Origin of the sequence: Modestobacter sp. I12A-02662 (genome assembly GCF_041028325.1) — a bacterium.
Taxonomy (GTDB): Bacteria; Actinomycetota; Actinomycetes; order Mycobacteriales; family Geodermatophilaceae; genus Modestobacter.
In genome coordinates, this window is sequence record NZ_JABGDE010000008.1 from 1 (window position 1) to 56,855 (window position 56,855).

Below are 56,855 nucleotides of genomic sequence, written 5' to 3' on the forward strand. Positions count from 1 at the left end.
GAAGCTAAGCCTTTCAGCGCCGATGGTACTGCCCCGGGGACGGGGTGGGAGAGTAGGACACCGCCGGACAACCATTCCCGGAACGGGGGTCAGAGCATCACTGCTCTGGCCCCCGTTTCGGCATGCCTGAAACCCGGTACACCCCCACCACCGGGCGCCAGCCCGGAAAGCCGCCGTACTTCAGCTCGATGAAGCCCGCTCGGGTGGTGGACCGGGGCCGCGGTGGCTCAGGTGCGGGTGTCCCGGTCCCGCCGGACCGTGGGCCGCCGGCCGCGGATCGTCGCCTCACGCAGCGCCGCGATCACCTCGCGGGCGGCCGCCTCCGGCACCTCGACCACCGAGAACCGGTCGGCGATCTCGATGGCGCCGATGTCGCGTCCCCGGAGCCCGGCCTCACCGGTGATCGCACCGACCAGGTCACCGGGTCGGACGCCGGCGCTGCGCCCCAGGCCCAGGAAGATCCGGGCGGTGTTCGCCGAGGGCCCGCGCCGGTCGTCCCGCCGTCCCCGGCCGTCGGGCCGCCGGGCGTCACCGCGGTCGGGGCGCAGCGGGACGTCCGGGATGTCCTCCTCGTCGTCGTCCGTGCCGCCGCCGGCCTCGTGCGCCAGCTTCACGGCGGCCAGCGCGACGTCCATGACGTCGAACTCGTCGGTGAGCGACTCGACCACGGCGCGGAACCGGTCCAGGTCGTCCTCGAGCAGGCTCTCGCGCAGCGCCGCCTGGGTGAGCTCGAGCCGCCGGGCCCGCAGGTCGGCGACCGTGGGCAGCTTCCCGACGGCGATCGGGGAGCCGGTGACCTGCTCGATCGTCTTCAGCATCCGGTGGCCGCGGGGCTCGACGAGGGTGATCGCCACGCCCTCACGCCCGGCGCGACCGACCCGGCCGATCCGGTGGACGTAGGTCTCGGCCGCGGAGGGGACGTCGTAGTTGACAACGTGGGTGAGCTGGTCGATGTCCAGACCGCGGGCGGCGACGTCGGTGGCGATCAGCAGCTCCGTCGTCCCCGCGCGCAGCCTGCCCATCACCCGGTCGCGCTGCTCCTGGCCCATGCCCCCGTGCAGGGCCTCGGCCCGGTAGCCGCGGCCGTTGAGCGTCTCGGTGAGGTGGTCGACCTCGTCGCGGGTGCGGCAGAACACGATCGCCGCGGTGGGTGACTCGATGTCCAGCACCCGGCCGAGCGCGGTCGGCTTGCTGGCGCGCGGCACCACGTACGCCGTCTGCCGGACCCGCGGCGCCTCCCCGGTCGCCGGGCGCTCCCGGGCCACCTGGATGCGGACGGGGTCCCGCAGGTACCGCCGCGCGAGCGAGTCGAGACGGCGCGGCATGGTCGCGGAGAAGAGGACGGTCTGCCGGTCCGGCGGGGTCTCGTCCAGGATCGCCTCGAGGTCCTCGGCGAACCCCATGTCCAGCATCTCGTCGGCCTCGTCCAGGACGACGGTCGAGACCGCGCCCAGCCGCAGCGTCGAGCGGCGCACGTGGTCCAGCGCCCGCCCCGGCGTGGCGACGACGACGTCCACCCCGCCGTCCAGGGCCCGCAGCTGCCGGCCGATCGGCTGGCCCCCGTAGACGGGCACCACCCGCGCACCGAGCTCCCGGCCGTACTTGTAGAGCGCCTCGGACACCTGGATGGCCAGCTCACGGGTGGGCACCAGGACCAGCGCCGCCGGTTCCGGTGCGCGGCGCCCGGCCTCGAGCCGCTGCAGCAGGGGGAGCGCGTACGCCGCGGTCTTCCCGGTGCCCGTGGCTGCCTGGCCCTGCAGGTCCCGCCCCTGGACGAGCGGCGGGACCGCCTCCCGCTGGATGGGCGTGGGCTCCTCGTACCCCAGCGTGGTCAGCGCCGCGAGCAGCTCGGGCCGGAGCCCCAGCTCGTCGAACGTCGTCCCCGGGTCGGTCGGTTCCTCCGGTGCGGCTGCGCCGGCGTCCACCGTTCCGTTGGTCATGCCGTCCGCTCCCGTCGACGGGCCGGCGGACGGCGGTCCGCGACGGGACGGACCGGGCAGGCGCGCGGCGGTCGCAGGATCACGACGACGGGCTACCCACCGCGCCGGTGTCGATGCACCCGGCCGACGGACGGGCTGGTCAGCCCCTTTCGTGCGATGTGCAGGGGGAGGTGCGCGACGCGGGCAGCCGGGTCGGGGACGATCGGTGGCGATGCCCTCCACCCCTGACGACGCGCAGCTGACCCTGCCCTTCCCCAGCACCCGCGGTGACCGCGCCCGGCAGCTCGCCGGCCGGGCCCGTGCGGTGCTCGGCCGGGTGGGAGCCGTCATGCTGCGCTGGGTCCTCCGCCTCACGCTGCCGCTGGCCAGCGCGGCGGCGGTGCTGCAGGCGTTCCCGTACCACGCCACCGTGCGGGGGGTCCCGTTCGAGGTGCAGGGGTCGCTGTTCAGCCGGCCCGGCCTCAGCGCCGACACCACGCTGGGCAGCTGGGAGTTCCCGACGGTCAGCGGGGTGCCGTTCGGGGTGCACCTGCGGCCCGAGGACGTCGACGTCCTGCACCTCACCCGGCTGGCCGGCGGCAACGTGCCCGGCTTCGTGGATCGGCTGCAGGCCGACGTCGCCGCCCAGGTCCCGCGGATCGCCGCCTGGCTGGTGGGGGAGTTCCTGCTCGGGGTGCTGCTCGGGCTCGGCATCGCCGCAGCGATCAACATGTCCGTGCGCTACCTCCGCGGGCAGGGACGGCGGGAGCACGAGCTGCGGCACCGGGCCCGTCAGCTCGCCGGCGCGGTCGCCGTCCTCGGGCTGGTGACCGGCTACGGGGTGCTCACCTACAACCCCGACTGGGTGCGCGAGTCGCGGCTGACCGGCAGCCTCGCCGCCGCCCAGCTCTTCCCCGACCAGCTGAGCCAGTACTACAGCCAGCAGAACAAGGCCTTCGACGTCCTCGGGTCGGTGATCGGCATCCAGGCCGCGCTGCAGGAGCAGATCGAGGACGCCGCCTCTCCGGAGACCGCGCTGCAGGTCATGGTGATCTCCGACATGCACCTGGCCGCCAACTACCCGCTGGTCGCGCAGTACGCCGACAACTACGACGTCGACCTGATCATCAACGCCGGGGACGAGAGCGCGTTCGGCACCCGGTTCGAGCTGACCCCGCCCTACCTGGAGGCCATCCGGGCGGTCACCGCGACCACCCCGATGATCTGGCTGGCCGGCAACCACGACTCGCCGGCGACGGTGCAGACGATGCGCACCGTCCCGGGGGTCATCGTGCTGGGCAGCAAGACGGCCACCGCCGACGGGTACCGGGTCACCGCCGACCTCGTGCAGGCCTTCGGGCTCACCATCGCCGGGCTGCCGGACCCCCGCGTCTACGGCGGACCGGGCGTGTACGGGGCCGACGACTCGTCGCTGACCGACCCGCTGCAGCGGGCGGCGGTCGCCGAGGCCCTCGGCACCGGCCTCGCCGGGGAGCCGGCGAACACCGACCGGGCCGGCGCGACGCCGTCCCCGCTGCTGCCGGACGCCGTTCCCGCCGCGCCGGACGGCGTCCCCGCCGACGGGACTGCCGCCGACGACGAGCCGGCCGTCGACCTCGTCGACATCTTCGCCACGCACGAGCCGGTCGCGGCCGAGGCGCTGCGGGACGCGCTGCCGGGCATGATCCGGCAGACGGTCTCCGGGCACGTGCACGGGCAGAACGCGCCCGACGAGCTCCAGGGCGACGACGGGGTCATCGACCTGGTGGAGGGCTCGACCGGCGCGGGCGGACTGGACAACATCTGGCGCGGCGTGGACCGGCCGCCGATCGAGTTCAGCATCGAGTCGGTGGGCGCCAACTGCGAGTTCACCCGGGTGGTGCGCTTCCAGATCCAGGCGTCGACCCCGCCGCTGGCGACCACTGTGGAGACCACGGTGGCCGAGGCCTACGGCGACGACGTGACCGCGTCGACGGTGTACTTCCGCCCGCAGGAACTCGAGCCCGGCCGCACCTGCGGCCCGGAGCTCGGCATCGGCCCGGTGCAGCCCTGGCCCCGCGACTGAAGGGGGCCGAAGTCGCGCCTTCGGCCGCCTTCAGTCGCCCTTGACGTTGACGATCTGCCGCAGCGTGTGGCGGATCTCGACCAGGTCCGCGGCGTCCCGCATGACGACGTCCACCGGCTTGTACGCGTCGGGGTGCTCGTCGAGGAACGCGTTGGAGCGACCCCAGGCGATCCCGGCCATCCGCTCGTCCAGGTCCGCGCGGGTGAACAGCCGGCGGGCGGCGTTGCGCGAGTGGTTCCGGCCGGCGCCGTGCGGCGAGGACATCAGCGATTCGACGTTCCCCCGGCCGGTCACCACGTAGGACGCCGTCCCCATCGACCCCGGGATCAGCCCCGGCTGCTCCTTCCGCGCCGAGATCGCCCCCTTGCGGGACACCCACAGCGAGCGGCCGTAGTGCTCCTCCCGCTCGGTGTAGTTGTGGTGGCAGTTCACCGTCTCCAGCCGGTCGACGTCGGTGCGGAGGAACCGGCCGAGCTGGGCGACGACGCGGTCCATCATCTCCTCGCGGTTCAGGTAGGCGAACCGCTGCGCCCAGTGCAGCGCCTCGATGTAGGCGTCGAACTCGGGCGTGCCCTCCTCGAGGTGGGCCAGGTCCCGGTCGGCGAGCTCGATGTCGCGGGCGCGGCACCACTCCTGGGCGCGGCGGATGTGCACCGAGGCGAGCTTGTTGCCGACCCCGCGGGACCCGGAGTGGAGGAACAGCCAGACCCGGTCCCGCTCGTCCAGCGACACCTCGATGAAGTGGTTCCCCGAGCCGAGCGACCCGAGCTGCAGCGGCCAATTCGCGGCCGCCCCGTCGGCCTGGGCGGCGCCGGGCATGCCGCGCAGCTCCGCCACCCGCGGCTCGGCGGTGGGCTGGACCTTCTTGTTGTACCGACCGGCCGACAGCGGGACCGCGCGGGAGATCTGCGCGTGGAGGGTGTCCAGGTCGCGGCCGGTGAGGTCGGCGGCGTCGAACTGCGTGCGCACCGCCATCATCCCGCAGCCGATGTCGACCCCCACCGCGGCCGGGATGATCGCGCCCACCGTCGGGATCACCGAGCCGACGGTCGCCCCCTTGCCCAGGTGCGCGTCGGGCATCAGCGCCAGGTGCGGGTGGATGAACGGCAGCGCGGCGGTGCGCTCGGCCTGCTCGCGGGTGGCCGGTTCCAGGATGGACGCCCAGCTCAGCAGGCGGTCGCTGATCCTCTCCATGGTCGGGCCCTTACCCGCCCGACCCCGGTGGACGCGTGCGGACCGGACGGCGAGGCTGGACGGCGTGCCCCCGAGGACCAGCGCCGGCGTCCTGCTCCACCGCGCGACCGCGGACGGCGTCCGCGAGGTCCTCCTCGGCCACATGGGCGGCCCGTTCTGGGCGCGCAAGGACCACGGCGCGTGGTCGATCCCCAAGGGCGAGCACGGGCCCGACGAGGACCCGCTGGCCGTCGCGCGCCGCGAGTTCGAGGAGGAGCTCGGCTCCCCGGTCCCGGCCGCGGAGCTGCTGCCGCTGGGGGAGCTGCGGGCCGGCGCCAAGCTGCTGCGCATCTGGGCCGCGGAGGGCGACCTCGACGCGTCCGCGGCGTGCAGCAACACCTTCACGGTCGAGTGGCCGCCGCGCTCGGGCCGCCTGCAGGAGTTCCCCGAGATCGACCGCGCCGCCTGGTTCCCGCTCGAGCAGGCCCGGGTCAAGCTGGTGAAGGGCCAGGTGCCCTTCCTCGACCGGCTCGCCGGGCTGCTGGCCGGGGTCGGGTCCTGATCGAGGTCGCGTCCCGTTTCCGGGCCGGACGGCCCGGGCACGGGCTCCGGGACGGCGCGGACGACGAGGGGACCCTCCATGCAGGTCGGCTACAAGATCGCCACCGAGGCGTTCGGTCCGGAGCAGGTCGTGGAGCAGGCGGTGGCGGCCGAGGAGGCCGGCTTCGACTTCGTCGAGCTCAGCGACCACTACCACCCCTGGCTGGAGAGCCAGGGGCACAGCGCCTTCACCTGGTCGATGCTGGGCGCGATGGCCGCCCGCACCGAGCGGATCGGGCTGGCCACCGGCGTCACCTGCCCGATGTTCCGGTACCACCCGGCGGTGATCGCCCAGGCCGCGGCGACCGTGCAGATCCTCTCCCGCAACCGGTTCACCCTCGGCATCGGCTCCGGCGAGCGGCTCAACGAGCACGTCGTGGGCGGCGGCTGGCCGGCGGTGCGGATCCGGCACCACATGCTGCGCGAGGCCCTGGAGATCATCAACCTGCTGTGGCAGGGCGGGTACCAGTCCTACGAGGGGGAGTACCTCACCCTCGAGGACGCCCGCGTCTTCGACCTGCCCGACCAGCTGCCGGTGATCGCCGTCGCCAGCGGCGGACCCGGGGCCTCCAAGCTCGCCGCCGAGCACGCGACCGGGCTGTTCGCCACCGAGCCCAAGGCCGAGCTGGTCGAGGCGTACGCCGAGCACGGCGGGTCCGGCCCCAAGTACGCCGAGGTCCCGATGGCGTGGGCGGAGACCGAGGACGCCGCCGTCGCCGAGGCGCTGGAGAAGAGCCGCTGGGCGCTCACCGGCTGGCCGGTGATGAGCGAGCTGCCCAACCCGGTGAACTTCGACGCGGCCAGCGCCACGGTGAGGCCGGACGACATCCGGGGCCAGTTCTCGGTGGGGCCGGACCTGGACGCGCACGTGCAGCGGGCGCAGCCCTACGTCGACGCCGGCTTCGACCACCTGGTGCTGCAGAACGCCGGCCCCGACCCCGACGGGTTCCTCGCCGTCTGCACGAGCGAGCTCATCGAGCGGGTGCGCGCGTTGACCCCGTCGTCCTGAGGTCGTTCGATGCCGGGGACAGGACTCGCATGCGCGGCACGGCCGGCCGGTCGTCGCGGTTGGCCGCGGGTGGAGCGGGCATCAAGAACAGGACGTAGGTACACACCACGAGCCCGGGGAGACGACCATGGGACTGTTCAGTGGGCTGGCCAAGGCCGGCATCGCCAAGAAGGTCATCGACGAGGGGCGGAAGCCGGAGAACCAGCGCCGGATCAAGAGCGCGATCTCCTCGATGCGGAGCAAGAAGAGCGGCGGGACCCAGCCCCCGCGGCGTGGCCGCGGGCACGTCTGACCGTCCTGCCGCCGACCCCGGCGGTCAGATGAGGATCAGGTGGGGACGACCCGGTCCGGCTCTCCGGTCAACCGGCCGGTGGCCCGGGCGTGCGCCAACGCGGCCTCGAGCAGCGGCTGCTGCGCCGGAGTGCGGCGGCGGTGGCCGAAGACGCCCACCGTGGCGGTGAACAGCGCGTCCTCCGTGAGCCCGTCGGCGGCCCGGGTCAGCGCGACCATCGCGTTGGCGAGCTCCTCGGGGGCCACGTGCTCCAGCGGCCGCACGGTGCTGCTCGCCTGGCGCCGGAACCCGCTCCAGCTCCCCTTGTCCACACCCTTCGGCCACAGGTAGTCGCCGTCGACGGCGGACGTCGGCAGCAGCCCCAGCAGCGCGTCGCGGCGGGCCTCGGTCACCCGGGTCAGCCCGAACGACCCGGCGGCGAGCCGGGTCAACCGGTCACGGTGCACCGGTCCCTCGGCCCGGATGCCGGCGTTGAGGACCCGCCGCACGGCCTTGCCGACCGCCGGGTCCTTGAGCTGGTCCAGCTGCTGCTTCTCCCCGGCGGGCTTCGGCTTCCAGGCGACGAACGGCTGCTCGTCGTCCAGCAGGGCCGGCTCGGCCTTAGCGGCCGTCCTGCGGGCGGCACGCCGGGACGCCGGAGCCGGCTCCTCGTCGGACGATCCCGCGGGAACGCCCTCCGACACGGGTGCCGCAGCGGGTTCGGTGGTGGCCGGGGCGGTCGACCGCCGGAAGGGGATCACCTCGGCGAGGGGACCGTCGTACGACTCGGCCTGGTCCTCGACGACCACCTCGGCCGAGGCGACCGCCGGCTCCGCGCCGGGCAGCTCGGGAACGGGGAGCGCGGGGGCCGGCTGCTCGGGGAGCGGCACGGACCACACCGCGGCGGCCAGCCGGTCGACCACGCCCGCGCGGTCGGCGATCCAGGTCGGCAGCCAGACCCGCTCCACGGCCGGCCAGCCCTGCCGGCCGCGCAGCACCTCGACCGGTACGACGTCCCGGTCGCCGACGGTCTCCCGACCGGCCCAGTCCGGCCCGTCCAGCAGCACGGCCAGCACCGGGGTGCCCGGTGCGCCGGGGGAGGCGACGGCCAGGTCGATCCGCAGGCCGGAGAGACCGACGTCGGTGCGCACCACGAGCCCGCGCTCCCGCAGCGCGGCGGCGACGTCCTCCCGGTGCAGGTCCGGCTCCCCGGCGGGCCGGGCACCCCGCGGCAGCGCCTCGACGCCCCGCGCCGCGAGCTCCAGGTACGCCCGCAGGTGCCGCACCCCGGCGGCCGCGGTCTCCTCGGCGGGCAGCTGGTCCGGGGCGAACGACGTCACCACGACGACCTGCCGCCGGGCCCGGGATACCGCCACGTTCAGCCAGCGCTCGCCGCCGGCCCGGCTCAGCGGGCCGAGGTGCAGCGGCACCCTGCCGTCCCCGTCCGGGCCGAAACCGATCGACAGCAGGACGACGTCGCGCTCCTCGCCCTGCACCTCCGCCACGTGGCGCACGAGCAGCCGCTCGTCCCCGCCCGCGTCCAGCGCCGCGAGCACCCGCTGGTCGCCGCTGGTCCGCAGCAGGTGCTCGACCAGCGTCCGCTGCGCGCCGGTGAGGGTGACGACGGCCAGCGAGGTGGCCGGGTCGGCGGCCAGCCGTCGCCGCACCTCGGCGACGACGGCCGCGGCCTCACCGGGGTTGGTGTCGACGTCCCGCCCGGACCGTGAGAAGCGGCCCGGCACCTGCAGGAGGGTGATCGCGTCCCGTCCGGCGGACGGCGCGGGGAACGAGCGCAACCGGTCGCCGTAGTGCAGGGCGTTGCTGAAGGCGATGAGCAGCTCGTCCCGGCTGCGGTAGTGCCAGGACAGCTCCAGCCGCGGCACGCCGGCCCGCAGGCAGGCGGCCAGCAGGCCGTCGTCCTCGGGGGAGGACAGCGGGGGGAGCTGCCGGCCGTCCCCGACGACGACCGCGGACCGGGCCCGGCCCAGCGCGCCGAGCGCCTCCTCGACCGGCAGCTGCGAGGCCTCGTCCACCACGACCAGGTCGAACAGGTCCGCGGTGGGCGGCAGGAAGCGGGCCACCGAGTCCGGGGTGGCCAGCACGACGGGCATCGCCGCGGTGACCAGCTCGCCGTAGGTGGACAGCAGCCCGCGCAGGCCCAGGCCGCGGCCGCGCCCGGCCAGCTCCTGCCGCAGCGCGCCCAGCCGGCCGCCGTCCCCGGCGGTGCCGCCGTCCAGACGGCGGGCGGCGAGCGCCGCGGCGGGCAGCGCGGCGGTCAGCCGGGAGCGCACCGCCCCGGCGGCCGCGGGCAGCCGGATGGCGGTGGCCTCGTGGCGGCCCGGGTGGAAGGCGGCCAGCCCGGTGGCGGCGGTCCGCTCGGCGAGCGCGGCCTCGGCCAGGCCGCGCTCGAAGGCGGGCACCGCGTCCTCGGCGGGCACCCGGCCGTGCAGCAGCAGCCGGCGGGCCTCGGTGAGCCCGGCCAGCCGCAGCGGCTCGAGGGTGTCCAGCAGGCTCACCCACCGGCGCAGGGACATGGGGTGCACGTACTCGACGCCGCGCTCGGGCCGGGTCATCGTCCAGTGCAGGACCAGGCCGGAGTCCCCGGACCACTCGTCCAGCAGGGCGGAGTTGCTGGAGCAGACGGTCAGCAGGGAGCGGAGCGCGTTCCGCAGCCGGACGACGGTGCGCGCCGCGGCCGGGTCGGCGACCGGGCCGGTGGCGAGGAAGCGTCGGAGCGCGCGGGGGAAGCCGCCGTCCCCGGCGATCGACGCCGCCGCCCGCCGCAGCCACCGCACCTCGGCGTCCAGCAGCAGGTGCCCGTCGTCGAGGAAGGGGTTCCAGCGGGCCGGCACCTGCAGGCCCGGGACGGCGGACGCGCGTTGCGCGATCGACTGGACCGTCGCCTGGACCCGGCGCAGCGCGGCGGTCAGCTCCGGGACGTCCCGGGTGCGCACCCCGGCGCCGGGCCGCAGCGCGGGGGCGAGCTGGTCGCGAACGGCGGCGAGCCGGGACCGGCGGCCGATCAGGCTGCTCGCGGCGGCGGTCTGCGCCTGGACGAACAGGTCGCCCAGCGGGAGGTCGAGCGCGGCCGGGGTGGCCACGTCCAGCCCCGGGTGCTCGGCGGCCACCAGGGCAGCCACCTCGGCGAGCAGGTCGTCGGTCGCCGCCGTCCAGCGGTCCGTGCGCACCTCGTCGAGCACCTCGAGCGGCAGCCGCGGGCCGGCCAGCACGTGGGTGATCGCGGCGAGGTCCTCGGGGGTGGAGGCCGCCCGCAGCACCGCGGCGAGCGCGCCGTCGCCGGGCAGCTCCCGGACGGCGGTGTCCACCGCCAGCGCTGCCTGCTGGACGGCGTCGATGTCGACCTCGACGGTGTCGATGAAGCCCCAGCCGTGCCCGACGGCCGGATGGGCCCGGGCGGCGATGTCCGGCAGCAGGGCGAGCGCCCTGCGCACGCCGGTCACGGTGTCGGCGTCGGCGTCCGCGGCGAAGGCCAGGGGGACCGGCAGCGCGTCCACCCCCGTGCCGGCGGCGAGGACGGCCCGCTGTGCCGACGCGTAGCTGGTCCCGGCGGGGCTCGTCGCCCACAGCTGCTCGGCGTAGCGGGCCAGCGCCTGCCGCGACTGGTGCAGGACCTCGGTGTCGGCGGCCAGCCCGGCGACGTCCAGCTCGACCGTGGCATCCAGCGCCGCGCGCAGCTGGGCGCGGACCACGGCCGGCCGGCTGCCGTTCCCGTACAGGTCCAGCGTGAGCGGCCGCAGCCCCACCGACTCCAGCCGGCGGGCGACGACGTCCAGCGCCGTGCGGTTGGCCGACACGAACAGCGCCGGGGTGCCCCGGGCCGCCGCGCGGCTGAGCAGGTTGGTGACGGTCTGGGACTTCCCGGTGCCCGGCGGGCCCTCGAGGACGAAGGTGTCCCCGGCCAGGGCCGCGGCCACGGCGCGCAGCTGCGCGCCGTCGGCGGGCAGCGGGCAGGCGGCGGCCAGCTCGTCCAGCGCCACCGGCCCGGGGGCCGCGGAGAGCGCGGGCAGCGGCTCGTCGGTGGCGCCGATCAGGCGGGCGGCCAGCGGGGCCGCGGCCAGCCGGTCGCGGTGGACGGCGGCGTCCCGGGCCACCCGCTGGGCGGCCAGCGGCAGCACGGCCAGGTCGGCGGTGGGCTCGATCAACCACGGCAGGTCGTGCTCGGCCAGTGCCCGGCCGACCGCGGCGAGGGTGGCGGCGACATCCGGGCCGACGTCGTCGTCGGGGTCGCCGAGCCCGGGCACGGAGAGCCCGTGGGCCTGCGCGAGGTGCGCCAGCAGCGCCTGGTTCGGCGAGCCGGTGCCGGCCTCGTCGAGGCAGAGCCGGGTGCCGCGGCCGTCGGGCGCGGGGGAGAGCAGCACCGGGAGCAGGTAGAGGGGCGAGCGCATCGGCCGGCCCTCCTCCGCCCAGACGAGCGTGCCGAGCGCGAGGTGCAGCTCGTTGACGCCGGTGCGCTCCAGCACGTCCCGGGTCCGGCGCACCAGCCGCTCCCGCCGGGGCGCGGCCTCGGCGGCGGGGACGGCGAGGTGCGCGGTGCGCTGCTCGGTGAGCAGCCCGCTCAGCGTCTCCGGAGGCAGCTCGGCGGCGGCCCGGACCCAGTGCTCGCGCAGTTCCGCGGTCGGCTCGTCGCCGTCCAGCAGGGTGAGGGTGGCCCCGCCGCGCAGCAGCTCGGTGAGCAGGGGGAGGGCCGCGCCGGGCAGGGCGAGCGGCAGGACGTCGCGCCCGGCCAGGTCCAGCAGGTCGTCCTCCGGCGCGGCCGGAGGCGTGCGCCCGGCCGGCGGCTCGGCGGAGGCGCCGGCGGGTCCTCCGGTGGGCAGCGGGAGCACGCCGTCCTCGCGGGCCCGGTGCACGTCGGTGACGCCGAGGACACGGGAGAGGTCGCCGGCCAGCCAGGCGGCGTAGGCGGGGTGCTGCAGGTCGGCGGCGTCCTCGGCGCCCTCGGTGAGGATCGTGGTCTCGATCAGCCGCAGCACCCCCTGGTCGACGGCGTCGCGCAGCGCGGCGACGTCGGTGGTCGCCGTCGTGGGGGCGCTGCGCTCCTCCCGCCAGTGGCCGAGGAAGGCGTGGCCCTCGACGATCCACAGCAGCGGCCGGATGCCGGCCCGCTCGCAGGCGGCGGCCAGGGTGAGGACGACGTCGAGCGCGGTCCCGGACCGCTCCCCGAGGACCTCGCCCGGGGTGCGCGCGACCTGCCCCTCCCCGGTCCAGCTGACCGGTGACGGGGTGCGCCGGACCGAACAGCGGCGCAGCGCCCAGGCCAGCGCGTCGACGACCTCGTCGACCCGCTCCGGGCCCTCGCCGTAGCCGGGCATGCTGGCGCTGCCGGTGCCCTCCTCGAGCAGCGCCGCGGCGTCCTGCTCGAGCGCGGCCAGCGCCGGGTCCTGCGGCCGGACGTGGGATGCGAGCAGCTCCAGGGCGAGGGGGAGCGGGGTCGCCAGCCACTGGCCCGCGGCCAGCACCCGCACCGGCACGCGGCGCTGGGCGAGCACCTGCCCGTCGGCCTCCACCTCGACGGAGACCCAGCCGGGTCGCGGCTCGGCGACCCGCGCCAGTGCGTCCGGGTCGAGGGCCGGCCCGGCGTCGCTGAGCACGGTCAGGTGGTCCGGGGCCAGGTCGGCCCGGCGCTCGACGGCGGTGCCCAGCGGCCCCTCGGCGTCCTGCACGGTCAGCCGGACGACGGCGCCGCGGACCGCGCAGCCCGTGCTGCGCAGCGACAGCCGGGGGACGACCGGGACGCCGGCGTGCGCGAGGGCCGAGCTGAGGACCGGGGTGACGCTCAGCTCGATCGCCACGGAGGGCGTCAGCGGTGCGACGGGCGCGGCGGCGGCCGGCTGCGGATCGGCGGCGTTCCCCATGGGCCTTGTGTACCTGGTCGGACGGACCGGTCCGGTCCGGCGCACCGAGGCTGGGACGGCTGTGACGTCAGGTGCCTGCTGGTGCCGCGTCCCGGCCGGGAGGCGGGGTCAGAGGAGGGCGAGCTCGCTGCAGGCGGGGCAGAGGCTGTCGCACACCTCGGCCTGCGGTGGCCAGGGGACCTCCTCGTCGCGGGCGACGTAGACCCCGCAGAGCGCGGTGCGGCCGCGGGCGCCGCTCAGGCCGAGGGTCGCGTGCGCGGGGCCGATCAGCCGCGCCTGCCGGCCGGCCGGGTCGCTCAGCGACCCGACCATCAGCACGGCGCGGGCCGTGCGGTAGGTGAAGCCCATGGACCCAAGATGTGAGACGGCGGCGTCCCGGTGGGGAGACACGCCCACCGGGACGAACCGCCGGCCCCACGGGACTCCTGGGCCCCAGCGGACGGTGCTCCGGCGGGACGACGTCCCGCCGGAGCACCGTCGCCGTCGGCCTCCCCCTCACCGACGGCGCCGTCCTGCGGCGTCAGCGGCGGTCGGTGCCCCGGGTGATGCCGTCGGTGTCCGTGTCGATCTGCTCCTTGCGCACCGTGTCGGTCACCTGCTGCTGCTCGGTGACCGTCTCGGTGTCCAGGCGGACGCGCTCGACCGGCACGGCCTCCTTGTCGACCACCGGGCGCTCGGCGTGCAGGACGACCTCGTGCTCCTCCTCGGAGATCGCCGGGCCGTCCAGCGCCGCGCCGACGTTGCCGTCGGTGATCGGCTCGCGCTCGATCCGCACCTCCTCGCGGGAGACCGGGACCGTCGTCGTCACGTCCTCGGTGACGACGTACTTGCGCAGCCGGGCGCGGCCCGCCTCGACCCGCTCGGTGCCGACGTTCAGCCGCTCCTCGGAGCGGGTCATGGCGTCGTCGGTGGTCGGGCCGGAGGTGTCGTGGCCGACGGTGCGACCCTGCAGGTCGTCCCGCACGCCGTCGCCGTCCCGGTCGCGACCCAGGCCGGTGCCGGCGGTGATGCCCTGACCGGCGGTGCCGGTGGTGGTGTCGTAGCCCGCGTTCGTGTCGTGGCCCGCGTTCGTGTCGTGGCCCGCGTTCGTGTCGTGGCCGGCGGTGCCGGTGCCCACGCCGTAGTAGCGGTAGAGCTGCTCCTCCTGCTCGGGGGAGAGGTGGCCGTCGGCGTCGACGCGCGGGGCGTCCTTGACCTTGGCCTTCTGGTACGGCACGCGCAGGGTGCCGTCGGCGATCTGCGCCTCGGCCAGCGGCACGAAGGTCTCCGAGGTGCCGAACAGGCCGGTGGAGACCGTGGCCCACTCCGGGCGGCCGGTCTGGTCGTCGAGGTAGACCTGGCCCACCTTGCCGAGCTTGTCGCCGTCGGTGTCGATGGCGTTGCTGCCGATGATGGTGCCGATGTCCTGCTGCGAGATCACGGGCGTCCTCCCAGTTCGTGGTTCTGGTTGTCTCGGACGGCTGGGCCGAGCCCGTCGTCCGTTTGCTGAATGGTTGTGTAGCCGCGTTGTTTACGTCGTAAACGCGGGGCCGGGTCATTTTGGACGTCGTGTGCGTCCGGGACGACCGACGGCGCCGCTCCGGACCTCCGGAGCGGCGCCGCCTTCCTTCGTCACCTGCCCACGCGGGGCCGTGATCACTCACGGCCCCGCGTGTTGCTCAGTGCGAGAGCGCGGCCGCGCGCTGCGCGCTGCCGGCGTCCTGCTGGCCCGGGCCGGCGTTCGACCCCGACGCCGGCTCCTCGAGGTCGTGCGGGTCGAGCATCGTGGACTCGTCGAACGGCGCCCGGCCCGACAGCGCGGCGTCCAGCTGCGGACGGTCGAGCTCCTTGGTCCAGGTGGCGACCAGCACGGTGGCGACCGCGTTGCCGGCGAAGTTGGTCAGCGCCCGGGCCTCGGACATGAACCGGTCGATGCCCACGATGAACCCGACGCCGTCCAGGAGCTCCGGCTTGTGGGCGGCGAGCCCGCCGGCCAGGGTGGCCAACCCGGCGCCGGTGACCCCGGCGGCGCCCTTCGAGGCGATGATCATGAAGGCCAGCAGCCCGATCTGCTCCCCGAGGGACAGCGGGTCGCCGAGCGCCTCGGCGATGAACAGCGAGGCCATGGTCAGGTAGATCGCCGTCCCGTCCAGGTTGAACGAGTAGCCGGTCGGCACCACGATGCCGGCCACCGGCTTGCTCACCCCGGCGTGCTCCATCTTCGCGATCAGCCGCGGCAGCGCCGTCTCCGAGGACGACGTGGAGACGATGAGCAGGAACTCCCGGCCCAGGTAGCGCAGCAGGCTCCAGATGTTGACCCCGGACACCAGCCGCAGCAGCAGGCCCAGGACGACGAAGACGAAGGCGACGCAGGTGGCGTAGAAGCCCAGCATGATGATCGCCAGGCTCTTCAGCGCGTCCATGCCGGTCTCGCCCACGACCGCCGCGATCGCCCCGAAGGCGCCGATGGGGGCCACCCACATGACCATGGCGAGCACCCGGAAGACCAGCTTCTGGAGGTGACCGATCCCGCGCAGGATCGGCTCGCCCGCGCGACCCATCGCCTGCAGCGCGAACCCGACCAGCAGCGCGACGAGCAGCGCCTGCAGCACCGATCCGTCGGTGAGGGCGGAAAGCAGCGTGGTCGGGATGAGGCCGAGGAGGAAGTCGGTGGTCCCACCGCTCTCCTCGGCGGTCGAGGCGAGCTCCGCACCGCGGCCGGCCAGCGACTCGTTGAGCTGCAGGCCCTCCCCGGGGTGCAGGAGGTTGCCCACCACGAGGCCGATGGCCAGCGCGACGGTGGACATCAGCAGGAAGTAGCCGAGCGCCAGGCCGCCGACCCGGCCGACCTTGGAGGCCTGCCGGATCGAGCCGATCCCCAGCACGATCGTGCAGAAGATGACCGGCGCGATCAGCATCTTGATCAGCCCGACGAACGCGGTGCCGATCCACTTCAGCCCGGTGGCGAACTCCGGGAAGGCGAAGCCGACCGCGATGCCGAGGGCGACGGCGGCGATGACGGCGATGTAGAGCCAGTGCGTGCGGTCCCGCCGCCCAGCCCGGGGGCTGGTGGCTTCGGTGCCTGTGGCCATGACTGCTCCTGTGGGATCGGCCGGGGGTGCGCGGGCCCCGGGGAGGTGGTGCGGCGAACTCTCCGGGAGCGGGTGACGGGGGTCACGCTTCCGTTCATTACGTTCACCGGGACCCGCTGCAGCCCCGGCGGGCGGGACACTCGACGCGTGCCGAAGCGCCGGTCGTCGTCCGTCCGCGGCCGCCGGGACCCCAGCCTGGCCCGCCGGTTGCTCCTGCTGCAGGCGCTGGTCGTCGTGGTCGTGGTGCTGACCTCCGCCGCCGTCGCCTGGATCGACGCCCGGCAGGCGGTCCGCGAGCAGGCGGAGGCGCGGGCGACGGCGGTGGTCGAGGCGCTGCGGGCCTCGCCGCTGGTCCTCGATGCGGTCCAGGGCCCCGACCCGACCGCGGTGCTGCAGCCCTACGTGGAGCGGGTGCGCGCCGGGGCCGGCGTTGCCTTCATCACCGTTCTGGCCCCCGACCGCACCCGGTACACGCACCCGGACCCGACGCAGATCGGCCGGCCGTTCCTCGGCACCGTCGCGCCCGCCCTCGCCGGCCGGACCTTCACCGAGACCTACACCGGCACGCTGGGCCCGTCGGTGCGGGCCACCGGCCCGGTGGTCGGACCTGGCGGCGACGTCGTCGCGCTGGTCTCCGCGGGCATCACCGTCGACCGGATCGGGAGCGACCTCGCCCGCGCGCTCCCCGGCGTCGTGGGCACCGCCCTGGCCGCCCTGGCCGTCGGGGCGGCCGGCAGCTGGGCGCTGTCCCGCCGGCTGCGGCGCCAGACCCACGACCTGTCCGCCCGGGAGATCGGCCGGGTGCTGGAGTACCACGAGGCGGTGCTGCACGCGGTCCGCGAGGGGCTCCTGCTCGTCGACGGGGAGCGCCGGGTGCAGCTGGCCAACGACGAGGCACGCCGGCTGCTCGCGCTCGACGACGACCCCACCGGCCGGCGGGTCGAGGACCTCGGGCTGCCCGCCGAGCTCACCGAGCTGCTGCTCGGGCAGGCGCCGGCCGTCGACGAGGTGCACGTCACCGGCACCCGCGTGCTGGTGGTCAACCAGGCCGCCACCCGGCCGGGCGGGCAGCGCGCGGGCACCGTGGTCACCCTCCGGGACCACACCGACCTGCAGGCCCTGACCGGTGAGCTGGACAGCGTGCGCGCGTTCGCCGAGTCGCTGCGCGCCCAGGCGCACGAGGCCGCCAACCGACTGCACACCACCGTGTCGCTGGTGGAGCTCGGGCGCACCGGGGAGGCCGTGGAGTTCGCCACCGCGCAGCTGGAGAGCGCGCAGCGGCTCACCGACCGGGTCGTCGCGGCGGTGGAGGAACCGGTGCTCGCGGCCCTGCTGCTCGGCAAGGCCGCGGCCGCGCACGAGCGCGGCGTGCAGCTCGAGATCGACCCGGTCACCGCCGTCGGGACCACCGGGCTGCCGGCCGGCGACCTGGTCACCGTCCTCGGGAACCTCGTGGACAACGGCGTCGACGCGGCGCTCGCCGGCGACCCGCCGCGGGAGGTGCACGTCGCCGTGTGGACCGAGGGCGACCGGCTGGAGATCCGGGTCGAGGACACCGGGCCGGGCATCCCCGAGGAGCACCTGGCGCACGTCTTCGAGCGCGGGTGGACGACCAAGGAGTCGTCGGCCGCCCCCGCGGGACTCGGGCGCGGACTCGGGCTGGCCCTCGTGGCCCAGACCGTGCGCCGGCTGGGCGGGACCCTCACCGCCCGGCCGGGTGCCGGCGCGCTCTTCGAGGTGTCGTTGCCGCTGCGGACCCCCGCGGAGCTGGCCCGGTGACCATCGCGGTGCTCGTTGTGGAGGACGAGCCGGTGGCCGCCGAGGCGCACCGCGCCTACGTCGACCGCACCCCGGGGTTCGTCACCGCGGCCGTGGCCGGCACCGGTGCGCTCGCGCTGGACGTGCTGGCCCGGGTGCCGGTCGACCTCGTGCTGCTGGACATGAACCTGCCCGACACGCACGGGCTGGACCTGTGCCGGCGGATCCGCGGCGCGGGCGCCGACGTCGACGTGCTGGCGGTGACCTCGGCGCGGGAGCTCGCCACCGTGCGCGCGGCCGCGGCGCACGGCGTCGTCGGCTACCTGCTCAAGCCGTTCACCTACCCGGCGCTGCGCGACCGGCTGGCGGCCTACGCGGAGTACCGCGACCGGCTGCGCGGGGGAGGGGAGGTGACCGGGCAGGACGACGTCGACCGGGCGCTCGGCTCGGCCCGCCCGTCGCGGTCGGCCCCGCTGCCCAAGGGGATGGGCCGCGAGACGCTGGCCACGGTGGTGGCCGCGCTCCGCGGCGCGCAGGGGCTGTCCGCGGCCGAGCTCGCCGCGGCGGTCGGGGTCTCCCGGATCACCGCCCGCCGGTACCTGGAGTACCTCGCCGACGGCGGCCTCGCCGACCGGGTGCCGCGCTACGGCGGTGCCGGCCGGCCGGAGCACGAGTACCGCTGGCGCTGAGCGCCGCCGCGGCGTGCTCGGGTCGGCCCGTCAGGAGTGGTCGCCGTGCCGGCCGAGGGACTCCACGGGGGTCGCGCCGGGGCGGGTCCACTGCGGTACCGGGCGGCTGGTCGGGCCCCAGGTGGCGTTCCCGTCGGCGTCCGTCCGCCAGTACCAGCACGCGTCGCCGCCCTGCGGCCAGCCCTCGGGCTTGTCCTCCCACGCCTCGCCGCGGCCGTACGGCGTCATGTCGAGCAGGCCGAACGACCCGTTGGCCGGCTCGATGCCCCGGCCCGTCGTGGAGTAGGTGAGGAAGGCGCGGTCGCCGTCGCGGAGGAAGCAGGTGAGGTACCCCATCTCGCCGCCGACCGGCTCCTCGACCCCGCGGACCGAGTACCAGGGCTGGGTGTAGCCCATGAACGCGACGAAGGAGGCCACCTCGTCCCAGTGGCCGGTGGTCACGACGGCGAAGGAGACCCCGCGGGCGTTGAGGTAGACGGCGTCCGGCACGTGCCAGGCCGCGTCGGTGCAGCCCTCGCACTGCCCCTGGTGGGGCGCGCCGTCGTACCACATGTGCTTGTAGACCACGAGCTCGTCGCGGCCCTGGAACAGGTCCAGGAACGGGACCGGGCCGTCGGGTCCGACGACCTCGACAGACCCGTCGAACTCCACCATCGGCAGCCGGCGGCGGGCCGCGGCGAGGGCGTCCCCCTCGTGGGTGTGCGCCTTCTCGTGGACCAGGAGCTCGTTCCGGGCGGCCTGCCAGGTGGCCAGGTCGACGACGGGCGGGCGGCCGGGCGGCGCCGTGGCCGGGTTCCTCGGCGTGGTCGTCATGGCGTCCTCCGTGGAAGGTCGAGCCGGGCAGCGGCGCCCGGCGTCCTGGGACACCGGAGAGGACCGCCGACCCGGCCGGAACTCATCGCGGCGGGGCGGCAGCTCAGAGGTCGGCGACGGCGCCGTCGGAGTTCTGCGCCTCGTGCAGCACCCGCTCCAGCCGGTCGAGCAGGTTCTCCAGCGACTCCTCGAACTCCGCCGCCGACCTGTCCTGGCCGAGCAGCGGCTCGGTCCGGGTCAGGTGCGGATAGGCGCGGAGGTCGGTGCGCCGCCGGGCGCCCGGGTCGCCCTCCGGCTGGTCGAGCAGGCTCACCTGGGCGCCGATCTGGGTGACCTCGAGCAGCAGGTGCCCGAGCAGGAAGCTGGAGTAGGCGCGGTAGGCCGCGACGGCGGCCTGGTCGGAGAACCCGGCGCCGGACAGCGTGCCGAGGAAGGACTCGACGATCCGCAGGCTGCGCAGCGGGGGGCGGACCCAGGGCGCGGCGGGCGGGCGGCTGGCGATGAGCGGGAACACCGACGGGTGGGCCAGCGCGATCCGGCGCACGCCGTGGCCGAGGCGCATCAGGTAGTCCTGCCAGCCGGCGTGGTCGTCGAGGAAGATGTCGTCGCCGTCCTCGGCGTCGAAGAGGGTCTCGACGACGGCGTCGACCACCCCGTCGAGCAGGTCCTCCCGGCCCGGTACGTAGCGGTAGAGGGCCATCGCCTCCACGCCCAGCGAGGACCCGAGACGCCGCATGGTGAGCGCGGCCAGCCCGTGCGCGTCGATGAAGTCGATGGCGGCCTGCACGATCCGCTGCCGGTCGAGGCCGCCCGGACGGGTCAGCTGGGCAGCCGCCTCGCCACCCTCCTGGACGGCGATCAGGTCGGGGTCGCGTGCGTCGTCGCTGGTCGTCGCCACTGGTCTTCTCCCTGCAGGTCGCGTCCATGGTCCGCCCCGGTGGGCGGTCGGCGCGGGTCCGGGTGGAGGCGTACCCCGACGGGGGCAGGTATGCGTGACGGAGCTCACCGCTAGCCGGAGTGCTTGCTGCAGTTAGCGCAGGGGGTGGGCGGGGAAAGGCAGGGGAGTCAGGTCATCCGCCGATCCCGAGGAGTTCCTCGTGCCCGACACCACCGCCCTGATCACCCAGCTCCGCGCGCTGCTGATGCTGACCCAGACCGAGGAGCAGATCGCCCGGATCCGGGTCGCCCAGGCGCGCACCGACGCGGTCCGCCGGGAGCTCCAGCAGAACGCCCACCACGCCGCCGAGCGCAGCACCGCCATCGCCGAGCAGCTCCGCGCCCTCGGGGGGGTGGCCGACGTCGTGACCCCGGCCGTCGGCCGGCTCGCCGCCCTCGTCAAGGGCACCGTCGAGCAGGCCGGCCCGATCGACGAGGCGCTGCTGGGCGACCTGCAGCTGGAGCACCAGCTGCTCGACCGCGCCACCTACCTGAAGGTCCTCGCGCAGGTCGCCAGGGAGCCGGAGGTGGAGCGGCTCGCCGAGCGGCTCATCACCGCGCACAGCGCCACGGTGGAGTGGCTGACCGTCGTCCTCGCCGAGGAGGCCCTGGGCGGCCCGGCCGCGCTGCAGCCCACGCCCTTCCAGCGGGTCGCCGGCGGTGCGGCGCGGCTGGCCAACCTGCCCGTCCGGTTCGCCGCGAACACGGTCAACCGGGCGATGGACACCGCCCAGCACGCGGGCGAGCAGACCGGCGGGACGCTGACGACCGTGGTCGACGACGTCCGGCACCGGGCGGGCGCGCTCACCGACGCCGTCCGCGAGACGGTGGACGCCGGCCGGTTGACCGCGCTGCGCCGGGCCGAGCGCGTCGCCCAGCAGGAGGGCGACGACACCGCGGCCGAGGCCGCCGCCGCGACCCGCCGGGAGCTGGGCGACCTGACCGCCGACGAGCTGCCGATCAAGGGCTACGACTCGATGAGCACCGCGCAGATCGCCACGGCGGTCGAGGACGTCACCGAGCCGGAGGAGCTGGATCTGCTGATCCGGTACGAGGAGACGCACAAGAACCGGTCGAGCGCCGTCAGCGCCATCCAGACCCGGCTGGCCGCGCTCGCCAAGGAGGCGGTCGGCATCGACAGCTGACCGCGCCGCCCGGTCGCGGGGTCCGCACGCACCGCCAGGACCGACCGCGACCGGGACGATGAGGTGGGTCACGAACCGGTTGCGAGCGGAACGACCGGGCAAGGCTGTGTCTCATGAGCACAGTTCCCGAGGTCGCCATCACCCCCGAGGTGCTGGAGAGCGAGTTCTCGCTCGTGACCGCCGTGACCCGGCTGGACTTCCTCAGCCGCCGCGACAACGTCGTCATCGACAAGCCCGTCGACACCGTCGAGGACGACGACGACTGGATGAGCCTCCGCAGCATCGGCACCTCCCTGGACGCCGAGGAGGCCCTCGAGCTGCTGGCGCTCGGCGAGGTGGTCGCGCGGAAGGCGCACGGCAGCCGGAACCTCGGCATCTGGGCGGCCCTGCGCGGTGGGTCCGACTGGAGCCGGATCGCCGCGGCGCTGGGCACCACGCCGGCGCAGGCGTGGGACGAGTACGCGGTGTGGCTCGACGCGCAGGAGGCGGCCCGCGCCGCCGGGGACCCCGACGCGCTGGACGCCGCCACGGTCACGGTCGCCCGGGAGCGGGCCGGCCGCCGCCCCGCCGTCCGCCGTCCGTAGCAGCCGGCACCGTTCGACCGGCCGCCGCCGGGAGCCCCGCTCCCGGCGGCGGTCCTGCGTCCGGGGGCCGTCCTGCGCCACGGGGGCCGTCCTGCGTCCGGGGGCCGTGGCAGGCGCGACCGGCGGGACCTCGGCGGGGGTGGTCTGATGGGGCCACCCCCACGGCGAGGAGGCCCCGACATGCCGCAGGTGACGCTGGCCTACGGGCGGACCGGGCTCCCGGTCGACGTCCCGGAAGGCGCCTCGGTCATCACCCCCGTCCAGCACCCGGCGGCGGCCGACGTGCCGGCCGAGCTGCGCCGGGCACTGCGCAGCCCGGTGAGCGGGGCGCCGCTGCGCGAGCGGGTCCGCCCGGGGCAGACCGTGGCCATCTCCGCCTGCGACGGCACCCGCGCGCAGCCGCGGCACCTGATGATCCCCGCCGTCCTCGAGGAGCTCGACGGGATCGTCGACCTCGACGACGTCGTCGTCCTGGTGGCGACCGGCACCCACCGCGCCAACACCGAGGCGGAGCTGCGGGCGATGTTCGGCGACGAGGTCGTCGACTCGGTGCGGATCGTCAACCACGACTCCCGCGCCGCGGACACGCACCGCTGGATGGGCACCTTCGGCGACGGCGTGCCGGTCTGGCTGAACGAGCAGTGGGTCGACGCCGACGTCCGGATCACCACCGGTTTCGTGGAGCCGCACTTCTTCGCCGGCTTCTCCGGCGGGCCGAAGATGGTCGCGCCGGGGCTCGCCGCGCTGGACACCGTGCTCGTGCTGCACGACGCGAAGCGGATCGGCGACCCGCGCGCGACGTGGGGCGTCACCCAGGGCAACCCGGTGCACGACGACGTCCGGGCGATCGCCGCGGCCACCGGCGGCGTCACGTACTCCTTCGACGTCGTGCTCAACACGCGGCAGGAGGTCATCGAGGCGTTCGGGGGCGACGTGCTGGAGATGCACGCGACGGCGATCGAGCGGGCCCGGGCGGTGGCGATGGCCCCGGTGGAGGCGCCCTTCGACGTCGTGGTGACCAGCGGCGCGGGCTTCCCGCTGGACCAGAACCTCTACCAGTCGGTGAAGGGCATGTCGGCGGCCGCGCAGGTGGCCCGCCCCGACGGCCTGATCGTCTGCGCCGCGGAGTGCGTCGACGGGTTCCCGGACCACGGCTCCTACCGGGAGGTGCTCACCTCCGCGGAGTCACCCGAGGCGCTGCTCGAGCTGATCTCGGCCCGCGAGCAGACGGTGCCCGACCAGTGGCAGGTGCAGATCCAGGCCCGCATCCAGTCCGCGCACCGGGTCGTCATGCACACCTCGCACCTCAGCGACGCCCAGCTCGCGGAGGTGCACCTGAGCCAGACCGACGACATCGCCGCCACGGTGGCCGAGGCGGCCGGCGCGGCCGGCCGTGACGCCCGGGTGTGCGTGCTCCCGGAGGGGCCGCAGACCATCCCGTATGTCCGCGGCTGAGGCCTGCGGGGATCACTGCCCGGCAGGGGCGGGCAGGAGGACGGCCTGGTCGGGGTAGCACCAGGCCCAGTGCTCGGCCGGCTCGGCGGAGGCCACCACCGGGTGCTCGGTGGCCTGCCAGTGCGCGGTCGCGTGCCGGTTGGGGGAGGAGTCGCAGCAGCCCACGTGGTCGCAGGCCAGGCAGCGCCGCAGGTGCACCCAGCGGCCGCCGGTGCGCACGCAGTCCTCGCAGACGTCCCCGGGGCGCGGCTCCACGACCAGGCCGCCGGCGTGCCCGCACGCGACGCCGTCCTGCGCCTGCCAGCTGGTCATGCCCGCCTCCTCGGGAGCTTGACGCAGAACGTCGTCCCGCCCGCGCCCGTGGTGTAGGTGAGCTCCCCGCCGTGCCTGCGGCGCACGATCCGGTGCGCGTTCTCCAGGCCCAGCCCGCTGCCCTGACCGGCGGGCTTGGTGGTGACGAACGGCTCGAACAGCTGCTCCCGCACCGCCTCGGGGATGCCCGGACCATCGTCGGTGATCTCGACGTAGACGGCGTCGTCGTCGGCGCGGGTGCGCAGGGTCAGCACCCCGGAGCCGTCCATCGCGTCGGCGGCGTTGTCGATCAGGTTGGTCCACACCTGGTTGAGCTCGGCCGGGTAGCCGGGCACCCGCGGCAGGTCGGGGTCGTACTCGCGGCGCACCTCGATGCCGCTGAGCTTGCGGGCGAGCATCACCAGGGTGCTCTCCAGCCCCGGCTTGAGCTCGACGTCCTGGTGCCGGGCCTGGTCGAGGTGGGAGTACTGCTTCACCGCGCCGACCAGCGAGGAGATGCGGGTCGTCGCCTCCTCGATCTCGTCCATCAGCGCCTCGGTCTCCAGGCTGTAGCGCAGCCAGCCGAAGGCGGCGTCCCACTCCAGTCCCGAGTCGACCTGCTCCACCACCTCGTCGACCCAGTCCGCGTCCATGCCGGCGGCGGCGAAGACGGGCGCGAACTCGTACGCGTGCGAGACGCCGACCTCCTCCAGCCGGTCGGCCAGCGCGTCCTCGAGGTCGCTCTCCGCCAGCGCGGAGAGCTCCGTGCGCGGCTTGCGCGACCGCTCCACGGCCGCCTCCTGGGTGCCGACCAGCCGGGACACCAGCTCGGGGGACAACCCGCCCTCGGCCAGGAGCTTGAGCTTCGAGCGCATCCCGGCGACCCGGGAGCGCAGCTGCTCGGTGGCCCGCACGGCCGCCGCCGCCGGGTTGTTCAGCTCGTGGGCGAGGGTGGCCGACAGCTGGCCCAGCTGGACCAGGTGCTGCCGCTGGCGCATCGTCGACTCGGTCGCCCGCACGCCCTCGTAGATGCCGTCGAGCAGGTGCACGGCCATCGGGCACTGCCGGTGCACCAGGTCGGCGAAGTCGTCGGCCGGCAGGCGCAGGAAGCGGCTGGGCCGCGTGGTGCGCAGCGTCGTCTGGTAGTTGGGGTCGCGGCTGCGCGTGAAGGCCCGCACCGCGCCGGCGTAGGAGCCGCGGTGGGTGGAGTCGTTGAGGACGACGTCCTCCCCGTCGGTGGACTTGGACAGCAGCAGCCCGCCGTCCAGCAGCACGTAGAGGGCGTCGGACGGCTCGCCCTCGGCGAAGACGACGACGTCGCCGTCGTACACCCGCACGTCGGAGCGCTCGGCGACCCACTGCTGGTCCTCGGCGGCCAGCTCGGCGAACAGGAACAGGCTGCGGACCTCGTCCAGCTCGACGGCCATCTCAGATCGCCTCCAGGTAGCGGTGCACAAGGGTCACGGCCATCGCACCCTCGCCGACGGCCGACGCCACCCGCTTCACCGACTCGGCACGGACGTCCCCGGCGACGAAGACCCCGGGCACCGAGCACTCCAGGTGGTACGGGGCGCGGGACAGCGGCCAGCCCGCCGGCGGCCGGCCCTCCGGGTCCAGCAGCGCGGGCCCGGTGCGCAGGAACCCGCGGTCGTCCCGGTCGAAGGCCTCGCCCAGCCAGTCGGTGAGCGGCCGGGCGCCGATGAACACGAACAGCCGGGACGCCGGCACGGTCCGGGTGGCGCCGGTGACGGCGTCGGCGAGCACCAGCCGCTCCACGTGCTCACCGCCCTCGACGGCGGCCACCTCGGTGCAGGTGCGGACCTCGATGACGTCCGAGGCCTCGATCCGGGCCACCAGGTACTCGGACATGCCGCGCCGGATGTCCGGACCGCGGCAGAGCATCACCACCCGGCCGGCGAACTTCGCGAAGTGCAGCGCCGCCTGGCCGGCGGAGTTCGCGGCCCCGACGACGTAGACCTCCTCGCCGCGGCAGTCCATCGCCTCGTGCGGGTCGGCGCCGTAGTAGACGCCGCGGCCGGCGAACTCCTCGGCGCCCCGCGCCGGCAGCCGGGCCCAGGAGACGCCGGTGGCCAGGACGACGGCGTGCGCGGTGACCTCGCTGCCGTCGGCGAACCGCAGCACCCGCCCGTCGCCCTGCGGCGCGATCTCGGTGACCTCGGCGGTGGTGAGCACCTCGACGCCGAACTTCACCGCCTGGTCCCGGGCCCGCTGGGCGAGCTCGGCACCGGAGACGCCTCGGGGGAAGCCCAGGTAGTTCTCGATCCGGCTGCTCGTGCCGGCCTGCCCGCCGGTGGCGGTGCGCTCCACCAGCAGGGTGCGCAGGCCCTCGCTGCCCGCGTACACGGCCGAGCCCAGCCCAGCCGGCCCGCCGCCCACCACGACGACGTCGTAGAACGGGCTGCCGGCGCTGGTCGACAGCCCGCAGGCGTCGGCCAGCGCGCGCGGTGTCGGCCGGCTGAGCACGGTGCCGTCGGGGAGGATCGTGGCTGGCAGCCGGGCGTCGTCGGTCAGCTCCGCGGCCAGGCGCATCGCCGCCGCGTCCTCGCCCTGCACGTGCCGGTAGGGCACCTGGTTGCGGGCCAGGAACTCCTTGAGCTCCTGCGTCTCGGCCGACCACTGGTGGCCGAGCAGGCTCACGCCCTCGAACGGCGCCCGCGCGGTCCGCTTCCAGTCCTCCAGCAGGTCGTCCAGGACCGGGTAGAGCAGCTCCTCCGGCGGGTCCCAGGGCTTGAGCAGGTAGTGGTCGAGGTCGACGTCGTTGATCGCGCGGATCGCGGCGTCGGTGTCGGCGTAGGCGGTGAGCAGCACGCGCCGGGCGGTGGGCGCGAGGTCCATCGCCTGCTCCAGGAACTCCACGCCGGTCATCCCGGGCATCCGGTGGTCGGCCAGCAGCAGCGCGGTGGACTCCCCCCGGGCGGTCAGCTCCCGGAGCACGGTGAGCGCGTCGGGGCCGCTCTCGGCGCGGACCACGCGGTAGCGGTCGCCGTAGCGACGGCGCAGGTCACGGGCGACGGCACGGCTGACCGCGCGGTCGTCGTCGACGGTCAGCAGGACGGGTCGAGCGGGCACAGGACCTCCGGTCGGCGCCGCAGGAACGCCCACCCCGGCAGGCGGGCCCCGGTGGCCGCCCCATCCAACCCCGCCGGCGCGGGGCACCGGAAGGCCTCGCCGCGCCGTGGTCTGGCAGGCCGGCCCGGGGAGCGGGAGGGTGGCCGGCATGACATCCGCGACCACGTGCCCCGCCCTCCTGGCCGGAGACCGCCGATGACCGCCCCGACGGAGGTCCTGGACTGGTGGGAGCGCGGCGAACGGCATCTCGGGACGGCGCTGGGCCGGCTGACCGACGAGGAGTTCGACGCGGACTCGCTGCTCGCCGGCTGGTCCCGGCGGCACGTGCTCGCCCACCTGGTGCACGACGCCGACCGGCTGGCCGCGGCGCTCGCGAGCGCCCGCTCCGGCGCGGAGCCGCCGGCCGCCCCGGCCGACGGTGCCCCGCTCGAGCAGGTGGAGGCGCTGCCGCCGGACCAGCTGCGGGCCGCCGTCCTCGCCGCCACCCAGCGGCTGGCGGAGGCGGTGCGCGCGATGCCCGACCCCGCGTGGTCGGCGCAGCTGCGCGGCGCGGACGGGCACGAGACGTCCGCCGCGGAGGCGCTGTGGCGGCGCTGCCGGGAGGCCTGGGTGCACGCGGTCGACCTGGCCGCCGGGATCACCTTCGCGGACGTCCCCGACGACGTCCTCGCCGCCCTCGTGGACGACGTGTTCCGCACCTGGGACGCCGCGGACCGGACGCCCGACGTGGTGCTGTTCGCCGGGGACCGCGAGTGGGGCACCGGCGCCCTCGCCGTCGCGGGCCCGCTGGCGGCGGCGACCGCCTGGGTGACCGGGCGCGACGCGGGGGAGGACCTGCAGGCCGACGGCCCGCTGCCGACCCTGGCGCCCTGGATCTGACGTCCGCGGTCGCCCGTGTCGAAATCCGGGCCGCCCGATCGTCGGAACGGTAGAGCGGGGTCGCGCCGGTCGACAGGATCGGCGGTCCACGGCTCGGCTCCACCGACACGAGGAGCAGCACATGCGGTTCATGGTGATCGTCAAGGGCAACGAGGACACCGAGCGGGGCGTCCTGCCGACCGAGCAGGAGCTCGCGGAGATGGGTGCCTACAACGAGGAGCTGGTCCGGGCCGGGGTGATGCTCGCCGGTGAGGGGCTGCACCCGAGCTCGCGGGGTGCCCGCGTTCGGTTCGCCGCGGACGGCTCGGCCACCGTGGTCGACGGCCCGTTCGCCGAGACCAAGGAGCTGGTGGCCGGCTTCTGGATCCTGCAGGTCTCCTCCCGCGAGGAGGTGCTGGAGTGGGTGAAGAAGGCGCCCTTCCGTAGCGGCGAGGTGGAGGTGCGCCAGGTCTTCGAGAGCGACGACTTCGGGGACGCGATGACCCCCGAGCTGCGGGAGCAGGAGGACCGCATGCGGGCGACGGTCGCCGAGCAGCAGGGCTCGTGAGCACCTCCTCGGCCGGGCCGGCGGCGGTCGACCCCGACGTCGTCCGGCGGACGGTGGACGCCGTCTGGCGGATGGAGTCCGCCAAGCTGGTCGGCGCGCTCACCCGGGTCACCGGGGACGTCGGCCTGGCCGAGGAGCTCGCCCAGGACGCGCTGGTGGCCGCGCTGGAACGCTGGCCGCAGACCGGGGTGCCCGACCGGCCCGGCGCCTGGCTCACCGCCACCGCCAAGCACCGGGCGATCGACGCCTTCCGGCGCGCGCGGCGGCTGGCCGACCGGACCGAGGCCCTCGGCCGGGAGCTGGTCGAGGTCGAGGAGCCGGACTGGGCGGCGGCCCTGGACGAGGTCGTGGCGGACGACGTCCTGCGGCTGGTGTTCATCTCCTGCCACCCGGTGCTGGCCCGGGAGGCGCGCGTGGCGCTGACCCTCCGGCTGGTCGGCGGCCTGGCGACCCCGGAGATCGCGCGCGCCTTCCTCGCGCCGGAGGCGACGGTGGCGCAGCGGATCGTGCGGGCCAAGCGGACGCTCACCGCCGCCCGGGTGCCCTTCGAGGTGCCCACCGGTGCCGAGTTCACCGCCCGGCTGTCCTCGGTCCTCGAGGTGCTCTACCTGGTGTTCAACGAGGGCTACGCGGCCACCGGCGGCGCTCAGTGGACCCGGCCGGACCTCTGCGCGGAGGCGCTGCGGCTGGGCCGGGTGCTGGCCGAGCTGACCCCCCACGAGCCCGAGGTGCACGGCCTGGTCGCACTCATGGAGATCCAGGCGTCCCGGCTGGGCGCCCGCACCGGCCCGGGCGGCGAGCCGGTGCTGCTGCTGGACCAGGACCGCGGCCGCTGGGACCGGGTGCTGATCGGCCGGGGGCTGGCTGCGCTGGAGCGGGCCACGGGGTCCGGCCGGGCGCTGGGCCCCTACTGCCTGCAGGCGGCGATCGCCGCCTGCCACGCCCGTGCCCGCACCGCGGCGGAGACCGACTGGGCGCGGATCGCCGCGCTGTACGAGGCGCTCGCGGAGCTGACGCCCTCGCCGGTGGTGGAGCTCAACCGGGCCGTGGCGGTCGGGATGGCCTACGGGCCGGCGGCCGGGCTGGAGCTGGTCGACGCGCTGACCGACGTCCCGGCGCTGCAGCGCTACCACCTGCTGCCCAGCGTGCGGGGCGACCTGCTGGTCAAGCTCGGCCGCCCTACCGAGGCGCGGACCGAGTTCCTCCGGGCGGCGTCCCTGACCCGCAACGAGCGCGAGCAGGCGCTGCTGCTGGACCGCGCCGCCTCCTCCGCCGGCCCACCGGCCTGAGCCGGCCGCTCAGCCGACCGGTCGGATCGTCCGCGGCATCCGCAGCGCGGCGACCAGCGCCAGCCCGACGACGCCGGCGCTCACCCCGAACGCCCACTGGTAGGACATCTCGTCGGCGAGCCAGCCGGCGACCAGGGGGCCGGTGATCGCGCCGAAGTCGGCGACCATCTGGAAGACGGCGACCACCCGTCCGCCCCGGGCCGGGCTGACGTCGCCCACCACCGCCGCCGGAACGCTGGCCAGCAGGGACGCCGCCAGCCCGAACACCGCCATGGACGTGAGGAACACCGCGGTGACCGGCGGCAGGACCAGCAGGACGAGCGAGGCGGTCGCCAGCGCGGAGCCCAGCACCAGCGAGGGCCGCCGTCCCCACCGGTCCGACAGCGTCCCGGCGCGCAGCAGCCCGAGCGCCTGCGCGACGGAACCGGCGAGCAGCCCCGCCCCGGCCCAGGCGGCGGTCAGCCCGAGCGCCTCCGTGACGTACAGCGGGACCAGCGAGTTGCGGACGCCGAACAGGACCCAGCCCACGCCGAGGTTGGCCACCAGCGCCGCCACGTAGGCGCGCGACCGCAGCGCCGCGCGCACCCCGGCGGGGTCCGGTGCCCGGGCGCCGGCCGGGTCTGCGCCGCCGCTCGCGCCGAGCCCCGGACCCACCGGGTCGCCGGCCGGGGTCGGGTGCTGCCCGGGCCGGGGCCGCAGGAACACCAGCGCGACGGCGCCGGCGACCAGCAGGAAGCCCGCGTACACGAAGAAGGGCAGCCGCGGGGAGACCTCGGTGAGGAACCCGCCGGCTCCCGGGCCGGCGATGCCGCCCAGGATGAAGCCGCCCTGGTAGGTCGCCGCGGCGCGGCCGCGCTGGTCGGCCGGCGCCGTGCGCAGCAGCAGGGACAGCGACGCGACGGTGAACATGGCGCTGCCCAGACCGCCGGCGCCGCGCAGGGCCACGAACACCGGGAAGCTGCCGGCCAGGCCGGCCGCGCCGGTGGTCACCGCGACGATCACCAGGCCCGCGGTCAGCACGGTCCGCTCGCCGGCCCGCTCGACCAGGGCGCCGCCGGCGAAGGCGGAGACGAACCGGAAGAACGCGAACGCGCTCACCGCCAGCCCGACCGCCGTCGTCCCCACGCCGTAGGACCGGGCGAACAACGGGATGGCCGGCGCGACGACGCCGAAGCCGAGGGCGACGACGAAGGCGACGGCCGCCAGCGCGCCGACCTCCCGGGGCAGAGCGGTTCCCCCGCGGCGTCGGCGCACGAGGAGGGATCCTCCCAGGCGGCGGAGGTCGGGTGGGGAACCCGTCGGTGCTCGTGCTCTGAGTGCCCGTGGCACTCGGAGCACGAGCGTCCGGACTCAGTCAGTCCAGGGGCTCGACGCGGCGGAGGAACGAGCGGACCGCCAGGTGGTGGGACAGCGGTTCGCGGTGCTCGTCGCACGCCGTCCAGACCTTCTCCCGGTCCGGGGTGTGGATCCGCGGGTTGTTCCACACCAGCCGCCAGCGGGCCGGGGCGCGGCAGCCCTTGCCCGAGCAGATCACCGGGAGCTCGCCGTCCGTCACGCCACCGAGTCTGACCGACCCGCGATCATCGGCCTCCCTGCTGGGTAGAGGGAGTGCATGACGGACACCAAGCCCCTCGCCCTGGTCACCGGTGCCTCCAGCGGCATCGGGTTCGAACTCGCCAAGCAGTTCGTCCAGCACGGCTACGACCTCGTGGTCAACGCCGAGGACGCCGGACTGGAGCAGGCCGCGACGCTCCTGCGCACCGACGGTGCGGAGGTCACCGCCGTGCAGGCCGACCTGCGCACGCCCCAGGGCATCGAGCAGCTGTGGACCCGGGTCCAGGCACTCGGGCGTCCCCTGGACGCCGCGGCGCTGAACGCCGGCGTCGGTGAGGGCGGTGCCTTCATCGACACCGACTGGGCGAAGGACCTGGAGATCATGCAGCTGAACGTCGTGTCGACGGCCGCGCTGATGAAGCTGGTCCTGACCGAGATGACCCGGCGCAACGCGGGCCGCCTGCTGGTGACCTCGTCGATCGCCTCCACCCAGCCCGGCTCGTACCAGGCCGTCTACAACGCCTCCAAGTCGTTCGTGCAGTCCCTCACCGAGGCGGTGCAGGACGAGCTGAAGGACTCCGCGGTCACGATCACCAGCTTGATGCCGGGTCCCACGGACACCCACTTCTTCGCCCGCGCCCACATGCTGACCACCGGGATGGGCAAGGGTCCGAAGGACAGCCCCGAGGACGTCGCCCGGCACGGCATCGAGGCGTTGCTGGCCGGGGAGAAGAAGGTCGTCGCGGCCTCCCTGGCGGTCAAGGCCCAGGAGGCGCTCAACCGGGTGCTGCCCGACTCGGTCAAGGCCGCCGGCAACCGGGTGCTGGCCAAGCCGCGGGACTGACCTCCCCCGATCGGGTCGGGGGAGGGCGGGCGCCGGGCCCGGATGGGCGAAGATCACCGCGTCCGCACGGTGAAACAGCAGGAGATCGATGTGAGCACCCCCGGCGGCCCGCAGCCGCCCGAGCAGGACCCCGACCAGCCCGGTCAGCCGCAGGGCTGGGGACAGCAGCCGCCGCCGGGGCAGCCGTGGGGCCCGCCGCCGGGCTGGGGGCAGCAGCCGCCACCGGGGCAGCCGTGGGGCCCGCCATCGGGTTCCGGCGCGCATGCCTTCGGTCACCTCGACCCGCAGAAGCAGCGCCCGCGCCGGTGGCTCACCCTGCTGGGGCCGGTCCTGGTCGCGCTGGTCGTCGTCCTGTCGCTCATCCAGTTCCTGGGTGGCGGCGACCCGGAGGCGGGTGACTGCATCCAGCAGTCGGGCGGCTCGGACTTCGAGACGGTCGACTGCGGGTCCGACGAGGCCGAGTACCGGATCGTCGGCACCGACGCCGACATGACCGGCGTCACCTTCGACCTGACCGACCCCGGGGAGCTGTGCCTGGACTTCCCCGAGGCCACCGCCGTGTTCTGGTACGGCTCCGACAACGAGTCCGACGGCACGGTCTACTGCGCCGTCGCCGCCTGACCGCCCGACGGCCCCCTCCCGGTCCCCGGGCACGGGGCGTCGCCGCGGGCTTCCGCCCAGCGGGAGGCGGGGCAGCGTCCCCGCCGGGGGTGGCTGGCACAGTGGGCACATGGACGACGTCGTCATCTGTTCCCCGGTCCGCACCCCCGTCGGCCGCATGGGCGGGGTCTTCGCCGGCCTGTCGGCCAACCAGCTCGCCGCGACCGCGCTGCGCGGGCTCGCCGAGCGCACCGGGCTGGGGGAGGGCGAGGTCGACGACGTCGTCCTCGGCCACTGCAACCCCAGCGGCGAGAACCCGGCGATCGGCCGGATCGCTGCGCTCGACGCCGGGCTGGGCACCGAGGTGCCCGGGCTCCAGCTCGACCGGCGCTGCGGGTCCGGCCTGCAGGCGGTCATCTACGCCGCCATGCAGGTGGCCGCCGGGGCCGGGAAGGTCGTCGTCGCCGGCGGCGTCGAGTCGATGAGCACCGTCGAGCACTACGCCCTGGGCCTGCGCACCGGCGTCAAGGGCGACGGGGTGATGCTGCACGACCGGCTGGCCCGCGCCCGCGAGACGGCCGGCGGGGTCGACCACCCGGTGCCCGGCGGCATGCTGGAGACCGCGGAGAACGTGCGCCGCGAGCACGGCATCGACCGGCTGGCGCAGGACGCCTGGGCGCTGCGCTCGCAGCAGGCCGCGGGGGCGGCGATCCGCGAGGGCCGCTTCAAGGACGAGATCATCGGGGTGGAGGTACCGGCCACCCGCAAGACGCCGGCACGCGTCGTCCTCGAGGACGAGCACCCCCGGCCGGACACCACGATGGAGGACCTCGCCAAGCTCCGCCCGGTCATGGGCCGGGTCGACCCGCAGGCCACGGTGACCGCCGGCAACGCCTCGGGGCAGAACGACGGTGCCGCCGCGTGCCTGGTCACCACCCGGGCCGAGGCCGACCGGCGCGGCTGGGAGCCGTTCGTCCGGCTGGTCGGCTGGTCGGTGGCGGGTGTGCCGCCGGAGACCATGGGCATCGGGCCCGTCCCGGCCACCACGGCGGTGCTCGCGCGCACCGGGCTGACCCTGGCCGAGATGGACCTCATCGAGCTCAACGAGGCCTTCGCCAGCCAGGTCCTCGCCTGCCTGGACGGGCTGGGCCTGGGCGCCGACGACCGGGAGCGGGTCAACGTGAACGGCTCGGGGATCTCCCTGGGCCACCCGGTGGGCGCCACCGGTGCGCGGATCCTGGCCACGCTCGCGCACGAGATGCGGCGCCGCGAGGCCCGCTACGGGCTGGAGACGATGTGCATCGGCGGTGGCCAGGGGCTGGCGGCGGTCTTCGAGCGGGTCGGCTGACCGGCGGGACGGCGGCCCCGTTCAGCCCGGCGGCGCCGTCGACGCGCGCTCGACCAGCACCGGGGCCACCAGCTCGGTGCCGGTGCCGGGGCCCCGGCCCTCCAGCTGGTCGAGCAGGACGGCCGCCGCGCGCTGGGCCAGGAGCTCGGCTCGGTTGTCGACGATGGTCAGCGACGTGGCCCCCCACCAGCCGAAGAACGGCTCGTCCTCGGTGCAGACCACCGACAGCTGGTCGGGGACCCGGATGCGGTTCCCGCTGACGACCGGCAGCGCCCCGAAGGACGCCTCGTGGTTGCTCACCAGCAGGGCGGTCGGGGGCTCCTCCGCGGCCAACACGGCCTCCATCGCCCGCCGGCCGAACTCGGCGGTGAACGGGCCGCAGTGCACCAGCTCGTCGCGGACCGGCACCGCGGCCGCCCGCATCGCGCCGACGAACCCCTGGTGGTGCAGATGGCCGGAGGTGACCCCGGGAGGCCCCTCGATGGCGGCGATCCTGGTGTGCCCGAGCCCCAGGAGGTGCTCGACGGCCAGCCGGCCGGCGGACTCGTAGTCCGCCATGACCGAGGGCGCCAGCGAGCCGGGCACCTGGCGGTTCATCGTCACGACCGCCCGGCCGTCGCGCACCAGGGCATTGACCAGCTCGGCGTTGGCGCCGGAGCCGGCGACGACGACCCCGTCGAACCGGTGGGCGGCCACCGTCTCCAGGAACTGGGCCTCCCGGGCCGGGTCGCCCTCGGTGGTGCAGACCAGCACCTGGTGGTCATGCGTGATGGCCCACGCCTGCAGGGTCTCGGCGATGGTGTGGAAGGTGGCGGTGCGCAGGTTGTTGACCACCAGCCCGAGCAGGCCGGTCCGCCGGGTGCGCAGCGCGCTGGCCATCCGGTTGGGCTGGTAGCTCATCGCCGCGGCGGCCGCCTCCACGCGGGCGCGGGTGCTGGGCAGGACGGCAGGGTGGCCGGACAGCGCGCGGCTCGCGGTGCTGGTGCTCACGCCCGCGACCGCCGCCACCGAGGAGAGCGTCGCAGGCATGCCTCCTTCATACCGGACCGGCGGTGACCCAGGGTCGTCACCCCATGTGCGCAGGGGCTCTCCCTGTGTGCAGCGGAGCGTTTCGTCGTAGCCCGGCCGTACGGTCGCCCCAGCTCCTCCGCCGGGAGGAGAGGACGGGGGTGCGGGGTGTACGTGCTGGGCGCGGGGACGGCGGCCGGGGGCCTCGTGGTCAGTGCCAGCGACCTCACCGGCTTCCTGGAGTGCGAGCACCTGACCCGGCTGTCGATGGAGGTGGCCCGCGGGCTCCGGGACCGGCCGCCGGCCGTCGACCCGATGACCGAGCTGGTCGCCGCGCACGGCATCGCGCACGAGGAGCGGCACGTCCAGCGGCTGCGCGACCGCGGCCTGACGGTGGTCGCGATCGACCCGCCGGAGGGCAGGGGCGCCGCTCCGCTCCGCCGCGCGCAGGACGACACGCTCGCGGCCATGCGGGCCGGGGCGGACGTCGTCTACCAGGCCACGTTCTTCGACGGCACGTGGCGTGGCCACGCCGACTTCCTCCTCAAGCGCACCGACCGGTCCAGCGCGCTCGGCCCCTGGGCCTACGACGTGGCCGACACCAAGCTCGCCCGCCGGATCAAGGTGCCCGCCCTGCTGCAGATGGCGCTGTACGGCGACCTGCTCGCCCGGCTGCAGGGCGTGCCCCCCGACCTGCTGACGGTGGTCACCGGCGACCAGCAGGAGCTCGTCTTCCGCTACGCCGACGCCGAGGCGTACGCCCGGACGGCACGCGAACGGTTCCTCGCCCGGCTCGCCGACGAGGAGCTCAGCCCGCCGTACCCCAACGCCCACTGCGGGGTGTGCCCCTGGCGGGCCACCTGCACCGACCGCTGGCGCAGCGAGGACTCCCTGTCCCTGGTCGCCTTCATGCGGCGGGACCACGCTGCCGCGCTCATCGGGGCCGGCATCGCCACGCTCGGGGCGCTGGCCGTCCGGCGTCCCGACGAGCTGCCCGCGCAGATCGGCTGGACCGCCCGCGAGCGGCTCACCCAGCAGGCGCGCCTCCAGCTCGCCGAGCGGAGCTCCGGGCGGCCGTCCTACGAGTTCCTGCCCCGCGAGCCCGGCCGGGGCTTCGAGCTGCTGCCCCCGCCCAGCGCCGGTGACCTCTTCTTCGACATCGAGGGTGACCCGTTCGCCGGCGAGAACGGCTTGGAGTACCTGTGGGGTCTGCTCGACACCGCCGGCCGGTTCACCGCCCACTGGGGCTGCGACCCGGCCGCCGACGACCAGTCCACCGCCGAGCGGACGGCGTTCGAGGCGCTGGTCGACCACCTCACCGCGGCCTACGACGCGGACCCGACCATGCACGTCTACCACTACGCGCCGTACGAGCCGACCCGGTTGAAGACGCTGTCGGCCCGGCTGCGCACGCGCGAGGCGGAGGTGGACCGGCTGCTGCGGGGCGACGTGCTGGTCGACCTCTACGCCGTGGTGCGGCAGGGGCTGCGGTTGAGCAAGGAGTCCTACTCCATCAAGCAGGTCGAGGACTACTACCGCGGTCACACCCGGGCGCACGGCGAGCAGGTGTCCGACGCGGGCGAGAGCATCCTCGCGTTCGAGCGGTGGCTGGTCACCCGCGACCAGACCCTGCTCGCGGAGATCGAGGCCTACAACCGGGACGACTGCGTCTCCACCCGGCAGCTGCGCGACTGGCTGGAGGAGCGGCGTGCGGAGTTGCGGCGCTCGGGCGCCGCGCTGCGCCGCCCCGAGGACGGCGAGCCGGACGGCTCGGCGGAGAACGCCGCCGCCCAGGGGCTCCGCGAGGAGCTGGAGCGGCGGCTGGTCGACGGGCTGCCGGAGACCGGCCGCAGCCCGGAGCAGGAGGCCACCTGGATGCTCGCCCAGCAGCTCGGCTGGCACGCGCGGGAGGCCCGTTCGGCCTGGTGGGAGTACTTCCGGCTGCGCGACCTCCCGGCCGAGGAGCTCGAGCGGGAGACCGCGGCCCTGGGTCCGCTGGAGGGTGGCGAGCTGGTCGGTGCCGAGCGGCGGTCGCAGCACTGGCGGTACACGTTCCCGCCGCAGGAGACCAAGGTGTCCGCCGGTGGTCGCTTCGAGCACCTGCTGCCCGCCGCGGACGGCCGGCGGGTCACCAGCACCGTCGTCGAGATCGACCCGACGGCCGGCTGGGTGGTGCTCAGCCGCAGCGCCGCCACCGGCACCGACCACCCCACCGGGCTGCTGCCCTCGTCGCCGCCCAGCGACGCGGTGTTCCGCGGCGCGCTCACCGAGCTCGGCGAGCAGGTGGCGCTGAGCGGGATCGACGCCGACGGGCCGCGCCGCGCGGCCCGGGACCTGCTGCTCCGCCGCCCGCCGCGGCTCCTGCCCGGCGTTCCGCTGCGGGAGCCCGGCGAGGAGTCGGCCGCCGCGGCCCGCCGGCTGGCCGGGGCCCTCACCGGCGGGCTGCTGGCCGTGCAGGGACCGCCCGGGGCGGGGAAGACGTACACCGGCGCCCGGGCGGTGGTGGACCTGCTCCGGGCCGGTCGGCGGGTCGGGCTCACCGCCTCCAGCCACAAGGTGATCGGCAACCTGCTCGACGCGGTGATGGCCGCCGCGCGGGAGGCGGGCGTGCCCGTGCGGGCCCTGCAGAAGGCCGATGACCTGCAGCGCTGCGCCGACGCCGACGTCCAGTGCCTCTCCTCGAACGCGCAGGTGCTCGACGCGCTCGACGCCGGCGACGTCGACCTGCTGGCCGGCACCGGGTGGCTGTTCGCCCGCGCGGAGCTCGCCGGACGGCTCGACGTGCTGGTGGTCGACGAGGCCGGTCAGCTGTCGCTGGCCAACGCCCTCGCGGTCAGCCGCGCCGCGGCGAACCTGGTGCTGCTCGGCGACCCGCAGCAGTTGCGCCAGCCGGGGCGGGGCATCCACCCGCCGGGGGCCGACGTCTCCGCGCTGCAGCACGTGCTCGGCGACGATGAGGTGCTGCCGGCCGATCGTGGGGTGTTCCTCGACCGGTCCTGGCGGATGGCTCCGCAGCTGTGCCGGGTGGTCAGCGACCTGTCCTACCGCGGGCAGCTGCGGCCGGCGCCGGGAGCCGAGGACAACGAGCTCGACGTGCCGGCCCGGTGGGCTGCGCCGGCCGGGATCGGCTGGGTCCCGGTCGCGCACGAGGGCAACGGGTCGGTGTCGCCGGAGGAGGCGGCGGTCGTGGCCGAGCTGATCGCGGACCTCATGGGCCGCCGCTGGCGGGCCGGTGGGGTGGACCGCATGGTCGGGGAGGCCGACGTGCTGGTGGTGACGCCGTACAACGCCCAAGTCAACCAGGTGCGCACCACGCTGGCGGCCGCGGGGCTCGGCGGTGTCGAGGTGGGCACGGTCGACAAGTTCCAGGGCCGGGAGGCGGCGGTCGCGGTGTTCACGCTGGCGGCGTCGAGCGGCGCGCACGTGCCCCGGCGGCTGGACTTCCTGCTCGACCGGCACCGGCTCAACGTCGCGCTGTCCCGCGCCAAGACGGTCGCCTACGTGGTCGGCAGCCCGGCCCTGCTCACCTCACCGGTGCACACCCCTGAGCAGCTGCGGCTGGTCAACGGGCTGTGCCGGCTGGTCGAGACCGCCGCCGCCGCGCCGGTCCCCGCTCAACCACGGCGCCAGTCATCACTGGCCTGGGCTGGCGGGCGCTCAGTTTCTGGGAGCACCGCGTGACGGTCGGTGTGCGATCTGAGACGGGCGGTTCCCTCCTGCGACCGGGTTAGGCTAGCCTCACCATGGTCCGGTTCCGCCAGGTTCCGGGTCGCCGACGGCGGGAGACAGCATGACCACGGCCCTGACGCGGACCAGCGGTGCGCCGAACATCGTCGAGCCCCTGCCGCTCCAGGTCGCCCAGCCCCCGGTCGCCACCCCCGACTACCGGTTCTTCCCGGTCACCGTCCTGGGCGTGCAGCGACTGAGCCCCAACTTCCTGCGGCTGACCTTCACCGGTCCGGCGCTCCGCGACTTCGGCGTCGGCGGCGCCGACCAGCGGATCAAACTCGTGCTCTCCCGCGACGGCCGCCCGGTTCAGGACCTGCTCACCAACGGTCCCGGCTGGTACCAGGACTACTGCTCCCTCCCCGACGAGCGGCGGCCGTACCTGCGCACCTACACGGTCCGGGCTGCCCGTCCGGAGCTCGCCGAGATCGACGTCGACGTCGTCCTGCACGGTGGCGGGGACGGGCACGCAGGTCCGGCCGCCGACTGGGCCGCCACCGCTGGCCCGGGTGACCCGCTGGTGATCCTCGGCCCCGACCGGCCCGGCACCGGCCGTGCGTGGGGCGTCGAGTGGCAGCCGCCGGCCGAGGGCACCCTCTTCCTCGCCGGGGACGAGACGGCCGTGCCCGCGATCAGCGCGATCGTCGAGGCGCTCCCGGCGGGGCGCCGCACCATCGCCGTCCTCGAGGTCCCGACGGCCGGCGACGTGCTGTCCCTGGACCTCGCCCCCGGGGTCGAGGTCCGCTGGCTGGTCCGCGGCGACCGGGCCCGCGGGGAGGCCCTCGGCCCGTCCGTGCACGCGGCGCTGTGCGAGGTCGGCGTCGCCGCGCCCACCCCCGGTCAGGAACCCGAGGACGTCGACCCGGAGAGCGGCCGGCTCTGGGAGGTGCCCGAGGCCGGCGCCGACGGCTGCTACGCCTGGCTCGCCGGAGAGGCGGGGATGGTCAAGAAGCTGCGCCGCCGGCTGGTCCGCGACCTCGGCGTGCCGCGCACCTCGGTCGCCTTCATGGGCTACTGGCGACTGGGCGCGGCCGAGGGGAGCTGAGGGCGGCGCGACGTGACCTACGGTCGACCCGTGCTGCGGATCCTGCTCCTCCTGCTGGCCCTCTGGCTCGCCCTGGTCGTCGTCGGCTGGGTGGTGGAGGGCCTGTTCTGGCTCGCCGTGGCCGGGCTGCTCCTCCTGGCCGGCACCGCACTGGTGAGCTCCACCCGCCGCCGCTGACCGCGGACGTCCCGACCCGGTGACCACGGTGCTCGTGGACGTCGCCAACGTCGTCGGCTCCCGCCCCGACGGCTGGTGGCGCGACCGGGCCGGAGCCACCACGCGACTGCTCGACCGGCTCGCCGGTCTCGTCGGCACGGCGCCGGCCGGCCCGCACGGGGACCCGGTGCCGGTGGTCGCCCTGGTCGCCGTCGTGGAGGGCCGGGCCCGGGACGTGCCCGCACCCGACGGCGTCCGCGTGGTCCGGGCCGCGGCGAGCGGGGACGACACCCTCGCCGCCCTCGCCCACGACCTGGCCGACGGCGACGACGACCTGCTGGTGGTCACCGCCGACCGCGGCCTGCGGGACCGGTTGCCGGCGACCGCCCGGGTGACCGGCCCCGGCTGGCTCCTCGCCGCGGCGCCGCCCCCGGCCGCTGAGGACCGTCGGGGAAATTCAAGACCGCCGGGCGCGTGACCGGCAAGGTGCACCCCATGACCGAGACCTCCTCCCTCCCCCCGGCGGTGCGGGCCGCGGCAGAGCTCGCCGCGAGCGCGCTCACCGCCGTCCGGGCCGAGCAGCTGACCACGCCCACCCCGTGCGGCGACTTCGACGTCCGTGCGCTCGTCGACCACCTGGCCTGGGGGGCGCTGCTCTCCCAGCGGGCGGCCACCCGCCTGGCGCTCGAGCACGACTGGAGCAGCAACCGCCCGGCGCCCTTCCTCGACGGGCTGGACCCCGCCGAGTGGCCCGCGGCGATCATCCCCGAGCTGGACGCCGCCGCCGACGCGTGGGCCGATCCCGCAGCCTGGGAGGGCGAGACCCTGATGGGCACCACGCCGATGCCCGCCGAGGTGGTCGGTCCGCTGATGCTGGCCGAATTCGTGCTGCACGGCTGGGACCTCGCCCGCGCGGTCGGTGCGCCCTACGACGTGCCCGCGGAGGTGGGGGAGGCGACGCTCGCCGCCGTCCGCCCGGTCGCGGAGATGGGCCGGGACGGCGGCTGGTACGGACCCGAGGTGGCCGTGCCGGTCGACGCGCCGGCGTTCGAGCGGGCGCTGGGCCTCAGCGGCCGCGACCCGGCGTGGGCCGCGACGGCGGGTCGGGGAGCCGCACGCGGCTGAGCCGGGTCGAGCGGCGCCGGCCGGGCAGGCAGGCCACCAGCGAGAGGACGATGGCCACGCCGTCCTCGAGGAGGGCGGCCTCCCCGGCCGGCATCCGGTCGGCCGCCCACCGGCGCCAGCCGAGTCCGCCCCAGGTCCCGACCGCGGCACCGGCGAGCCCCGCCACGGTCGGGAGGGCGGCGTTCGCCCCGGCCCGACGGGCCAGCAGCCCGCCACCACAGGCGCCGCCGGCCAGCCGGACCGGCAGCCCCGCCCCGGAGGTGCGGGGCGGGGCGTCCGGCTGCTTGTCGGCGACGAGCTCGGCGGTCAGCGAGGTCAGCGACCACAGCTTCTTCAGCGCGCCGGTGTCCCGGGCGGTGAGCGTCGGCGCGGCCAGGCCCAGCGAGCTGCGGCTGCCGGCGGCCACGCCCAGCAGCAGCGACCGGCCGACCAGCCCGGCGCGCGCCTTCTGGCGGGGCAGCGCCCGCTCGGCGGGGGTGGGCAGCGAGGAGATCACCGCCTGGACCGCGGTGCCGTAGGCCAGGTGCGGCACGGCGTCGCCGGCCCACGCGGCGGCGGCCCACCCTCGTCGGCCGCCGACCCCCAGCGCCGCGGCCGGCAGGTCGGCCGCCGCCATCGAGGCGGCGCCGGTGACCACCGCGCCGACCGGCCCGGGGAACCGCACGCCGGCGCCGCGGGCCAGGCTGGCGAGCAGCCCCACGCCGAGACCGTTGACGACCCCGGTGAGCGCCCCCAGCCCGGTGCGGCGGGCCTCCCGGGCGTCCCCGCGTCCGCTGACCGGCCGGCCGGCGGCCGCGGCGAGCGCGTCGGCGGTCTCGGCCGGCAGCGTGCTCGCCGGGCCGCCGTGCAGGGCCATGTCGAGGTACGTGACGGCGGAGAGGGCAGTGGTCCCGGCGGCGCCCGCGATCAGGCCCCGGGCGAAGGTCCCGGTCATGCCCCGACCCTGGGGGGCCGCCGCGGCGTCGGCAACCCCACCGGACCGGCCTGCCGGCCCGAGGGTGTGACGCACACGACGTTGACGTGGGCAGCCTCACGTGCCGCGGACACGTGTCGGACACACATTGCTCACCAACGGCTGGCACCGTGGAGTCCAGCGCCCGAGGTCGTGTGCTCACTGCCCCCTCCGGTCGCCGCTCCTGCCGGCGCCGCGCTCCCTCCTCCTGAAGGTCTGCCATGTCCCGTCCCGTGTCCTCCTCTGCCCGCGACCCGATCGTGGCCCTGCTGCGTGTCGCGGTCGCCCACGCCACCCCCTCGTCGCTGCGCCGGTTGCACCTGACCGTCGCGGTCCTCTTCGCCCTCGACGGCTTCCTCTTCGGCAGCTGGGCCGCCCGCGTGCCCGACGTCAGCGCCCAGACCGGCGCCGGGCACACCGCGCTCGGTGTCGCCCTGCTGTGCCTGTCCCTGGGCGCGCTGGCCTGCATGCAGCTCACCGGCGCGCTCTGCGCCCGGCTGGGCACCGGGCTGACCTGCGCCCTGGCCGGCGCCGCCGCCGCGGCGACCGCCGTGCTCCCGGGCCTCGCAGGCTCGCTGCCCGCGCTGTGCGCCGGGCTGCTGTTCTTCGGTGCCGCAACCGGCGCGGTCAACGTCGCCGCCAACAGCCTCGGGGTCCAGGTCGAGGAGCGCGCCGGCCGGCCGCTGCTGTCCGGGCTGCACGCCGCGTTCAGCGGTGGCGGGCTGCTCGGCGCACTGCTCGGCGGGGTCGCCTCGGCGGCCCTGGGCGTCGGCGCGCACCTGGGCGCGGTCGCCGTCCTGGGCCTCGGCGTGATCGTCTGGGCCGCGCCCACGCTCATCGGCGCCGACGTCGACCCGTCCGCCGCGCGGCAGCGGGCGGAGTGCCCCGCGCCGCAGTCCGCCGGGCCCCGGCCGACGGCGGTGCTCGTCGTCCTCGGAGCCGTCGCCGGCGCCACCGCCTACGGCGAGGGAGCGCTCAGCGACTGGGGCGCGCTGCACCTGCGCGAGCACCTCGCGGCGACCCCCGCGCTGGCCGCGGCCGGCTACGCCGGCTTCTCCTCGGCCATGGCCGCCGGCCGGCTGGCCGGCGGCCGGCTGGTCGCCGCGCTCGGCGAGCGGCGGCTGCTGGTCGGCGGCGCGCTGCTGGCCGCGGGCGGGGTCCTCGCGGCGGTCACCACGACGTCGCTGCCGATCGCCCTGCTGGGCTTCGTGGTCGTCGGCCTCGGGCTGGCCAACGTCTTCCCGCTGGCGATCGCCCGGGCAGGCGCGCTCGGCGGGCCCTCCGGCGTCGCGCTGTCCACCACCGTCGGCTACACCGGCCTGCTCGGCGGGCCGCCGGTGATCGGGTTCCTCGCCGAGCACGCCGGTCTGCCCACCGCGCTCGGCACCGTGGCACTGCTCGCCGTGCTCGCCGCCGTCCTCGTGCTCGGTGTCGAGGGCCCCGCGCTGCGCCGCCCGACGGTCCCCGGCTGGATCCAGCCGGTCGCCTTCGGGCTGCGCCCGGTCGGCGTGGCGCTGCGGCGCCCGGGCCAGGCGCTGCGACCGGCCGTGGTCAAGGTGCGCGGCGCGGGCGGCAGCTACGTCCGGGACCTGCGAGCGCTCGCGCTCGACTGACCGGACGCCGCCGTCCCAGCCCGTTGACCGGGGACCCCTCGTGCGGGTGAGGTGGGCGGGTGACGATCCGTCGGACGACGCTGGGCGGCTCCACCCACGAGTTCCGGTCGCTCGCCGACCTGCTGGCCAAGGCCACCCCGGCGCGTTCGGGTGACGTGCTGGCCGGGATCGCGGCTGAGTCGCAGGAGCAGCGGGTCGCGGCCCAGCACGTGCTCGCCGACGTCCCGCTGACCACCTTCCTCGACGAGCAGGTGGTCGGCTACGACGAGGACGACGTCACCCGGCTCGTCCTCGACACCCACGACGAGGCCGCCTTCGCCCCGGTCGCCGCCCTGACCGTGGGCGGGTTCCGCGACTGGCTGCTGGACCGGGCCGCGGCCGGGGACGAGGCCGCGATCAGCGGCCTGGCCCGGGGGCTCACCCCCGAGATGGTCGCCGCGGTGAGCAAGCTGATGCGCAACGCCGACCTGGTCGCGGTCGCCCGCCGGACCCGGGTGGTCACGGCCTTCCGCAGCACGCTGGGCCTCCCCGGGCGGCTGGCCGCGCGCCTGCAGCCCAACCACCCGACCGACGACCCGGTCGGCGTGACGGCGTCGATCCTCGACGGGCTGCTGCACGGCAGCGGGGACGCCGTCATCGGGATCAACCCGGCGACCGACTCCCCGGCGCAGACCGTGGCGCTGCTGGAACTGGTCGACGCGGTGATCAACCGCTACGAGATCCCGACGCAGTCCTGCGTGCTCGCGCACGTCACCACCACGCTGCGGGCGCTGGAGCAGGGCGCGCCGGTCGACCTGGTGTTCCAGTCGGTGTCCGGGACCGAGGCGGGCAACCGCGGGTTCGGGGTGACCCTGGACCTGCTCGCCGAGGCGCGGACGGCGGCGCTCGAGCTCGGCCGGGGCACGGTGGGCCGCAACGTCACCTACTTCGAGACCGGGCAGGGATCGGCGCTGTCGGCCGACGCGCACCGCGGGGTCGGCGGCCGCCCGGTCGACCAGCAGACCCTCGAGTGCCGCGCCCACGCGGTGGCCCGGCACTTCGAGCCGCTGCTGGTGAACACCGTCGTCGGCTTCATCGGCCCGGAGTACCTCTACGACGGCAAGCAGGTGGTCCGCGCCGGGCTGGAGGACCACTTCTGCGGCAAGCTGCTCGGCCTGCCGATGGGCGTGGACGTCTGCTACACGAACCACACCGACGTCGACGGCGACGACACCGACGCGCTGATGCTCCTGCTGGGTGCGGCCGGGTGCTCGTTCCTCATCGCCGTCCCCGGCTCCGACGACGTGATGCTGCACTACCAGTCGCTGTCCTTCCAGGACGTGCTCACTGCCCGCTCGGTGCTCGGGCTGCGCCCGGCGCCGGAGTTCGAGGCGTGGCTGGCCCGGATGGACCTGCTGGACGACGCCGGCCGGGTGCGCGCGCTGACCCCGGAGGCGCCCGCGGCGCAGGCCCTGCTCGCGGCCGCCCGATGACCACGCACAGCGGCCATGTTGGCCAACATGGCCCCGAGATCCCCGACGGGACGTCGACCGAGTCCGGCCATGTTGGCCAACATGGCCGGGCCTCGGACCCGTGGGCGGTGCTGCGGCGGGCCACCCGCGCCCGGGTGGCGCTCGGCCGGGCCGGCGACGGGCTGCCGACCGCGCGGGAGCTGGAGTTCCGCGCCGCCCACGCGGCGGCCCGGGACGCGGTGCACACCGCCCTGGACGCCGGCCGGGTGCGGGCCGCGCTGGCCGCCGCCGGCGTCGGGCTGGACGTGCTGGAGGTGCACAGCGCCGCCCCGGACCGGGCCACCTACCTGCAGCGCCCGGACCTCGGCCGGCAGCTGGCCGACGGCACGACGCTGCCCGGCGGCCCGTACGACCTGGCGCTGGTGGTGGCCGACGGGCTGTCGCCGCGGGCCGTGCACGAGCACGCCGCCGGTACCGTCGCCGCGGTCCTCGAGCGGCTGCCGGGCTGGTCCGTCGCGCCGCTGGTGGTCGCCTCCCAGGCGCGGGTGGCGCTCGGCGACCCGGTGGGCGAGGCGCTGGGTGCCGGGATCGTCGTCGTCCTGGTGGGGGAGCGGCCGGGGCTGAGCTCGGCGGACAGCCTCGGGCTCTACCTGACCTGGGGTCCCCGCCCCGGGCGGGCCGACGCCGAGCGCAACTGCATCTCCAACGTCCGCCCGCCGCACGGGCTGGGCTACGCGCAGGCCGCCGGCACCCTGGTCGCGCTGCTCCAGGCGTCCCGGCAGCTCGGCGCGTCCGGCGTCGTCCTCAAGGACGAGGGGGTCGCCCTCCCACCCGGCGCCGGCTGACCCGGCGGGTCAGCGTTCCCTGCGTTCCCCGACGGGCATCGGGAGCCGGCGCAGCGCCGGCGTCTGCATGGCCCGGCTCAGCGCCTGCTCCAGCGGGTGGCGCCGCGGCGGCTCCACGTCCGGTGGCCAGTCCGGGGCGAGGTCCGGATCGGGGCTGAGCTGCGTGGCCGACTCGGCGCGCTGGTGCAGCCGCGTCCGCACGTCGTCGGCGCTGTAGGACCGGCGGTGCCTCTCGTGGCGGAGGAGGACGGCGGCGGTGGTGGCCACGCCGGTCAGACCGGCGATCCCGAGCAGCTTCCAGACCCACATGAGGACGTACGGTAGTGGTGTGGCTCACACTCGTGCTCCTTCTCGTGCGCTGTCGCTGCACGACGCCGTGCAGTCGACCCGCACCGGGGACGTCTGGCTGTTCCGTCGGGCGTCGCCGGCCGACGGGGCCGTCCAGTCCGGCGCCGGCGTCCCGGTCGACCACGTCGGCATGGCGGTCGTCGTGGACGACCTCCCGCCGCTGATCTGGCACGCGGAGCTCGGGCACTCGCTGGCCGACGCCTGGACCGGCCGGCACCACCGCGGGGTGCAGCTGCACGACCTGTCCGACGCGGTGTGCGTCTGGAAGAAGCGCTACGGCCAGCAGGCCTGGCTGCGCCGGCTGAACGGCCCGGCGGACGACGGGGTCACCCGCGAGATGGAGGACGCCGCCCTCCGCGCGGTCGCCCGGCTGGACGGAAAGCCGTTCCCCACCACCCGCGGGCTGCCCGAGGGCTGGCTCGGCGGGAAGCTGCGGTGGCGGCAGAGCAACGACACGATCTTCTGCGCCGAGCTGGTGGCCGCCACCTACCGGGCGATGGACCTGCTGCCGGGCAGCCGGCCGATGCGGGCCCACGACCCGGGCCGCTTCTGGTCGGCCGAGCGGGTTCCGCTGCGGGGCGCCTGGCTGGGCGAGGAGATCCGGGTCGACGTCCCGGTGGAGGGCGACCCCTGCGACTGACCCCGCGGGTCAGGGACGACGGAGTTCGGCCGGGGACAGCCGGCCGGTGAGCAGGTCGTGCGCGACGTCGTCCACCGACCGGCCCGTCCCGGCGGCGTGCGACCGCAGCGTGGCCAGGGCCGCGGAGGCGTCGAGCTCCAGCGCCATGCCGAGCTCACCGACGGCCTGCCACACCGCGGCCCGCCGGGCGGCGGCCGGGCTGTGCAGCCAGTCCGGTCCGGCCGGCTCGCTCCAGGTGGTCCAGATGACCGCGTCGCTGAGCGCGTTGGTCATCAGCTCGCCCACGGCGATCGCGTCGAAGACGTCGAGCCGGGCGACCGCGGTCGGGTCGGTGAAGTACAGGTCCAGCGTGCACCGGCCGGCCAGCGCCGACTGCATCGGCAGGGCGACGGCCCCGCGGTAGGGGGTCTCCGCCAGCAGGCGTCCGGCGAAGGAGGGCCAGCGTCGGCGGAGGTCGTCCTCCATGGCGAAGACCGGCTGCCGCTCGGCGTGGGCCTGGATGCACGGCCCCTCGGCGGTGGTGAACTGCAGCCGCTCGGCCAGCGACGCGACCGCGGGGCTGGCGCCCAGCGGCGTCCGGCCGGTCCGCCCGGCGTGCACGCTGATCCCCGCGCCGTCCGCCGGCAGCATCCGCACCGCCGCGCGGGTGAGCCGCTCGGGCAGCAGGTGCAGGGCCTCCCCGTCGCCGTCCTCCGCCGCAGCGGCGGCGACGGCGGCATCGAACTGCGCGGCCAGGGTCATCCCCTTCCAGGTGGCCCGGAAGACGCCGGGCTCAAACATCTGCGCGCGCCCAGCGGCGCGCCGGTGCCGGGACGTGTCGGCCGAGGCGCACGACCGTGTCCAGGTCCTCGTCGAGGAGGGACGGGTCGTGGGTCACGCAGACGACCAGCCGGTCGGCGAGCGCCGCGCGCAGGTCCGCGACCAGCGCCGCCGCCGTCGGGGGGTCGAGGTGGGCGGTCGGCTCGTCGAGCAGCACCACCGGGCGGTCGGCGAGCAGTGCGCGGGCCACCGCCAGCCGGCGCCGCTCCCCGCCGGACAGCGCGGTGCCGCCCGCCCCGACGGGCGTGTCCAGGCCCGCGGGGAGGGTGGCCAGCAGCGCCCCCAGGCCCGCGTCGGCCAGGGCCCGCCGCATCGCCCGCTCGCCGTCCGGGCCGGCCAGCTCCCCGCGGGGCCGGGCCAGGGCCAGGTTGGCGCGGAGGGTGGCGGCGAAGACGTGCGCCTCCTGCGGGCACCAGGCCGTCTGGGCCTGCACGTCGGCGCGGGTGAGCCCGCTGACCGGCACCGGACGGCGACCGTCCCCGAGCTGGTACTCGCCGGAGGACGGGCGCAGCGCGGCCATGAGCACCGCCAGCAGGGTCGACTTGCCGGCGCCGGACGGCCCGGTGACCACCAGCCAGCCGCGCCCGGCGGTGGCGAGGAGGTCGAGGTCCCGCAGGACGCCGGGACGGCCGGGCCACCCCGCCGCGAGCCGCTCGGTGGCGAGCTCCCGCACCGGGGAGGGCGGCGCCGTCCGGTCGCCGAGCACCGGATCGGCGGCCACCGGCTCGTCCAGCACGGACTGCACCCGGGTCCGGGCGTCGGCCCAGGCCAGCCGGTGGCGCAGCGCCGCCCCGATCGCCGTCAGCGGCTCGAGCAGCGCCAGCGGGGCGAGGACGAGCACCGCCGCGACCGGTGCGGACAGGGTGCCCGCCTGCACCGCGGACGAGCCGAGGTCGACGGCCAGCACGGCGGCGGCGCCCGTGGCGAGGGTGGCCACCGCGTCTCCGGCGGCCGCGGCGACCGCCCCGGCCCGGTCGGCGCGGCCCTGCCGGCGGCCCAGCGCGTCCAGCGCGTCGACGGCGGCGCCGACGAGGCCGTGCGCCCGCAGGTCCGCCGCGGCGTCGAAGACCGTGCCGGCCTCCTGCAGGGTCTCCGTGCGCAGCTCGGCGGCCCGCCGGGAGACCCCGCGATCGGCCCACCGGTGCACCGCCGCGATGGTGAGCACGGCGGCGGCGATCACCAGCCCGACCAGGAGCCCGGTCCGCGGGTCGAGCGCGGCGAGGACGGCGGTCGTCCCCGCGAGGACGACGGCGGAGACCAGGGGCGGGGTGACCACGCGCACCGAGAGCTCCTGCAGCAGCGCCGCGTCGCCGACCACCCGGGCGAGGGCCCGGCCGGGGGTGCGGTCGGCCGCCGGGCCCTGCGCCACCAGCGCCGCCCACAGCCGCACGCGGGTGCGCGCCGCGAGCCGGAAGGCGGCGTCGTGGGCGGCCAGCCGCTCCAGCCAGCGGAGCAGCGCCCGGCCCAGCCCGGAGCTCCGCACCGCGACGATGGCCACCATCAGGGTGAGCACCGGCGGGCCCTCCGACGCCCGGACGATCAGCCATCCGGAGACCGCGGTGAGCGCGACGCCCGCGGCGCTGGAGGCGGCTCCGTAGGCCACCGCCGTCGCCAGGGCGCGCCGCGGCCAGCCGAGCCCCGCCGCCGTCCCGGTGCGCTCCTGTTCCGCCTCTCCAGCTGGAACGGCGGCCGGCTGGGCGGCCTCTCCCGCGCCGACGTCCGCCCGGGGGGCGGCCTCCACCGCCCCGGAGTCCGACGGGGGGGCGGAGGGGAGGTCCACGGTGCGGTCGGCGAGCGCGGCCAGCTCCGGCTCGTGGGTGACCAGCACCGTGACCAGGGAGCCGCGCAGGCGGTGCAGGACGGCGGCCACCCGCGCGGTCGCGGCGGGGTCGAGCGAGGCGGTGGGCTCGTCGAGCAGCAGCACCCGGGCACCGCGCAGCACCCGGACGAACGCCCGGGCCAGCGCCACCCGCTGCAGCTCACCGGGGGAGAGGGTGCGGCAGGCCCGGTCGCGCAGGTGCTCACCGGCCACCCAGGACAGCGCGGTGTCGGCGAGGGCGGTGGCCCGCTCGGCGGGCAGGTCCCCGGCGTGCCGGTGGAGCTCGCCGAGCACGGTGCCGGCGACCGTGCGCGGGAACTGCGGGACGACGGCGACCTCCGCCGGCCGACGGACAGAACCGTCCACCCGGGCGGCGCCGCCGTCGAGCAGCTGGCCGGCCAGGACGGCGAGCACCGTCGACTTGCCCGATCCGCTCGGCCCGCGCAGCGTGACCAGCTCGCCGGGCAGGACATCCAGTGACACGCCGTCGACGGCGGGCGCGCCCCGGCCGGGGAAGCGCACCGTCAGGTCCGCGACGGTGATGCCGCGGGGCTCCCCGGCCGGGACCGGGGCGACCACGGGGCGGGGCAGCGGGGTGGCGAGCACGGTCCGCGTGGCCGCGGTGGCCTCGGCGGCGTCCTCGGATGCGTGGTGGGCCGAGCCGAGCGCGCGCAGCGGGGTGAAGGCCTCGGGGGCCAGCAGCAGCGCGAACAGCCCGACGTCCAGGCCGATCGTGCCGTGCACGAGCCGCAGGCCGACGGTGACCGCGACCAGCGCCACGGACAGGGTGGCGAGCACCTCGAGCACCAGGGCGGAGAGGAAGGCGACGCGGAGCGCCGCCAGCGTGCGGCGGCGGTGCTGCTCGCCCAGCCGGGTCAGCGCGTCCAGCTGGTCGGCGGCCCGGCCCAGGCCCACCAGCACCGGCAGGCCGCGCACCAGCTCGGCGACGTGCCCGGCGATGCGGTCCAGCGCGCGGGCGGCGCCGGCCGTCTCGTCCCGGGTGTGCAGGCCGACCAGGACCATGAACAGCGGCACCAGCGGCAGGGTCACCCCGACCAGCAGCGCCGAGAGCCAGTCGGTGACCCCGAGGACGACCAGCAGCACCGGCGGCACGACCGCGGTCTGCGCGAGGGCCGGCAGGTAGGTGGCCAGCGCCGGGCCGAGGTCGTGCAGCCGGGTCGTCGCCAGGACGGCGGCCGGCCCGGTGCCCCCCGCGGCCGCGACGGCCTCGCCCTCGCCGGCCAGGAGCCGGTCGAGCAGGCGGCGGCGCAGGGTGTCCTCGGCGCGGCGGGCGTCCCGGGTGGCGACGACGGTGCCCAGCCCCCCGGCCGCCGCGCGGACCGCCGCACCGAGCAGGGCCAGGCCCAGGGCGGGCCCGGGCAGGGCGCCGTCCGCGATGCCGGCGATCCCGCGGGCGAGCCCGGCGGCCAGCAGCACCATGCCCGCGGTGGACAGCACGGCCAGCGCGGCCGCCCGGGCCAGCGCGGGGACCAGGCCGGGCACCCCGTCGAGCGCACCCAGCGGCCCCCGGGCGCGGCCATGCTGGCCAGCATGGCCGCCCTGCGCGACCGTCATGCCGACGCCGGCTGGGCAGGGGCGTGCGGGGGCTCGGCGCTCAGCCGCTTCCGGAACACCCAGTAGGTCCAGGCCTGGTAGGCCAGGACCACCGGCAGGGCGATCCCGGTGGCCCAGGTCATGATCGTCAGCGTGTAGTCGCTGACCGACGCGTCGCGGATCGTCACGTCGAAGGCCGGGTCGATGGTGGAGGGCACCACGACGGGGTACGCCGCGCCGAAGACGGTCGCCGCCGAGCCCAGCAGGACCACCGCCCAGGCGGCGAACGCCTGCCCCTCCCGGTCGACCCGGATCCGGGCCCAGGTGACTGCGACGGCCAGGGCGGCGACCAGCCAGAGGACCCCGGTCAGCAGGGTGCCGGAGCGCAGCTGGACCAGCCCGGCCCAGCCCAGCAGCGGCAGCGCGGCCACCGGCGACCAGCGGCGGGCGAAGGCGCGGGCGGCCAGGCGGACCGGGCCGTCGGTCTTCAGCGCGAGGAAGACCGCGCCGTGCACCAGCGAGAAGCCGACGACGGCGACCGCCCCGAGCAGCGCCGGCCAGCCGAGGCCGGCGAAGGCCCCGCCCACCCGGTTCCCGTCGCCGTCGATCGGCAGGCCCAGGGTGGTGGCCGCCAGCGCGGCGCCGATGCCGGCTGCGGCGATGAGCGAGCCGGTGGTGACCACGTGCGTCCAGGTGCTGTCCCAGCGCTCGGTGTGGTGCGAGTGCCGCCACTCGAACGCGACCGCCCGGATGATCAGGCCGAAGAGCACCAGCACGAACGGCAGGTAGAGCGCCGGCAGCCAGGTGGCGTACCAGCCGGGGAAGGCGGCGAACACCGCGCCGGCGGCGGTGATCAGCCAGACCTCGTTGCCGTCCCACAGCGGGCCGATGCTGCGCAGCATCAGGTGCCGGTCGGCGGGGCGGCGGCCGAGCACCGGGAGCAGCGCGGCGACGCCGAAGTCGAACCCCTCCAGCAGCAGGAAACCGGTCCACAGCAGGGCGACGGCGGCGAACCAGAGCGTCTGCAGGTCCATGTCGGCTCTCCTCGAGCTCAGTAGGCGAACGACAGGACGTCGTCGTCGGTGGCGTCCCGGCCGCCGGGCAGGTCCTCGTCCGGCGTGCCCTCCGGGGTGGAGCCTGGAGTGGGTGCGCCGTCGCCGGTGGTCACCCCGCGGCGGACGAACCGGACGATCAGCCAGAGCTCGACGACGGCCAGCGCGCCGTAGACGGCGGTCAGGCCGATCAACGACGTCCACACCTCCGCGGCGGTGATGCCCGGGGAGACGGCCTGGGCGGTGAAGAACCAGACCTGGTCCTCGACGGGGACGTCGGGGTTCGGGTAGACCACGAACGGCTGGCGGCCCATCTCGGTGAAGATCCAGCCCGCCGCGTTGGCCAGGAACGGGGCGCCGACCGCCAGCAGCGAGCCGTGCACCCCGATCCGGGAGGTCGGCACCCGCCCCTTGCGGGTCGCCCACAGCGCGTAGGCGGCGACGCCGGCCGAGACCATGCCCATGCCGATCATCAGCCGGAAGGTCCAGTAGGTGACCGCGAGGACGGGCGCGTAGTCGATCGGCTCGCCGGCCTTGTCGCCGAAGGACGGGTCGTCGGGGTAGGTCTCGCCGTAGACCGCGCTGTACTCCTCCTGCAGCTCGTTGACGCCGGGCACCGCCGTGGAGAAGTCGCCGTGCGCGAGGTAGGAGAGCAGGTAGGGGACGGTCCAGGAGTGGACGTCGTCGCACTCGTTGCTGCCGAGCTTGCCGAAGGCGAGGACGGAGAACGGCGCGGGCGCCTCGGTCTCGCACAGCGCCTCGGCGGAAGACATCTTCAGCGGCTGCTGCTGGTACATGAGCTTGGCCTGGAAGTCCCCGGTGACCGCCACGAGCACGAAGGCGGCGAGGGAGACGACGCCGCCGAGCCGGACCGAGCGCCGCCAGACCGAGTGGTCCACGTCGGTGGTGGGCGCCCCGGCGAGCTCCCGCCTGCGCAGGTGCCACAGGCCGATGCCGACCAGCAGCGCCCCGGCCACCATCAGCGAGCCGACGATGGTGTGGCTGAACGCGGCCAGCGCGGTGTTGTTCGTGAGCACGGCGCCGAAGTCCACCTGCAGCGGCCGGCCGGTGGCGTCGTCCACCACGACGCCGACCGGGTGCTGCATCCAGGAGTTGGCGGCGATGATGAAGTACGCGCTGACGATCGAGCCGATCACCGCCGCCCACAGGCTGGCCAGGTGGAGCTTCTTCGGGATCCGGCCCCAGCCGAAGATCCACAGGCCGAGGAAGGTCGACTCGAGGAAGAACGCGAGCAGCGCCTCCAGGGCGAGCAGCGAGCCGAAGACGTCGCCGACGAAGCGGCTGTACTCGCTCCACGCCAGGCCGAACTGGAACTCCTGGACCAGCCCGGTGGCCACGCCCAGCACGAAGTTGATCAGGTATATCCGGCCCCAGAAGCGGGTCATCCGCAGCCACTCGGGCTTGCCGGTCCGGACCCACATCGTGTGCATGACCGCGACGAGGACGCCGAGGCCGATCGTCAGCGGCACCATCAGGAAGTGGTAGACGGTGGTGATCCCGAACTGCCAGCGGGCGATGTCCAACACGTCCACGGTGGTGCCTCCCGGCGCTGACGTACGATCGACACGTTCTTTCTACGCCAGGTAGAACATTATTTCTACGAGGCGTAGAGAAGCGACAGTGTGAGTCGGACGACAGGAGGCCGGGATGGCGTCACTCGGTGAGCTCGAGCGGGCGGTCATGGAACGGCTGTGGGCCTCCGCCGGTCCGGTCAGCGCTCCGGAGCTGCGCGACCAGCTGGCCGACCGCGGGCTGGCGCTGACCACCGTGCACACCGTGCTGAGCCGACTGGAGCAGAAGGCCTTCGTCGTCCACGACGAGGCCCGGCCGCGCCGCTTCACGCCGCGCGCCACCCGCGAGGAGCACGCCGCCGAGCTCATGTCCGAGGTGCTCGGCCAGGCCGCCGACCGGCAGGCCGTGCTGGCCCGGTTCGTGGGCAGCGTGGGGGACGACGAGGTGCGGATGCTGCGCGAGCTGCTGGCCCGGGCGGACCGGGCGACCGCCGACCCGGACGGCGCGGGCGCCCGCTGACCGTGCTCCCCGCGACCGCCCTGGCGCTCGCCGTCCTCGCCGCCCTGCTGGCGTGGCCGGTGCCGGCGGCGCTGTCGCGGGCGCGCTGGCCGCAGCGCGACCCGGTGGCGGCGCTGGTCTGCTGGCAGGCCGTCGGCCTGGCCGGCGGCCTCTCGATGATCGGGGCGCTGCTGGTGCACGGGCTCGCGCCGTGGGGGCACTCGCTGCCCGAGGCCTGGTGGCACTGGATCACCCGGCAGCCCGCGGGGGAGCCGGTGCGCGGCGACCACTGGGGAGCCCAGACGCTGGCCGCGGTCCTCGCCGCGGAGCTGCTGGGCGTGCTGCTGCTGTCCTGGGTGCGCACCGCCCGCACCCGCCGGCGGCACCGGGAGCTGCTGGAGCTGGTGGTGCGTCCCGGCGCCGCCGCCACCCCGGCGGCGGAGACGCAGCTGCTGGAGCACCCGGCGCCGGTGGCGTTCTGCATCCCCGGTGCCCGGCCGCTGCTGGTGCTGTCCTCGGGGATGGTCGCCGAGCTGGACGACGCCCAGCTACGGGCCGTCGTCGCCCACGAGCGGGCGCACCTGCGGGAGCGGCACCACCTCCTGCTGCTGCCCTTCGTCGCCTGGCGGGCGGCGCTGCCGGTGCTGCCGGCCGCGGACCGGGCGCACGACGCGGTGCGGGACCTGGTCGAGATGCGGGCCGACGACGTCGCCCTGGCCTCGCTGACCGGACCGGACCCGCGGCGCACCCTGGCGGCGGCGATCGTCGCCGCCGTCGGCGGGCCGGGGGGAGCGGTGCCGTCCGGTGCGCTCGCCGTCACCGGCGGGGCGGTCGCCGTCCGGGTGCGGCGGCTGCTCGCGCCCGCCGAGCCGCTGTCCCGGGCCGGCCGCACCGCGGCGCTGTGCAGCGCGGTGGCGCTGCTGCTGGTGCCGACCGCGCTCCTCCTGCTGCCCGCCCTCGGCGCGTGAGCGCGGGCCGGCGCCGCCGGTCAGGAGTGGTCGCGCAGCTCCCGGCGGGCGGCGTCCCGCTCGTCCCGGGCGACGTCCCGCTCGTCGCGCGCCTGCTCGGCGTCCGAGCGGGCGGATGCCAGGTCGTCCTGCAGTCGCACGATCGCCTGCGCCGAGGAGAGCGGGTGTCCCTCGTCCAGCAGGCCACGCACCCGCGCGGCGACCTCCAGCTGGTGCCGCGAGTAGCGGCGGTGCCCGCCGGGGGAGCGGTGCGGGTGCAGCACCCCCGACGAGTCGAGGCTGCGGAGGAAGGCCGCCTGGACCCCGAGCAGCTCGGCCGCCTGGCTCATCGTGAGCACCGGGTGGTCCGGGTCGTCCAGCGAGCGGAGTGGGTCGGAGCTCATGGCTGCTCCCGGGGGTGGCAGGGGTGGGACGACGGGAGGGGTGGGACCGGTCGGTCCCACCCCTCCCGGGTGCCGCGGTCGGTCAGCTCTCGACCGACTTCTGGGCGGACTCGCCCTCGATCGTCTGCCCCGACCCCACCGCGGTCCGCTCGTCCGCGCGGCTCACGGTGACCTTGCGGGCCTTCGCCTTCTCGGCGACCGGGATGCTGACCGTCAGCACGCCGTCGTGGTAGCTGGCCTCCAGCCGGTCGGTGTCCAGGCTGCGGCCCAGGACCAGCTGGCGGGTGTAGCTGCCGAACGGCCGCTCGGCGACAGCCCACTGGGCGCCCTCGATCTCCGGGACGGAACGCTCGGCAGCGATGGTCAGCGTGGTGCCCTCGACCTGCAGGTCGATCGACCCGGGGTCGACGCCGGGCAGGTCGAAGTGGGCGACGAAGTTGTCGCCGACCCGGTAGGCGTCCATCGGCATCCCGGCGAGTGGGCGGGCGGTGGTGGTCCCCCCGCGACCGGTCAGCTGGTCCAGGACGCGGAAGGCGGCGGACGTCGAGGCGAACGGGTCGTAGGAGTTCAGCATCGCCATGGCTGGTGTACCTCCAGTAGTGCTCTCTCACTGTGTGGTGCCCGCCTCGAGGTGAACCTCTAGCGGCGACTACAGATTACCTCGGGCGGTCACCGAAGTAAACGTCCGGAGCGAAGAAAAATTTCAACGGTGGCTACAGGTTCACCGCGTTGCTGGGGACGGTGGCGGCCCGGCCCGGGAGACTGCCCACATGGACCTCGCGGCGCCCGTCCCGACCGCCGAGCCGCCCGCCGCCCTGCGGGCCTGGTTCGAGAGGCTCCGCGTGGCGGTGGCGGTCGAGCTGCCCGCCGCCGTGGACCTGCGGCACCTGCTGCACGCCGACCCGCGGCGGTCGGGCGACGAGCAGGACACCGCCGACGCGGTCGTCGCCGCGCTGGGGGCCGGGAGCGGCCGCCCGGTGGCCGGGACCGGCCGGGTGGTGCGGCTGCTGGACGGCGGCGGCCCGTCGGTCGCGCTCCGGGCGGAGCTCGACGGGCTGGCGCTGGACGAGGTCACCGGCGCCCCGTGGGCCGCCACCGGCGGGGTCATGCACGCCTGCGGCCACGACCTGCACCTCGCCGGCCTGGTCGCGCTCGCACGGGCGGTGCGTCGGGTCGGCGGGCCGGCCCCGCTCGTGGCCCTGCTGCAGCCCCGCGAGGAGGGCGCCCCCTCCGGCGCCCGGGACGTGGCGGGCTCCGGCGTCCTGACCGAGGAGGGAGTCGGGTCGGTGGTGGCCGCCCACGTCCAGCCCCAGCTGCCCGCCGGGGTGGTGAACGCGACGCCCGGCCCGGTGAACGCCGCCGTCGAGGAGTTCACGATCACGATCACCGGGCACGGCGGCCACGGGGGCTACCCGCACACCACCGCCGACCCGGTGCTCGCCCTGTGCGCGGTGGTGCTCAGCCTGCAGCAGCTGGTCAGCCGCCGGGTGGACCCGACCGTCGGCGCCGTCCTCACC

General features: G+C 75.9%; 49 protein-coding genes (1 of these 49 running past the window's edge). 27 read left to right on the top strand and 22 right to left on the bottom strand.

What is annotated here, in order from left to right; genetic code table 11:
• Positions 1-227: 227 nt before the first annotated feature.
• Positions 228-1,940, bottom strand: coding sequence for a DEAD/DEAH box helicase (locus tag HL189_RS12850; RefSeq protein ID WP_369134098.1), 1,713 nt, complete (start codon positions 1,938-1,940; stop codon positions 228-230).
• Positions 1,941-2,151: 211 nt separating this feature from the next.
• Between HL189_RS12850 and HL189_RS12855 the strand changes: the two genes are divergently transcribed.
• Positions 2,152-3,984 carry a metallophosphoesterase gene (locus HL189_RS12855; RefSeq protein WP_369134099.1) on the top strand — a complete coding sequence of 611 codons (1,833 nt, stop codon included), beginning with the start codon at positions 2,152-2,154 and terminating at the stop codon, positions 3,982-3,984.
• 30 nt (positions 3,985-4,014) lie between these two features.
• Here HL189_RS12855 and HL189_RS12860 read toward each other — a convergent pair whose 3' ends face one another.
• Positions 4,015-5,178 (bottom strand): RtcB family protein, encoded by a 1,164-nt coding sequence (locus HL189_RS12860; protein ID WP_369134100.1) that lies wholly within the window; start codon positions 5,176-5,178, stop codon positions 4,015-4,017.
• A gap of 64 nt (positions 5,179-5,242) precedes the next feature.
• Here HL189_RS12860 and HL189_RS12865 point away from each other — a divergent pair, with 64 nt between their 5' ends.
• The 3 genes from HL189_RS12865 (at position 5,243) to HL189_RS12875 (ending at position 7,058) form a co-directional block, all read left to right on the top strand.
• Complete coding sequence (locus HL189_RS12865; protein WP_369134101.1) at positions 5,243-5,719, top strand: NUDIX domain-containing protein; 477 nt, start codon at positions 5,243-5,245, stop codon at positions 5,717-5,719.
• 78 nt (positions 5,720-5,797) lie between these two features.
• Positions 5,798-6,766 carry a TIGR03557 family F420-dependent LLM class oxidoreductase gene (locus tag HL189_RS12870; protein ID WP_369134102.1) on the top strand — a complete coding sequence of 323 codons (969 nt, stop codon included), beginning with the start codon at positions 5,798-5,800 and terminating at the stop codon, positions 6,764-6,766.
• A gap of 127 nt (positions 6,767-6,893) precedes the next feature.
• Entirely contained in the window at positions 6,894-7,058 is a 165-nt protein-coding gene (locus tag HL189_RS12875; protein WP_369134103.1) for a hypothetical protein, read from the top strand.
• A 35-nt stretch (positions 7,059-7,093) separates the two neighbouring features.
• On the opposite strand, the gene HL189_RS12880 is transcribed toward HL189_RS12875, so the two are convergent.
• From HL189_RS12880 to HL189_RS12895, 4 genes are all read right to left on the bottom strand, one after another.
• Positions 7,094-12,910, bottom strand: coding sequence for an AAA domain-containing protein (locus tag HL189_RS12880; protein WP_369134104.1), 5,817 nt, complete (start codon positions 12,908-12,910; stop codon positions 7,094-7,096).
• A gap of 108 nt (positions 12,911-13,018) precedes the next feature.
• Complete coding sequence (locus tag HL189_RS12885) at positions 13,019-13,258, bottom strand: hypothetical protein (protein WP_369134105.1); 240 nt, start codon at positions 13,256-13,258, stop codon at positions 13,019-13,021.
• Between the two features lie 172 nt (positions 13,259-13,430).
• The gene (locus tag HL189_RS12890; protein ID WP_369134106.1) at positions 13,431-14,330 is read right to left on the bottom strand and encodes a DUF2382 domain-containing protein; all 900 of its coding nucleotides are present in this window, start codon (positions 14,328-14,330) and stop codon (positions 13,431-13,433) included.
• Between the two features lie 238 nt (positions 14,331-14,568).
• Positions 14,569-15,981, bottom strand: a complete 1,413-nt coding sequence (locus HL189_RS12895) for a cation:dicarboxylase symporter family transporter (RefSeq protein WP_369134107.1) — start codon at positions 15,979-15,981, stop codon at positions 14,569-14,571.
• 147 nt (positions 15,982-16,128) lie between these two features.
• Here HL189_RS12895 and HL189_RS12900 point away from each other — a divergent pair, with 147 nt between their 5' ends.
• Together HL189_RS12900 and HL189_RS12905 are read left to right on the top strand one after the other, a co-directional pair.
• Complete coding sequence (locus HL189_RS12900; protein ID WP_369134108.1) at positions 16,129-17,760, top strand: ATP-binding protein; 1,632 nt, start codon at positions 16,129-16,131, stop codon at positions 17,758-17,760.
• Positions 17,757-18,428, top strand: coding sequence for a response regulator (locus HL189_RS12905; protein ID WP_369134109.1), 672 nt, complete (start codon positions 17,757-17,759; stop codon positions 18,426-18,428). Before HL189_RS12900 ends, HL189_RS12905 begins: the two co-directional genes overlap by 4 nt.
• Before the next feature lie 30 nt (positions 18,429-18,458).
• On the opposite strand, the gene HL189_RS12910 is transcribed toward HL189_RS12905, so the two are convergent.
• Entirely contained in the window at positions 18,459-19,241 is a 783-nt protein-coding gene (locus HL189_RS12910) for a DUF899 domain-containing protein (RefSeq protein WP_369134110.1), read from the bottom strand.
• A gap of 103 nt (positions 19,242-19,344) precedes the next feature.
• Positions 19,345-20,139, bottom strand: a complete 795-nt coding sequence (locus HL189_RS12915) for a TetR/AcrR family transcriptional regulator (RefSeq protein ID WP_369134111.1) — start codon at positions 20,137-20,139, stop codon at positions 19,345-19,347.
• Positions 20,140-20,338: 199 nt separating this feature from the next.
• Here HL189_RS12915 and HL189_RS12920 point away from each other — a divergent pair, with 199 nt between their 5' ends.
• From HL189_RS12920 to larA, 3 genes are all read left to right on the top strand, one after another.
• The gene (locus HL189_RS12920; RefSeq protein WP_369134112.1) at positions 20,339-21,322 is read left to right on the top strand and encodes a ferritin-like domain-containing protein; all 984 of its coding nucleotides are present in this window, start codon (positions 20,339-20,341) and stop codon (positions 21,320-21,322) included.
• Positions 21,323-21,435: 113 nt separating this feature from the next.
• Positions 21,436-21,906 (top strand): hypothetical protein, encoded by a 471-nt coding sequence (locus HL189_RS12925; RefSeq protein ID WP_369134113.1) that lies wholly within the window; start codon positions 21,436-21,438, stop codon positions 21,904-21,906.
• Between the two features lie 180 nt (positions 21,907-22,086).
• Complete coding sequence (larA, locus tag HL189_RS12930; protein WP_369134114.1) at positions 22,087-23,361, top strand: nickel-dependent lactate racemase; 1,275 nt, start codon at positions 22,087-22,089, stop codon at positions 23,359-23,361.
• Positions 23,362-23,373: 12 nt separating this feature from the next.
• On the opposite strand, the gene HL189_RS12935 is transcribed toward larA, so the two are convergent.
• From HL189_RS12935 to HL189_RS12945, 3 genes are read right to left on the bottom strand one after another with little or no spacing between them, the layout of a single operon-like run.
• Positions 23,374-23,673 carry a UBP-type zinc finger domain-containing protein gene (locus HL189_RS12935; protein ID WP_369134115.1) on the bottom strand — a complete coding sequence of 100 codons (300 nt, stop codon included), beginning with the start codon at positions 23,671-23,673 and terminating at the stop codon, positions 23,374-23,376.
• Positions 23,670-25,079, bottom strand: coding sequence for an ATP-binding protein (locus tag HL189_RS12940; protein ID WP_369134116.1), 1,410 nt, complete (start codon positions 25,077-25,079; stop codon positions 23,670-23,672). Before HL189_RS12940 ends, HL189_RS12935 begins: the two co-directional genes overlap by 4 nt.
• A 1-nt stretch (position 25,080) precedes the next feature.
• Positions 25,081-26,742 carry an FAD-dependent oxidoreductase gene (locus HL189_RS12945; protein WP_369134117.1) on the bottom strand — a complete coding sequence of 554 codons (1,662 nt, stop codon included), beginning with the start codon at positions 26,740-26,742 and terminating at the stop codon, positions 25,081-25,083.
• A gap of 195 nt (positions 26,743-26,937) precedes the next feature.
• On the opposite strand from HL189_RS12945, the gene HL189_RS12950 reads away from it, so the two are divergent.
• From HL189_RS12950 to HL189_RS12960, 3 genes are all read left to right on the top strand, one after another.
• Positions 26,938-27,621 carry a maleylpyruvate isomerase family mycothiol-dependent enzyme gene (locus tag HL189_RS12950; protein WP_369134118.1) on the top strand — a complete coding sequence of 228 codons (684 nt, stop codon included), beginning with the start codon at positions 26,938-26,940 and terminating at the stop codon, positions 27,619-27,621.
• Positions 27,622-27,742: 121 nt separating this feature from the next.
• Positions 27,743-28,168: a YciI family protein gene (locus HL189_RS12955; RefSeq protein WP_369134119.1), complete on the top strand. Its 426-nt coding sequence runs from the start codon at positions 27,743-27,745 to the stop codon at positions 28,166-28,168.
• Positions 28,165-29,457 carry an RNA polymerase sigma factor gene (locus HL189_RS12960; protein WP_369134120.1) on the top strand — a complete coding sequence of 431 codons (1,293 nt, stop codon included), beginning with the start codon at positions 28,165-28,167 and terminating at the stop codon, positions 29,455-29,457. Before HL189_RS12955 ends, HL189_RS12960 begins: the two co-directional genes overlap by 4 nt.
• Before the next feature lie 9 nt (positions 29,458-29,466).
• On the opposite strand, the gene HL189_RS12965 is transcribed toward HL189_RS12960, so the two are convergent.
• Together HL189_RS12965 and HL189_RS12970 are read right to left on the bottom strand one after the other, a co-directional pair.
• Positions 29,467-30,711 (bottom strand): MFS transporter, encoded by a 1,245-nt coding sequence (locus tag HL189_RS12965; protein ID WP_369134121.1) that lies wholly within the window; start codon positions 30,709-30,711, stop codon positions 29,467-29,469.
• 100 nt (positions 30,712-30,811) lie between these two features.
• Positions 30,812-31,012 carry a hypothetical protein gene (locus tag HL189_RS12970; RefSeq protein WP_369134122.1) on the bottom strand — a complete coding sequence of 67 codons (201 nt, stop codon included), beginning with the start codon at positions 31,010-31,012 and terminating at the stop codon, positions 30,812-30,814.
• 57 nt (positions 31,013-31,069) lie between these two features.
• On the opposite strand from HL189_RS12970, the gene HL189_RS12975 reads away from it, so the two are divergent.
• The 3 genes from HL189_RS12975 to HL189_RS12985 all read left to right on the top strand — a co-directional run bounded on the left by HL189_RS12975 (position 31,070) and on the right by HL189_RS12985 (position 33,803).
• On the top strand, positions 31,070-31,855 hold the full coding sequence (locus HL189_RS12975) for an SDR family NAD(P)-dependent oxidoreductase (protein ID WP_369134123.1): 786 nt from the start codon (positions 31,070-31,072) through the stop codon (positions 31,853-31,855).
• 90 nt (positions 31,856-31,945) lie between these two features.
• A complete protein-coding gene (locus HL189_RS12980; protein WP_369134124.1) occupies positions 31,946-32,476 on the top strand; it encodes a hypothetical protein in 531 nt (176 codons plus the stop codon).
• A gap of 109 nt (positions 32,477-32,585) precedes the next feature.
• Entirely contained in the window at positions 32,586-33,803 is a 1,218-nt protein-coding gene (locus HL189_RS12985; protein ID WP_369134125.1) for an acetyl-CoA C-acetyltransferase, read from the top strand.
• Positions 33,804-33,824: 21 nt separating this feature from the next.
• Here HL189_RS12985 and HL189_RS12990 read toward each other — a convergent pair whose 3' ends face one another.
• The gene (locus tag HL189_RS12990) at positions 33,825-34,832 is read right to left on the bottom strand and encodes a LacI family DNA-binding transcriptional regulator (RefSeq protein ID WP_369134126.1); all 1,008 of its coding nucleotides are present in this window, start codon (positions 34,830-34,832) and stop codon (positions 33,825-33,827) included.
• Between the two features lie 147 nt (positions 34,833-34,979).
• Between HL189_RS12990 and HL189_RS12995 the strand changes: the two genes are divergently transcribed.
• The 5 genes from HL189_RS12995 (at position 34,980) to HL189_RS13015 (ending at position 40,863) form a co-directional block, all read left to right on the top strand.
• On the top strand, positions 34,980-38,492 hold the full coding sequence (locus HL189_RS12995; RefSeq protein WP_369134127.1) for a TM0106 family RecB-like putative nuclease: 3,513 nt from the start codon (positions 34,980-34,982) through the stop codon (positions 38,490-38,492).
• A 109-nt stretch (positions 38,493-38,601) separates the two neighbouring features.
• A complete protein-coding gene (locus tag HL189_RS13000) occupies positions 38,602-39,582 on the top strand; it encodes a siderophore-interacting protein (protein ID WP_369134128.1) in 981 nt (326 codons plus the stop codon).
• A 30-nt stretch (positions 39,583-39,612) separates the two neighbouring features.
• A complete protein-coding gene (locus tag HL189_RS13005) occupies positions 39,613-39,759 on the top strand; it encodes an LPXTG cell wall anchor domain-containing protein (RefSeq protein WP_369134129.1) in 147 nt (48 codons plus the stop codon).
• Positions 39,760-39,778: 19 nt separating this feature from the next.
• Positions 39,779-40,216 (top strand): hypothetical protein, encoded by a 438-nt coding sequence (locus HL189_RS13010; RefSeq protein ID WP_369134130.1) that lies wholly within the window; start codon positions 39,779-39,781, stop codon positions 40,214-40,216.
• 17 nt (positions 40,217-40,233) lie between these two features.
• Positions 40,234-40,863, top strand: a complete 630-nt coding sequence (locus HL189_RS13015) for a TIGR03086 family metal-binding protein (protein WP_369134131.1) — start codon at positions 40,234-40,236, stop codon at positions 40,861-40,863.
• Here the strand turns inward: HL189_RS13015 and HL189_RS13020 are convergent.
• Entirely contained in the window at positions 40,805-41,797 is a 993-nt protein-coding gene (locus tag HL189_RS13020; RefSeq protein ID WP_369134132.1) for a hypothetical protein, read from the bottom strand. The two genes, HL189_RS13015 and HL189_RS13020, sit on opposite strands and share 59 nt — an antisense overlap.
• Positions 41,798-42,036: 239 nt before the next feature.
• Between HL189_RS13020 and HL189_RS13025 the strand changes: the two genes are divergently transcribed.
• From HL189_RS13025 to eutC, 3 genes are read left to right on the top strand one after another with little or no spacing between them, the layout of a single operon-like run.
• Positions 42,037-43,428, top strand: coding sequence for an MFS transporter (locus tag HL189_RS13025; protein WP_369134133.1), 1,392 nt, complete (start codon positions 42,037-42,039; stop codon positions 43,426-43,428).
• Between the two features lie 59 nt (positions 43,429-43,487).
• Positions 43,488-44,900 (top strand): ethanolamine ammonia-lyase subunit EutB, encoded by a 1,413-nt coding sequence (locus HL189_RS13030; RefSeq protein ID WP_369134134.1) that lies wholly within the window; start codon positions 43,488-43,490, stop codon positions 44,898-44,900.
• Positions 44,897-45,724 (top strand): ethanolamine ammonia-lyase subunit EutC, encoded by an 828-nt coding sequence (gene eutC / locus HL189_RS13035; RefSeq protein WP_369134135.1) that lies wholly within the window; start codon positions 44,897-44,899, stop codon positions 45,722-45,724. The genes HL189_RS13030 and eutC overlap by 4 nt, the downstream gene beginning before the upstream one ends.
• Before the next feature lie 9 nt (positions 45,725-45,733).
• On the opposite strand, the gene HL189_RS13040 is transcribed toward eutC, so the two are convergent.
• Positions 45,734-46,033 carry a hypothetical protein gene (locus HL189_RS13040; RefSeq protein WP_369134136.1) on the bottom strand — a complete coding sequence of 100 codons (300 nt, stop codon included), beginning with the start codon at positions 46,031-46,033 and terminating at the stop codon, positions 45,734-45,736.
• 19 nt (positions 46,034-46,052) lie between these two features.
• Here HL189_RS13040 and HL189_RS13045 point away from each other — a divergent pair, with 19 nt between their 5' ends.
• Positions 46,053-46,712 (top strand): hypothetical protein, encoded by a 660-nt coding sequence (locus HL189_RS13045; protein ID WP_369134137.1) that lies wholly within the window; start codon positions 46,053-46,055, stop codon positions 46,710-46,712.
• A 9-nt stretch (positions 46,713-46,721) separates the two neighbouring features.
• On the opposite strand, the gene HL189_RS13050 is transcribed toward HL189_RS13045, so the two are convergent.
• Genes HL189_RS13050 through HL189_RS13065 form a run of 4 tightly spaced genes read right to left on the bottom strand, consistent with a single transcriptional unit; the run spans position 46,722 to position 53,509 of the window.
• Complete coding sequence (locus tag HL189_RS13050) at positions 46,722-47,492, bottom strand: GAF domain-containing protein (protein WP_369134138.1); 771 nt, start codon at positions 47,490-47,492, stop codon at positions 46,722-46,724.
• Entirely contained in the window at positions 47,485-50,925 is a 3,441-nt protein-coding gene (gene cydC, locus HL189_RS13055; RefSeq protein WP_369134139.1) for a thiol reductant ABC exporter subunit CydC, read from the bottom strand. Before cydC ends, HL189_RS13050 begins: the two co-directional genes overlap by 8 nt.
• The gene (cydB, locus tag HL189_RS13060) at positions 50,922-51,938 is read right to left on the bottom strand and encodes a cytochrome d ubiquinol oxidase subunit II (protein ID WP_369134140.1); all 1,017 of its coding nucleotides are present in this window, start codon (positions 51,936-51,938) and stop codon (positions 50,922-50,924) included. Before cydB ends, cydC begins: the two co-directional genes overlap by 4 nt.
• Positions 51,939-51,955: 17 nt before the next feature.
• Positions 51,956-53,509 (bottom strand): cytochrome ubiquinol oxidase subunit I, encoded by a 1,554-nt coding sequence (locus HL189_RS13065; RefSeq protein ID WP_369134141.1) that lies wholly within the window; start codon positions 53,507-53,509, stop codon positions 51,956-51,958.
• Positions 53,510-53,624: 115 nt separating this feature from the next.
• On the opposite strand from HL189_RS13065, the gene HL189_RS13070 reads away from it, so the two are divergent.
• On the top strand, positions 53,625-54,008 hold the full coding sequence (locus tag HL189_RS13070; protein WP_369134142.1) for a BlaI/MecI/CopY family transcriptional regulator: 384 nt from the start codon (positions 53,625-53,627) through the stop codon (positions 54,006-54,008).
• 2 nt (positions 54,009-54,010) lie between these two features.
• Entirely contained in the window at positions 54,011-54,955 is a 945-nt protein-coding gene (locus tag HL189_RS13075; RefSeq protein ID WP_369134143.1) for a M56 family metallopeptidase, read from the top strand.
• 20 nt (positions 54,956-54,975) lie between these two features.
• Here HL189_RS13075 and HL189_RS13080 read toward each other — a convergent pair whose 3' ends face one another.
• Together HL189_RS13080 and HL189_RS13085 are read right to left on the bottom strand one after the other, a co-directional pair.
• Entirely contained in the window at positions 54,976-55,338 is a 363-nt protein-coding gene (locus HL189_RS13080; protein WP_369134144.1) for a helix-turn-helix domain-containing protein, read from the bottom strand.
• Between the two features lie 82 nt (positions 55,339-55,420).
• Entirely contained in the window at positions 55,421-55,918 is a 498-nt protein-coding gene (locus HL189_RS13085; RefSeq protein ID WP_369134145.1) for an Hsp20/alpha crystallin family protein, read from the bottom strand.
• Between the two features lie 190 nt (positions 55,919-56,108).
• Between HL189_RS13085 and HL189_RS13090 the strand changes: the two genes are divergently transcribed.
• Positions 56,109-56,855, top strand: partial view of a M20 family metallopeptidase gene (locus tag HL189_RS13090; RefSeq protein ID WP_369134146.1) — the 5' portion only. It continues 498 nt past the right edge of the window; the window shows 747 of its 1,245 coding nt (coding positions 1-747); it begins with the start codon at positions 56,109-56,111; its stop codon lies off the right edge, out of view.

Coding starts and splice junctions, on each gene's coding strand:
- HL189_RS13020 (WP_369134132.1), bottom strand. CDS start 41,797: ATGACCGGGACCTTCGCCCGGGGCCTGATCGCGGGCGCCGCCGGGACC.
- HL189_RS13025 (WP_369134133.1), top strand. CDS start 42,037: ATGTCCCGTCCCGTGTCCTCCTCTGCCCGCGACCCGATCGTGGCCCTG.
- HL189_RS12950 (WP_369134118.1), top strand. CDS start 26,938: ATGACCGCCCCGACGGAGGTCCTGGACTGGTGGGAGCGCGGCGAACGG.
- HL189_RS13070 (WP_369134142.1), top strand. CDS start 53,625: ATGGCGTCACTCGGTGAGCTCGAGCGGGCGGTCATGGAACGGCTGTGG.
- HL189_RS12875 (WP_369134103.1), top strand. CDS start 6,894: ATGGGACTGTTCAGTGGGCTGGCCAAGGCCGGCATCGCCAAGAAGGTC.
- HL189_RS12985 (WP_369134125.1), top strand. CDS start 32,586: ATGGACGACGTCGTCATCTGTTCCCCGGTCCGCACCCCCGTCGGCCGC.
- HL189_RS13080 (WP_369134144.1), bottom strand. CDS start 55,338: ATGAGCTCCGACCCACTCCGCTCGCTGGACGACCCGGACCACCCGGTG.
- HL189_RS13085 (WP_369134145.1), bottom strand. CDS start 55,918: ATGGCGATGCTGAACTCCTACGACCCGTTCGCCTCGACGTCCGCCGCC.
- HL189_RS12870 (WP_369134102.1), top strand. CDS start 5,798: ATGCAGGTCGGCTACAAGATCGCCACCGAGGCGTTCGGTCCGGAGCAG.
- HL189_RS12910 (WP_369134110.1), bottom strand. CDS start 19,241: ATGACGACCACGCCGAGGAACCCGGCCACGGCGCCGCCCGGCCGCCCG.
- cydC (WP_369134139.1), bottom strand. CDS start 50,925: ATGACGGTCGCGCAGGGCGGCCATGCTGGCCAGCATGGCCGCGCCCGG.
- HL189_RS12850 (WP_369134098.1), bottom strand. CDS start 1,940: ATGACCAACGGAACGGTGGACGCCGGCGCAGCCGCACCGGAGGAACCG.
- HL189_RS13000 (WP_369134128.1), top strand. CDS start 38,602: ATGACCACGGCCCTGACGCGGACCAGCGGTGCGCCGAACATCGTCGAG.
- HL189_RS12895 (WP_369134107.1), bottom strand. CDS start 15,981: ATGGCCACAGGCACCGAAGCCACCAGCCCCCGGGCTGGGCGGCGGGAC.
- HL189_RS13040 (WP_369134136.1), bottom strand. CDS start 46,033: ATGTGGGTCTGGAAGCTGCTCGGGATCGCCGGTCTGACCGGCGTGGCC.
- HL189_RS12940 (WP_369134116.1), bottom strand. CDS start 25,079: ATGGCCGTCGAGCTGGACGAGGTCCGCAGCCTGTTCCTGTTCGCCGAG.
- HL189_RS12925 (WP_369134113.1), top strand. CDS start 21,436: ATGAGCACAGTTCCCGAGGTCGCCATCACCCCCGAGGTGCTGGAGAGC.
- HL189_RS12935 (WP_369134115.1), bottom strand. CDS start 23,673: ATGACCAGCTGGCAGGCGCAGGACGGCGTCGCGTGCGGGCACGCCGGC.
- larA (WP_369134114.1), top strand. CDS start 22,087: ATGCCGCAGGTGACGCTGGCCTACGGGCGGACCGGGCTCCCGGTCGAC.
- HL189_RS13050 (WP_369134138.1), bottom strand. CDS start 47,492: ATGTTTGAGCCCGGCGTCTTCCGGGCCACCTGGAAGGGGATGACCCTG.
- cydB (WP_369134140.1), bottom strand. CDS start 51,938: ATGGACCTGCAGACGCTCTGGTTCGCCGCCGTCGCCCTGCTGTGGACC.
- HL189_RS13015 (WP_369134131.1), top strand. CDS start 40,234: ATGACCGAGACCTCCTCCCTCCCCCCGGCGGTGCGGGCCGCGGCAGAG.
- HL189_RS12955 (WP_369134119.1), top strand. CDS start 27,743: ATGCGGTTCATGGTGATCGTCAAGGGCAACGAGGACACCGAGCGGGGC.
- HL189_RS12860 (WP_369134100.1), bottom strand. CDS start 5,178: ATGGAGAGGATCAGCGACCGCCTGCTGAGCTGGGCGTCCATCCTGGAA.
- HL189_RS12880 (WP_369134104.1), bottom strand. CDS start 12,910: ATGGGGAACGCCGCCGATCCGCAGCCGGCCGCCGCCGCGCCCGTCGCA.
- eutC (WP_369134135.1), top strand. CDS start 44,897: ATGACCACGCACAGCGGCCATGTTGGCCAACATGGCCCCGAGATCCCC.
- HL189_RS12975 (WP_369134123.1), top strand. CDS start 31,070: ATGACGGACACCAAGCCCCTCGCCCTGGTCACCGGTGCCTCCAGCGGC.
- HL189_RS12990 (WP_369134126.1), bottom strand. CDS start 34,832: ATGCCTGCGACGCTCTCCTCGGTGGCGGCGGTCGCGGGCGTGAGCACC.
- HL189_RS12885 (WP_369134105.1), bottom strand. CDS start 13,258: ATGGGCTTCACCTACCGCACGGCCCGCGCCGTGCTGATGGTCGGGTCG.
- HL189_RS12855 (WP_369134099.1), top strand. CDS start 2,152: ATGCCCTCCACCCCTGACGACGCGCAGCTGACCCTGCCCTTCCCCAGC.